60 protein-coding genes and 2 tRNA genes (2 of these 62 cut by a window edge) are annotated in these 54,139 nt (G+C 69.5%); 30 read left to right on the forward strand and 32 right to left on the reverse strand.

Annotated features, from left to right (window positions below; genetic code table 11):
- The 5 genes from MIAR_RS05770 to MIAR_RS05790 all read left to right on the forward strand — a co-directional run.
- Positions 1-1,088, forward strand: partial view of a sensor histidine kinase gene (locus MIAR_RS05770; RefSeq protein ID WP_285632675.1) — the 3' portion only. 67 nt of this gene lie to the left of the window's left edge; only the last 1,088 of its 1,155 coding nucleotides appear in the window; its start codon lies beyond the left edge, outside the window; the stop codon is at positions 1,086-1,088.
- Positions 1,085-1,732, forward strand: a complete 648-nt coding sequence (locus tag MIAR_RS05775; protein ID WP_285632677.1) for a response regulator — start codon at positions 1,085-1,087, stop codon at positions 1,730-1,732. The genes MIAR_RS05770 and MIAR_RS05775 overlap by 4 nt, the downstream gene beginning before the upstream one ends.
- Positions 1,733-1,828: 96 nt before the next feature.
- Positions 1,829-2,524, forward strand: a complete 696-nt coding sequence (locus MIAR_RS05780; protein WP_285632679.1) for an ABC transporter ATP-binding protein — start codon at positions 1,829-1,831, stop codon at positions 2,522-2,524.
- On the forward strand, positions 2,521-3,843 hold the full coding sequence (locus MIAR_RS05785) for an ABC transporter permease family protein (protein ID WP_285632682.1): 1,323 nt from the start codon (positions 2,521-2,523) through the stop codon (positions 3,841-3,843). The genes MIAR_RS05780 and MIAR_RS05785 overlap by 4 nt, the downstream gene beginning before the upstream one ends.
- Positions 3,844-3,859: 16 nt before the next feature.
- Positions 3,860-4,381, forward strand: coding sequence for a GNAT family N-acetyltransferase (locus MIAR_RS05790; RefSeq protein WP_285632683.1), 522 nt, complete (start codon positions 3,860-3,862; stop codon positions 4,379-4,381).
- On the opposite strand, the gene MIAR_RS05795 is transcribed toward MIAR_RS05790, so the two are convergent.
- Positions 4,370-5,074 carry an SDR family oxidoreductase gene (locus MIAR_RS05795; protein WP_285632685.1) on the reverse strand — a complete coding sequence of 235 codons (705 nt, stop codon included), beginning with the start codon at positions 5,072-5,074 and terminating at the stop codon, positions 4,370-4,372. The two genes, MIAR_RS05790 and MIAR_RS05795, sit on opposite strands and share 12 nt — an antisense overlap.
- An 83-nt stretch (positions 5,075-5,157) precedes the next feature.
- On the opposite strand from MIAR_RS05795, the gene MIAR_RS05800 reads away from it, so the two are divergent.
- Entirely contained in the window at positions 5,158-6,315 is a 1,158-nt protein-coding gene (locus MIAR_RS05800; protein WP_285632688.1) for a variant leucine-rich repeat-containing protein, read from the forward strand.
- Positions 6,316-6,387: 72 nt separating this feature from the next.
- On the opposite strand, the gene MIAR_RS05805 is transcribed toward MIAR_RS05800, so the two are convergent.
- Positions 6,388-7,749, reverse strand: coding sequence for an NAD(P)-binding domain-containing protein (locus MIAR_RS05805; RefSeq protein WP_285632691.1), 1,362 nt, complete (start codon positions 7,747-7,749; stop codon positions 6,388-6,390).
- A 54-nt stretch (positions 7,750-7,803) separates the two neighbouring features.
- Between MIAR_RS05805 and MIAR_RS05810 the strand changes: the two genes are divergently transcribed.
- Complete coding sequence (locus MIAR_RS05810; protein WP_285632693.1) at positions 7,804-8,145, forward strand: ArsR/SmtB family transcription factor; 342 nt, start codon at positions 7,804-7,806, stop codon at positions 8,143-8,145.
- Positions 8,145-8,684, forward strand: coding sequence for a GNAT family N-acetyltransferase (locus tag MIAR_RS05815; protein ID WP_285632696.1), 540 nt, complete (start codon positions 8,145-8,147; stop codon positions 8,682-8,684). Before MIAR_RS05810 ends, MIAR_RS05815 begins: the two co-directional genes overlap by 1 nt.
- 80 nt (positions 8,685-8,764) lie before the next feature.
- Here the strand turns inward: MIAR_RS05815 and mutM are convergent, their stop codons facing one another.
- From mutM to MIAR_RS05845, 6 genes are all read right to left on the reverse strand, one after another.
- A complete protein-coding gene (mutM, locus tag MIAR_RS05820; protein WP_285632699.1) occupies positions 8,765-9,664 on the reverse strand; it encodes a bifunctional DNA-formamidopyrimidine glycosylase/DNA-(apurinic or apyrimidinic site) lyase in 900 nt (299 codons plus the stop codon).
- A gap of 8 nt (positions 9,665-9,672) precedes the next feature.
- Positions 9,673-10,383 carry a ribonuclease III gene (gene rnc, locus MIAR_RS05825; RefSeq protein WP_285632702.1) on the reverse strand — a complete coding sequence of 237 codons (711 nt, stop codon included), beginning with the start codon at positions 10,381-10,383 and terminating at the stop codon, positions 9,673-9,675.
- A 10-nt stretch (positions 10,384-10,393) separates the two neighbouring features.
- Complete coding sequence (rpmF, locus tag MIAR_RS05830; RefSeq protein ID WP_029263535.1) at positions 10,394-10,603, reverse strand: 50S ribosomal protein L32; 210 nt, start codon at positions 10,601-10,603, stop codon at positions 10,394-10,396.
- A gap of 2 nt (positions 10,604-10,605) precedes the next feature.
- Positions 10,606-11,100 carry a YceD family protein gene (locus MIAR_RS05835; RefSeq protein ID WP_285635650.1) on the reverse strand — a complete coding sequence of 165 codons (495 nt, stop codon included), beginning with the start codon at positions 11,098-11,100 and terminating at the stop codon, positions 10,606-10,608.
- A 123-nt stretch (positions 11,101-11,223) separates the two neighbouring features.
- On the reverse strand, positions 11,224-11,721 hold the full coding sequence (gene coaD, locus MIAR_RS05840) for a pantetheine-phosphate adenylyltransferase (RefSeq protein WP_285632705.1): 498 nt from the start codon (positions 11,719-11,721) through the stop codon (positions 11,224-11,226).
- Between the two features lie 25 nt (positions 11,722-11,746).
- Complete coding sequence (locus tag MIAR_RS05845) at positions 11,747-13,918, reverse strand: ATP-dependent DNA helicase RecG (RefSeq protein ID WP_285632707.1); 2,172 nt, start codon at positions 13,916-13,918, stop codon at positions 11,747-11,749.
- Positions 13,919-13,982: 64 nt separating this feature from the next.
- On the opposite strand from MIAR_RS05845, the gene rsmD reads away from it, so the two are divergent.
- Positions 13,983-14,546: a 16S rRNA (guanine(966)-N(2))-methyltransferase RsmD gene (rsmD, locus tag MIAR_RS05850; RefSeq protein ID WP_285632710.1), complete on the forward strand. Its 564-nt coding sequence runs from the start codon at positions 13,983-13,985 to the stop codon at positions 14,544-14,546.
- Positions 14,547-14,595: 49 nt separating this feature from the next.
- Here the strand turns inward: rsmD and thiL are convergent, their stop codons facing one another.
- A complete protein-coding gene (thiL, locus tag MIAR_RS05855) occupies positions 14,596-15,606 on the reverse strand; it encodes a thiamine-phosphate kinase (RefSeq protein WP_285632713.1) in 1,011 nt (336 codons plus the stop codon).
- Between the two features lie 23 nt (positions 15,607-15,629).
- Between thiL and MIAR_RS05860 the strand changes: the two genes are divergently transcribed.
- On the forward strand, positions 15,630-16,103 hold the full coding sequence (locus MIAR_RS05860) for a DUF3515 family protein (RefSeq protein WP_285632716.1): 474 nt from the start codon (positions 15,630-15,632) through the stop codon (positions 16,101-16,103).
- A 3-nt stretch (positions 16,104-16,106) separates the two neighbouring features.
- Here the strand turns inward: MIAR_RS05860 and MIAR_RS05865 are convergent, their stop codons facing one another.
- The 7 genes from MIAR_RS05865 to MIAR_RS05895 form a co-directional block, all read right to left on the reverse strand.
- The gene (locus MIAR_RS05865; RefSeq protein ID WP_285632719.1) at positions 16,107-17,195 is read right to left on the reverse strand and encodes a D-alanine--D-alanine ligase family protein; all 1,089 of its coding nucleotides are present in this window, start codon (positions 17,193-17,195) and stop codon (positions 16,107-16,109) included.
- Complete coding sequence (locus tag MIAR_RS05870) at positions 17,095-18,237, reverse strand: NAD(P)H-dependent glycerol-3-phosphate dehydrogenase (protein WP_285632722.1); 1,143 nt, start codon at positions 18,235-18,237, stop codon at positions 17,095-17,097. Before MIAR_RS05870 ends, MIAR_RS05865 begins: the two co-directional genes overlap by 101 nt.
- Entirely contained in the window at positions 18,227-18,976 is a 750-nt protein-coding gene (locus tag MIAR_RS05875) for a lysophospholipid acyltransferase family protein (protein WP_285632725.1), read from the reverse strand. The genes MIAR_RS05870 and MIAR_RS05875 overlap by 11 nt, the downstream gene beginning before the upstream one ends.
- Before the next feature lie 4 nt (positions 18,977-18,980).
- Positions 18,981-20,345 carry a UDP-N-acetylglucosamine 1-carboxyvinyltransferase gene (gene murA / locus MIAR_RS05880; protein ID WP_285632727.1) on the reverse strand — a complete coding sequence of 455 codons (1,365 nt, stop codon included), beginning with the start codon at positions 20,343-20,345 and terminating at the stop codon, positions 18,981-18,983.
- Between the two features lie 109 nt (positions 20,346-20,454).
- Positions 20,455-21,051, reverse strand: a complete 597-nt coding sequence (gene leuD / locus MIAR_RS05885; RefSeq protein WP_285632730.1) for a 3-isopropylmalate dehydratase small subunit — start codon at positions 21,049-21,051, stop codon at positions 20,455-20,457.
- A gap of 5 nt (positions 21,052-21,056) precedes the next feature.
- Positions 21,057-22,475, reverse strand: a complete 1,419-nt coding sequence (leuC, locus tag MIAR_RS05890) for a 3-isopropylmalate dehydratase large subunit (protein WP_285632733.1) — start codon at positions 22,473-22,475, stop codon at positions 21,057-21,059.
- Positions 22,476-22,651: 176 nt separating this feature from the next.
- Positions 22,652-23,641, reverse strand: coding sequence for a TerC/Alx family metal homeostasis membrane protein (locus MIAR_RS05895; RefSeq protein ID WP_285632736.1), 990 nt, complete (start codon positions 23,639-23,641; stop codon positions 22,652-22,654).
- Positions 23,642-23,872: 231 nt separating this feature from the next.
- Here MIAR_RS05895 and MIAR_RS05900 point away from each other — a divergent pair, with 231 nt between their 5' ends.
- From MIAR_RS05900 to MIAR_RS05925, 6 genes are all read left to right on the forward strand, one after another.
- Entirely contained in the window at positions 23,873-24,430 is a 558-nt protein-coding gene (locus MIAR_RS05900; protein WP_285632740.1) for an RNA polymerase sigma factor, read from the forward strand.
- Entirely contained in the window at positions 24,427-25,536 is a 1,110-nt protein-coding gene (locus MIAR_RS05905; RefSeq protein WP_285632743.1) for a DUF4349 domain-containing protein, read from the forward strand. Before MIAR_RS05900 ends, MIAR_RS05905 begins: the two co-directional genes overlap by 4 nt.
- A gap of 59 nt (positions 25,537-25,595) precedes the next feature.
- Positions 25,596-26,132, forward strand: a complete 537-nt coding sequence (locus tag MIAR_RS05910) for an ArsR/SmtB family transcription factor (RefSeq protein WP_285632745.1) — start codon at positions 25,596-25,598, stop codon at positions 26,130-26,132.
- A 1-nt stretch (position 26,133) separates the two neighbouring features.
- The gene (locus MIAR_RS05915) at positions 26,134-27,381 is read left to right on the forward strand and encodes an MFS transporter (protein ID WP_285632746.1); all 1,248 of its coding nucleotides are present in this window, start codon (positions 26,134-26,136) and stop codon (positions 27,379-27,381) included.
- Between the two features lie 10 nt (positions 27,382-27,391).
- On the forward strand, positions 27,392-28,726 hold the full coding sequence (locus MIAR_RS05920) for an acyltransferase family protein (RefSeq protein ID WP_285632748.1): 1,335 nt from the start codon (positions 27,392-27,394) through the stop codon (positions 28,724-28,726).
- Between the two features lie 110 nt (positions 28,727-28,836).
- On the forward strand, positions 28,837-29,565 hold the full coding sequence (locus MIAR_RS05925; RefSeq protein ID WP_285632751.1) for a phosphatase PAP2 family protein: 729 nt from the start codon (positions 28,837-28,839) through the stop codon (positions 29,563-29,565).
- 56 nt (positions 29,566-29,621) lie between these two features.
- Here MIAR_RS05925 and MIAR_RS05930 read toward each other — a convergent pair.
- From MIAR_RS05930 to MIAR_RS05940, 3 genes are all read right to left on the reverse strand, one after another.
- Positions 29,622-29,694: transfer RNA gene (locus MIAR_RS05930), tRNA-Glu, on the reverse strand.
- 76 nt (positions 29,695-29,770) lie between these two features.
- Positions 29,771-30,796 carry an LLM class flavin-dependent oxidoreductase gene (locus MIAR_RS05935; RefSeq protein ID WP_285635653.1) on the reverse strand — a complete coding sequence of 342 codons (1,026 nt, stop codon included), beginning with the start codon at positions 30,794-30,796 and terminating at the stop codon, positions 29,771-29,773.
- A gap of 121 nt (positions 30,797-30,917) precedes the next feature.
- A tRNA-Glu gene (locus MIAR_RS05940) sits at positions 30,918-30,990 on the reverse strand.
- 149 nt (positions 30,991-31,139) lie between these two features.
- Between MIAR_RS05940 and MIAR_RS05945 the strand changes: the two genes are divergently transcribed.
- On the forward strand, positions 31,140-31,778 hold the full coding sequence (locus MIAR_RS05945; protein ID WP_285632753.1) for an MBL fold metallo-hydrolase: 639 nt from the start codon (positions 31,140-31,142) through the stop codon (positions 31,776-31,778).
- Between the two features lie 48 nt (positions 31,779-31,826).
- On the opposite strand, the gene pepN is transcribed toward MIAR_RS05945, so the two are convergent.
- Entirely contained in the window at positions 31,827-34,334 is a 2,508-nt protein-coding gene (gene pepN, locus MIAR_RS05950) for an aminopeptidase N (protein ID WP_285632756.1), read from the reverse strand.
- Between the two features lie 94 nt (positions 34,335-34,428).
- Between pepN and MIAR_RS05955 the strand changes: the two genes are divergently transcribed.
- Both MIAR_RS05955 and MIAR_RS05960 read left to right on the forward strand, forming a co-directional pair.
- The gene (locus MIAR_RS05955; RefSeq protein WP_285632759.1) at positions 34,429-34,956 is read left to right on the forward strand and encodes a winged helix-turn-helix domain-containing protein; all 528 of its coding nucleotides are present in this window, start codon (positions 34,429-34,431) and stop codon (positions 34,954-34,956) included.
- Positions 34,953-36,149, forward strand: coding sequence for an MFS transporter (locus MIAR_RS05960; RefSeq protein WP_285632762.1), 1,197 nt, complete (start codon positions 34,953-34,955; stop codon positions 36,147-36,149). Before MIAR_RS05955 ends, MIAR_RS05960 begins: the two co-directional genes overlap by 4 nt.
- Before the next feature lie 6 nt (positions 36,150-36,155).
- On the opposite strand, the gene MIAR_RS05965 is transcribed toward MIAR_RS05960, so the two are convergent.
- Together MIAR_RS05965 and MIAR_RS05970 are read right to left on the reverse strand one after the other, a co-directional pair.
- On the reverse strand, positions 36,156-36,443 hold the full coding sequence (locus MIAR_RS05965) for a DUF4190 domain-containing protein (protein ID WP_285632765.1): 288 nt from the start codon (positions 36,441-36,443) through the stop codon (positions 36,156-36,158).
- Between the two features lie 85 nt (positions 36,444-36,528).
- Complete coding sequence (locus MIAR_RS05970; RefSeq protein WP_285632768.1) at positions 36,529-37,719, reverse strand: trans-sulfuration enzyme family protein; 1,191 nt, start codon at positions 37,717-37,719, stop codon at positions 36,529-36,531.
- Between the two features lie 113 nt (positions 37,720-37,832).
- On the opposite strand from MIAR_RS05970, the gene MIAR_RS05975 reads away from it, so the two are divergent.
- Positions 37,833-38,327 carry an Lrp/AsnC family transcriptional regulator gene (locus MIAR_RS05975; RefSeq protein ID WP_285632771.1) on the forward strand — a complete coding sequence of 165 codons (495 nt, stop codon included), beginning with the start codon at positions 37,833-37,835 and terminating at the stop codon, positions 38,325-38,327.
- 13 nt (positions 38,328-38,340) lie between these two features.
- A complete protein-coding gene (locus MIAR_RS05980; RefSeq protein WP_285632774.1) occupies positions 38,341-39,234 on the forward strand; it encodes a hypothetical protein in 894 nt (297 codons plus the stop codon).
- Here the strand turns inward: MIAR_RS05980 and MIAR_RS05985 are convergent.
- Genes MIAR_RS05985 through msrA form a run of 3 tightly spaced genes read right to left on the reverse strand, consistent with a single transcriptional unit; the run spans position 39,204 to position 42,800 of the window.
- Entirely contained in the window at positions 39,204-39,719 is a 516-nt protein-coding gene (locus MIAR_RS05985) for a hypothetical protein (protein ID WP_285632777.1), read from the reverse strand. The two genes, MIAR_RS05980 and MIAR_RS05985, sit on opposite strands and share 31 nt — an antisense overlap.
- 9 nt (positions 39,720-39,728) lie before the next feature.
- Positions 39,729-42,209: an excinuclease ABC subunit UvrA gene (locus tag MIAR_RS05990; RefSeq protein WP_285632780.1), complete on the reverse strand. Its 2,481-nt coding sequence runs from the start codon at positions 42,207-42,209 to the stop codon at positions 39,729-39,731.
- Positions 42,210-42,242: 33 nt separating this feature from the next.
- A complete protein-coding gene (gene msrA, locus MIAR_RS05995; protein ID WP_285632783.1) occupies positions 42,243-42,800 on the reverse strand; it encodes a peptide-methionine (S)-S-oxide reductase MsrA in 558 nt (185 codons plus the stop codon).
- A gap of 132 nt (positions 42,801-42,932) precedes the next feature.
- On the opposite strand from msrA, the gene MIAR_RS06000 reads away from it, so the two are divergent.
- Entirely contained in the window at positions 42,933-43,406 is a 474-nt protein-coding gene (locus MIAR_RS06000; protein WP_285632786.1) for a carboxymuconolactone decarboxylase family protein, read from the forward strand.
- Entirely contained in the window at positions 43,403-43,765 is a 363-nt protein-coding gene (locus MIAR_RS06005; RefSeq protein WP_285632789.1) for a GNAT family N-acetyltransferase, read from the forward strand. Before MIAR_RS06000 ends, MIAR_RS06005 begins: the two co-directional genes overlap by 4 nt.
- Before the next feature lie 17 nt (positions 43,766-43,782).
- Here the strand turns inward: MIAR_RS06005 and MIAR_RS06010 are convergent, their stop codons facing one another.
- On the reverse strand, positions 43,783-44,778 hold the full coding sequence (locus MIAR_RS06010) for a pirin family protein (RefSeq protein ID WP_285632792.1): 996 nt from the start codon (positions 44,776-44,778) through the stop codon (positions 43,783-43,785).
- A 327-nt stretch (positions 44,779-45,105) separates the two neighbouring features.
- Here MIAR_RS06010 and MIAR_RS06015 point away from each other — a divergent pair, with 327 nt between their 5' ends.
- Positions 45,106-46,473, forward strand: a complete 1,368-nt coding sequence (locus MIAR_RS06015) for an amidohydrolase (protein WP_285632795.1) — start codon at positions 45,106-45,108, stop codon at positions 46,471-46,473.
- A gap of 67 nt (positions 46,474-46,540) precedes the next feature.
- Here MIAR_RS06015 and MIAR_RS06020 read toward each other — a convergent pair whose 3' ends face one another.
- A complete protein-coding gene (locus MIAR_RS06020) occupies positions 46,541-46,894 on the reverse strand; it encodes a hypothetical protein (protein ID WP_285632798.1) in 354 nt (117 codons plus the stop codon).
- Between the two features lie 180 nt (positions 46,895-47,074).
- Here MIAR_RS06020 and MIAR_RS06025 point away from each other — a divergent pair, with 180 nt between their 5' ends.
- Positions 47,075-47,458, forward strand: coding sequence for a hypothetical protein (locus tag MIAR_RS06025; protein ID WP_285632801.1), 384 nt, complete (start codon positions 47,075-47,077; stop codon positions 47,456-47,458).
- 14 nt (positions 47,459-47,472) lie between these two features.
- Here MIAR_RS06025 and MIAR_RS06030 read toward each other — a convergent pair whose 3' ends face one another.
- Entirely contained in the window at positions 47,473-48,060 is a 588-nt protein-coding gene (locus MIAR_RS06030; RefSeq protein ID WP_285632804.1) for a HutD/Ves family protein, read from the reverse strand.
- A 43-nt stretch (positions 48,061-48,103) separates the two neighbouring features.
- Here MIAR_RS06030 and MIAR_RS06035 point away from each other — a divergent pair, with 43 nt between their 5' ends.
- Positions 48,104-48,847, forward strand: a complete 744-nt coding sequence (locus MIAR_RS06035; protein WP_285632807.1) for a GH25 family lysozyme — start codon at positions 48,104-48,106, stop codon at positions 48,845-48,847.
- A gap of 22 nt (positions 48,848-48,869) precedes the next feature.
- On the opposite strand, the gene MIAR_RS06040 is transcribed toward MIAR_RS06035, so the two are convergent.
- The gene (locus MIAR_RS06040; RefSeq protein WP_285632810.1) at positions 48,870-49,280 is read right to left on the reverse strand and encodes a hypothetical protein; all 411 of its coding nucleotides are present in this window, start codon (positions 49,278-49,280) and stop codon (positions 48,870-48,872) included.
- A 74-nt stretch (positions 49,281-49,354) separates the two neighbouring features.
- Between MIAR_RS06040 and MIAR_RS06045 the strand changes: the two genes are divergently transcribed.
- The 4 genes from MIAR_RS06045 to MIAR_RS06060 all read left to right on the forward strand — a co-directional run bounded on the left by MIAR_RS06045 (position 49,355) and on the right by MIAR_RS06060 (position 51,661).
- On the forward strand, positions 49,355-49,945 hold the full coding sequence (locus MIAR_RS06045) for an LOG family protein (protein WP_285632813.1): 591 nt from the start codon (positions 49,355-49,357) through the stop codon (positions 49,943-49,945).
- A 38-nt stretch (positions 49,946-49,983) separates the two neighbouring features.
- Positions 49,984-50,466, forward strand: a complete 483-nt coding sequence (locus tag MIAR_RS06050; RefSeq protein ID WP_285632816.1) for an SRPBCC domain-containing protein — start codon at positions 49,984-49,986, stop codon at positions 50,464-50,466.
- Positions 50,463-50,777, forward strand: a complete 315-nt coding sequence (locus tag MIAR_RS06055) for an ArsR/SmtB family transcription factor (RefSeq protein ID WP_285632819.1) — start codon at positions 50,463-50,465, stop codon at positions 50,775-50,777. Before MIAR_RS06050 ends, MIAR_RS06055 begins: the two co-directional genes overlap by 4 nt.
- Before the next feature lie 89 nt (positions 50,778-50,866).
- Positions 50,867-51,661, forward strand: coding sequence for an SDR family NAD(P)-dependent oxidoreductase (locus MIAR_RS06060; protein ID WP_285632822.1), 795 nt, complete (start codon positions 50,867-50,869; stop codon positions 51,659-51,661).
- Positions 51,662-51,827: 166 nt separating this feature from the next.
- Here the strand turns inward: MIAR_RS06060 and MIAR_RS06065 are convergent, their stop codons facing one another.
- The 3 genes in view from MIAR_RS06065 to MIAR_RS06075 are tightly spaced (at most 33 nt apart) and all read right to left on the reverse strand, a layout consistent with a single transcriptional unit that may run on beyond the window.
- The gene (locus MIAR_RS06065) at positions 51,828-52,865 is read right to left on the reverse strand and encodes a diacylglycerol/lipid kinase family protein (RefSeq protein ID WP_285632825.1); all 1,038 of its coding nucleotides are present in this window, start codon (positions 52,863-52,865) and stop codon (positions 51,828-51,830) included.
- The gene (locus tag MIAR_RS06070; RefSeq protein ID WP_285632828.1) at positions 52,862-53,962 is read right to left on the reverse strand and encodes a fatty acid desaturase family protein; all 1,101 of its coding nucleotides are present in this window, start codon (positions 53,960-53,962) and stop codon (positions 52,862-52,864) included. Before MIAR_RS06070 ends, MIAR_RS06065 begins: the two co-directional genes overlap by 4 nt.
- Before the next feature lie 33 nt (positions 53,963-53,995).
- Positions 53,996-54,139 carry the end of a hypothetical protein gene (locus MIAR_RS06075; protein WP_285632831.1) on the reverse strand. The gene runs 408 nt beyond the window's last position, so only the last 144 of its 552 coding nucleotides appear in the window; its start codon lies off the right edge, out of view — the gene reads right to left on this strand; it ends in the stop codon at positions 53,996-53,998.

A 54,139-nucleotide genomic window follows, 5' to 3' on the forward strand; every position in this document is an offset into this window, starting at 1 on the left:
TCATCGCGCTCGTCTCGCTGCCGCTCCCGATCGGCATCGCGGTGACGACCTGTGCGGCGGCCGCACACGCGACCCTGCTCCTGGTGCATCGGGCACTGACCGTCACGCTGCTGCTCATCACGGCACTCATCGCCGCACAGGCCGCGCTCACGGCGTTCTTCGTCCTCCTGCCATCCTCTGCGCTGTTCCTGCTCGCCCTGCATGCGGTGGCGGCGCGCGGGAGCAGACGAGTCGCGATCGCCGTCGCCGCACTCGCGCCCGTGCTGACCACGGCGCGGTACGCCATGGACCCGACGGTGACCGGGAGCGGTTTCGGGCCGGCTCCCTGGCTGCTGGGCGTCGCCCTGCTGGCGGTGTGCGCGGTCGCCGTCCTGATGGGACTGCTGCGCCGGGCGGAGCTGCGCACCGCGGCGCTGTTCGAAGAACGGCTCGACTTCGTCAGACGCGATCAGGACAACCGCCAACGACAGGCCGCCAGCGCCGAGCGCTCCCGGATCTCGGGCGAACTGCACGACGTACTCGGACACTCCCTCACCGTCATCGTGGCGCAGGCGCGTGTCGCCCGCTTCGCCCCCGACCGCACAGCCCCGGCGCTGGAGGTGATCGAGGAGACGGCCCGCACCTCGCTCCGCGAGCTGCGTCAGACGCTGCGCACCCTGCAGGAGGGACACGCGGATGCTCCGTCTCCGGCGCCCGCGACCCCGGACGCACTCGCCGAGCGGATGCGCGGCCTGGGCCTGAGCGTGGAGCGTCGCGTCCAGGGTGTCCCTCGTCGGCTGAGCTCGGACTCGGAGCTCGCGCTCGGACGATTCCTGCAGGAGGGGCTCACGAACGCCCTCCGGCACGGCACTGGCGACGTCGACTGGATCGAGGACTGGCAAGATGATCTGGTCGTCATCCGGTTGAGCAACCCTGTGGCCGGCGGCGCGACGACGGGCGACGGGACGGGCCTTGGCCTCCCGGCGATGCGGAAGCGGATCGCCGCAGTGGGCGGTCACGTCGACGTCGCATCCGACGGTCCCTTCACCGTCGCCGCCGTACTGCCCTATGCGGAGTCCACTGCTCTGGGTGCGGAGGCGGTCCGATGATCCGCATCCTGGTCGCCGACGATCAGCCGCTGGTGCGTGCGGGCATCGTCGCGACGATCGATGCGCAGGACGACATGGAGGTCGTCGGGGAGGCCGAAGACGGCAACGGCGCGATCGACTCCGCCGGCAGGCTCGCGCCGGATGTCGTGCTGATGGACATCCGGATGCCCGGGGTCGACGGGATCGAGGCCACGCGTGCGGTGCGGGAACGCGACCCTGATCGGCGGGTCCTCATCCTCACCACGTTCGACGCCGACGATCACGTGTACGCCGCGCTCCGGGCAGGGGCGTGCGGATTCCTCGTGAAGGACGCCCCCGTGGAGGAGCTGGTCGCCGCGGTGCGCGCCGCCGCACGCGGAGACGCCGTGCTCTCGCCCGCGATCACCGCGCGCGTGGTCGAGCAACTGCTGGCCGCACCGGGTCCGGCCGCGCCGTCTCTCCCCTCGGGCGAGATCCTCACTCCACGGGAGATCGAGCTGGTGCGCCTGGTCGCAGACGGCCTCAGCAACCTGGAGATCGGCGAACGGCTGCACCTGTCCGAACCCACCATCAAGACCCACATGGGTCATGTCCTGGCCAAGCTCGAGATGCGCGATCGGCTCCAGGTGGCCGTGTGGGCGCACCGTTCCGGCATCGCCCGGTGAGGCGGACTGCGGATCATCCCGGAGGATGACCGCTCCGCGCCCGAGTCATCCTCCGGGCCGACGACGTGCGCATGCCCCGGATCGGATGCTGGAATCATGAACGATCCGGTCCTGAACGCGCACGCACTCACGAAGAACTACGGCCCCACCCGCGCCCTGGCGGGCGTCGACGCCGCCGTCCACCGCGGGGAGTCCCTCGCCATCATGGGCGCGTCGGGGTCCGGCAAGACCACGCTGCTGCACGCGCTGGCGGGCATCATCAGCCCTGACAGCGGGTCGGTCGCGTTCACGTCGGCATCCGGTGAGCGCATCGACGTCACCGGCCAGTCCGAATCGGTGCGGTCGCGGCTGCGACGGGAGCGGTTCGGGTTCGTGTTCCAGCAGGGGCTGCTGATCCCGGAGCTCACCGCCATCGAGAACGTCGCGCTCGCGCTGATGATCAACGGCACCAAGCGCCAGGACGCCATCGGCCCGGCGGCCGCCTGGCTGCAGTCGCTCGGCCTCGCCGGGATGGAGGACCGCCGCATCGGCGAGCTCTCCGGCGGACAGGCCCAGCGGGTCGCGATCGCCCGCGCTCAGGTGACCGGGGCGGAGCTGATCTTCGCCGACGAGCCGACCGGCGCTCTGGACTCGCACACCTCTGCGGAGGTGATGGACGCGCTCTTGTGGTCGACCACTGGTCAGGGGCGCACGCTCGTGGTCGTCACGCACGACCCGCAGGTGGCGGCGCGCTGCACGCGCGTGCTGCGGATGCGCGACGGCGTGATCGTGGATGCGGAGGTGCCGGCATGAACGCGTCGGTGATGCGGATGCTGCTGCGCCCCGCACCGGGGAACGCACCGACACTCGTGATCCCCGCCACGGCGTTCGCGATCGTCACGGCTCTCGTGCTGACGGTCGTGGGCGGCGCGCAGTCGTTCTGGACGTGGGACGACGACATGGCACTCATCTATCAGGTGCTCGCGGCCGTGGCCCTCGTGCTGCTCGTGGTCCCCCTGGCATCCCTGGGCGGCGCCGCCGCGCGCCTCTCGGCCCGTCGCCGCGACGAGCGACTCTCCACCCTTCGGCTGCTGGGCGTGACACCCGCAGGCGTGGGCGCGCTGACCGTCGTCGAATCGACTCTGATCGCCACCGCCGGCGTGGTGGCGGGCGTCATCGGGCATCTGCTGCTCGCGCCGCTGATCGGCCTGATCCCCTTCCGCGGCGAGCCTCTCGGACTCGGATCCGTGCTGCTCTCGCCCGCCATGATCGCCGTCGTGTGCGCCGGCGCGGTGCTGCTGGCCGCGATCAGCGCGATTCTGGGACTCCGGCGCGTGATCGTCTCACCACTGGGAGTGCGCATGCGCGCCCAGGCCACCCGGGTGCACTGGGTGCGCGGCGTCGTCGCGGTGCTCGTGGTGGCGGCCGCATTCCTCACCGCCCAGCTGGTCCCCGCCCTCACCGGCGTCGTGACGATCACCGTCGTGCTCGCCGGAATCTTCGCCGGCACGCTCGCGGTGCTCAACCTCGTGGGTCCGTGGGCGCTCGCCGTGTTCTCCCGCGGCCGACTCAAGCGGGCGCAGACCCCTGCGCGCCTGCTCGCCGCGCGCACGGTGCTCGACGATCCGAAGGCGGCGTGGCGCCAGGTCGGAGGCATCGCGATGGCGAGCTTCATGGCCGTGTTCGCCGGCACCGGCGTCTCGCTGATGAACGTCATGAGCGCGTCGGATGCCGGGGACTCGAACCTCGCCCTGGTCGTGGACATGCGCACCGGCCTCATCATCACGCTGGTGGCGTCGTTCGTGATGGTCGCGGCATCCGTCGGGGTGACTCAGGCCTCTGACGTTCTCGACCAGCGTCCGCTGCACCGCAGCCTGCACCAGCTCGGCGTCCCCGCCGAGACAGTCGACGCGGCACGGCGTCGCGCGATCATGTCGCCCCTGCTGTTCACCGCCCTGGGATCCGCATTGTGCGCCGGGATCGTCGTGTTCCCGCTGCTGGGGATCACGCTGATCGTCGCGCCCGTCTCGCTGCTGACGATCGTGGCCGTGCTCGCCGCCGGCATCCTCACCGTGTGGCTCAGCACGCTCGCCACCAGGCCGCTGCTGCGGCGCGCGTTCACGACGGCGTGAGTGGGAGGATCGAAGGATGATCCTCCGCACGCCCCGCCTCGACCTCCGTGAGATGACCGAAGAGGATCTGCCCGCGCTGCGTGCGATCCTGCAGGATCCGGTCACGATGACCGCCTACGAGGGCGCGTTCGACGAGGGTCAGGTGCAGACCTGGCTGCAGCGGACCCTGGATCGGTACCGCGACGACGGGTACGCCCTGTGGGCCGTGGTCCTGCGCGAGACCGGCGAGATGATCGGACAGTGCGGGCCCACGGTGCAGCACATCCTCGACGAGGACGTGCTCGAGGTCGGGTATCTCTTCAACCGGGCGCATTGGCACCGGGGTTACGCGACCGAGGCGGCCGCGGGCGTACGCGATCACGCCTTCGCGTCACTCGGCGCCGAGCGCGTGTACGCCCAGATCCGCGACACCAACATCGCCTCGATGAACGTCGCGATCCGGCTCGGCATGACCGTTCGCGGCCGGTTCGTGAAGAACTATCGCGACGTGGACATGCCGCACCTGGCCTTCGCGGTGGACCGTCCGTCAGCGGTCTGAACGGGGTCTCGGCGCCGGGCTGATGTCGAGGGTCCCGATCACCGCGTTGCGATCGAGGTTCACCGCGGTGAGCACGGCATCCGCCACCTGCTCCGGTCGGATCCAGGCGTCACCGTCGTACGGGAGCCCCTCCCAGGCACGGAGCTGCTCCTGCATCGGCGTGGCGACACGACCGGGATGGATGGAGGTGACGCGAACGCCGTTCTCCGCCTCCTCCTGTCGCAGCGCATCGGCGAACGCGCGCAAGGCGAACTTGCTCGCGCTGTATGCCCCGGAACCGGCGATCGAACGGTGGCCGAGCCCGGAGTTGATCAGGATCACCTGTCCCGACGCGCGCCGCAGTGCGGGGAGCAGCACGCGTGTCAGCTCCACAGGCGCGAGCACGTTGACCTCGAGGCTCTCACGCCACTGGGCGGGGTCGAGGTCCTCGGTCGAGCCCATGTGCAGCACTCCCGCGCTGTGCACGAGCACATCGAGCCGGTCGATCTCCTCTGCGATTCCGGAGATCTGCGTGCCGTCGGCGAGGTCAGCCGGATGCACCTCAGCCGAGGGCAGCGCCGCCGCGAGTTCGCCGAGCGCTCCGCGGTTGCGCCCGATGAGGTGAACATGGTGCGTCGCCGCGAGTGCGGCGGCGATCGCACGGCCGATTCCACTGGTCGCACCGGTGACGAGGGCTGTACTGGTCGTGGTCATCCACCCAGCCTGTCACAGCGCATCGCCCGGCTGCGCATGGGCCGCGCCCAAGCCGCACGGCGCCTGTGGTTAGGCTTGCGGACATGACCGGAGCCCCTGACGACCTCGATCTCCTCGCCGCCGGCGATCCCGCCAGTCCCCCTCAGAGACTCGCCGACATCGCAGCCCGCCGGTACGATCTGCACGCGGTCATCGCCGCCAATCCGAGCACCTACCCCGAACTGCGTCAGTGGATCGGACAGGTGAATCCCGGCTACGCGCAGCAGGTCACCGTTCGGTCGGCCTCCGCTGCTCCGCCCTACGCGGGCGCACCGTACGGGAATGGTTTCGCGGCACCACCGGTCGCACCGCGCCGCAAGGGGCTCGGATGGATCTTCGCCGGCTGCGGGTGCGTGACCCTCGTCGCGGGCATCGTGATCGCCGCCGTCGTGATCGGCGGGCTGGGCGCCTCCACCGCGGGCGGTGGAGGGTCGGACGGCGGCCGTCCCACCGCCTCGACGATCGAGGAGCAGCTCGCCGTCATCCGCACCGAGAGCGCGGAGTACGAGAAGCTCGCGGCCCAGCTCGACGGCAACCCCGTCGCCCCCCTGGTCACTCAGCCCACCAGGTTCCAGCGGCTCCAGGCCGATGCGGAAGCGCTCAAGGCGAGCACGGCCCTCGAGAAGGTCAGACAGGCGCAGGCGCGGACGCTCGCCGAGCGGGCGACCGAGTACCGCTCCGATCTGCAGCGGCTCATCACCGCCGCGGAGGGCCGCCGCGCGAACGCGTCCGGGACCAGCGAGGAACAGCTCGTCGACAGCGCGGGGAACGGCTTCATCGACATCCAGTGGAACGCGGACTCGGAGTGCAGCACGTCCGAGAACCCGGACAGCACGACGGCAGGATGCACGACGAGCAACCCGGAAGAGCTGATCGTGCACATCCTCCCGCCCGAGAAGAGGCTCGGCGGGGAGGAGGCCGCTCGCCTCACGACTCTGCACGAGCTGGCGCACCTGTACCAGTACACCGATGTGGAGACCACCGCCGACGGCGAAGTGGGTCCGGCGATGAAGCTCAAGAACGCCGGGCTGTTCCAGGGCAGCGGCGAGGTCATGTCGGACTGCTACGCCCTCACCTACCTCGGCCTGAACTCCCTCACCGTCGGAGACGCCACGCTCGGCTACGGCTACGTCTGCAACGACTCCGAGCGGCAGGCGATCAGGGACTGGGCGAAGGCGATCCACGCCCCCATGCCGGGCTGATCGACGAGAGCCATTCGGCGTCGCGGTCACAGCGGCGCCGATGCATCGACATCGCCGCTGAGCGCCGGTGGCCTACCGCGCGGCGGGCGCCCTGCCCAGCTGGATGAGCTGCGGTTCAGCCGCGCAGCAGGATCCCGAGCCTGGCTGCTCGCCGGGTGCATCGAACAGCCCTGAGCCGCCGCACACGCCGGTTTCAGGGAGGACCAGTTCCACGCGCTCCGCGGCCTCGCGGTCGCCGGCGATCGCTGCGACGACGCTGCGCACCTGCTCGAACCCGGTGAGGGCGAGGAACGTCGGCGCGCGGCCGTACGACTTCGCGCCGACGATGTAGAAGCCCGGCTCGGGCTGCTGGAGATCGGCCGCGCCGGTGGCGCGGACCGACCCGCAGGAGTGCACGTTCGGGTCGACCTCGGCGGCGATCTTCGCGGGCGCCTGGAGCCGGACGTCGAGATCGACACGCATCTCAGACAGGAAGGACAGGTCAGGCCGGAACCCTGTGGCGACGAAGATCCGCGCGGCGGGCTCCAGTCTGCGCCCGTCCTCCGCCACGAGCACTGCCTGCCCTCCGTCGAGGACGATCTGCTCGGTGCGGAACCCCGTCACGAGGCGGACGAGTCCCGAATCGACGGCATCCTTGGCCCGCTGCCCCAGGGCGCCGCGCTCGGGCAGCTCATCCGAACTGCCCCCGCCGAAGGTGTTCCCGACGGCGCCGCGGCGCAGCACCCAGGTGACCCGCGTCCCGGGGGCGCTCTTGGCCACCCGCGAGAGCACGCCGATGGTCGTCGCAGCCGAGTGGCCGTTGCCGACCACGACGACGTGTCGGCCCGCGAGCGCGCTCGCTTCCTCGGACGCGGGCATGCGGTGCGCGAGCAGACCGGCGTCCGCCGCCGCTCTCTCGCCGAGAGCAGGAAGTCCGTCAGCACCGGCCGGGTTGGGCATCCGCCAGGTTCCCGACGCGTCGATCACGGCGCTCGCCTCGATCCGCTCCTCGGCGCCGTCCGGCCGCTCGATGTGGACGACGAAAGGCTGATCGGCACGGCCAGCATCGACGGAGAGGTCCCGGCCCTTGCGCCCCACGCCCACCACGCGCGCACCGTACCGGACGCGATCGCCGAGGACTGCGGCGAGGGGTGCGAGGTAGTCCTCGATCCACTGGGCGCCCGTCGGATATCCCTGGACGGGGCCGGTCCATCCGGTCGGCTCCAGCAGGCGACGCGATGCGGGATCGATGAGCTCCGACCAGCGAGAGAACAGCCGCACGTGGCCCCACTCGGCGACGGCCGAGGCGGCGGCGTCGCCTGACTCCAGCACCAGCGGCGTGAGCCCGCGCTCGAGCAGGTGAGCGGCGGCCGCCAGCCCCTGGGGGCCGGCGCCGATGATGACGATGGGATTCACGGAGACCTCCACGCATTGACGTTCTTCGATGTATGACATCACGATCCTGATGCTCATATCGACAGATGTCAATACGTGAGGCAGACTGGAATCATGAATGCCCTGCCGGTGACCATCGACGCAGCATCCGCGTCGTGCTGCACGCCCGGTGAGGCGATGGACGACGACGCCGCACAGGGCCTGGCGAAGGTCTTCAAGGCACTGGGAGACCCGACCCGGGTGAAGCTGCTCTCGATGATCGCGGGAAGCAGTGCCGGGGAGTTGTGCGTATGCGACCTCACGGAACCCGTGGGCCTGTCCCAGCCGACGGTCTCCCACCACATGAAGCTCCTCGTGGAGGCGGACCTGGTCACCCGCGAGCAGCGCGGCAAGTGGGCTTACTACAGGCCCACCACCGGCACGCTCGCCGACGCCGCGAAGGCGCTCATCGGCTGATGGGGACGATCGGGATCCGGCCCATGTCGCCGTCCGACTGGCCGGACGTCGAGCAGATCTACCGCGCCGGGATCGCGACAGGGCAGGCCACATTCGAGTCGGAGCCGCCGCCGTCATGGCAGGCCTTCGCGTCGGGCAAGCTGCCGCATCTCATGCTCGTCGCCCTTGAGGACTCGATCGTCGTGGGTTGGGCGGCGGCAGGCCCCGTCTCCGTCCGCGCGGTGTACCGCGGGGTGGTCGAGCACTCGGTCTACGTCGCGCCCCGAGCCGCCGGCCGCGGCGTCGGTCGCATGCTGCTCGCAGAACTGATCCGGGCTGCCGAAAGCTCAGGCGTCTGGACCATCCAGTCGTCGGTGTTCCCCGAGAACACCGCCAGCCTCCGCCTGCACGAGCACGCCGGCTTCCGGCGCGTGGGACGGCGCGAGCGAATCGCCCTCATGTCGTACGGTCCCTTCGCGGGTCGGTGGCGCGACACGGTTCTGATCGAACGTCGGTCTGACGATCCGCCGGTCACCGCACCGGTGTCCGGCGCCCTCTGAGATGAGCCCTCACCACCGTGATGTGCACGGCGCACCACGCGGGGCCTTCACGCGCGATACTGCCGAAGGTCGGCTGAAAATCAGAAGGAGCGCCGGCGCTGACAGCGCGGGCAGAAGTGGCTCGAGCGGTTCATGAACGCCGTCCGACGGATCGGTCCGCCGCAGCGCGGGCACGCCTCTCCCTCGCGGCCATAGGCGTTCAGGGAGTGGGCGAAGTAGCCGGCCTGCCCGTTCACGTTCACGTACTGGGCGTCGAAACTGGTGCCGCCCTCGGCGAGGGCCTTCTGCAGCACCAGCCGCACTTCGGCCAGGAGCCGGCGCACGGCTTGGGATGAGAGGGCGCGGCCTTCGGTCTCGGGGTGGATCCGCGCTGCCCACAGCGACTCGTCCGCATAGATGTTCCCGATTCCGCTGACCAGCGTCTGGTCGAGCAGCGTGCGCTTGATGGCGCTGGCCTTACGGCGCACGGATGCGGTGAAGCGAGCATCGTCGAAGGCGGGATCGAGGGCGTCCCGCGCGATGTGCACGACCTGGGACGGGACGAGCGCGCGGTCCGTGCCGAAGCCACCCGCCGCATCGTCTCCTGTGGGCACGAGGCCGTCGATCGCCAGCGAGCCGAACGTCCGCTGATCGGCGAACACCACAGCCAGGCGTCCGTGCTGAGGGTGCTCGATGTGCAGACGGACACGCTCGTGACGCTCCGCCACGGCATCCGGCGCGCGGAGCAGCATCTGGCCGCTCATGCCGAGATGCGCGACCACGGCATCCGTCTCCCCCTCCAGGGGAAGCCAAAGGAACTTGCCGCGGCGCGCCGCGGCTGTCATGACACGACCCTCGAGGCGCCCGACGAAGTCGGCGGCGCCGAGCGGATGCCGGGTCAGCGCGCGTTCGTCGAGGACGTCCACCGAGGTGACGCGCGCGCCGACGACCGCCGGCGCAAGCCCGGATCGGACGACCTCGACCTCAGGAAGCTCGGGCACGGCGCGATTCAGGCGGCGCCGGACTCGGTGACGCGCAGACTCAGCTCGCGCCAGGCGGTGAGAGCTGCGGCCATCTCGGCGGTCTTCTTGCTGGTGCCCTGTCCGGTGCTGGCGAGCTCGCCGACCGTGACCGTCGCCGTGAAGACACGGTTGTGGTCGGGCCCCGAGGACTCCACGGTGTACTCCGGTGGCGTGCGCCCCAGACGCGCGGCCAGCTCCTGCAGGCTCGTCTTGGGGTCCATCGCCGCGCCGTAGCGCTCGGGGTCGGCCAGCAGCGGCTCGGTCAGTCGCAGCACGAGAGCCTCGGCGGCCTTCGCCCCGGCGGACAGATAGGTCGCACCGAAGACGGCCTCCATGGTGTCCGCGAGGATCGAATCCTTGTCGCGACCGCCGGTCTGCTCTTCGCCGCGTCCCAGCCGAAGGTGCGCGCCCAGCCCGATGGCACGGGCCACCTCGGCCAGCGCGACGGTCGAGACGACGCTGGCGCGCCGCTTGGCGAGTTCGCCCTCGTCGAGATCCGGGTGCGTTGTGAACAGCATCACCGTCACGGCGATGCCCAGCACGGAGTCCCCGAGGAACTCCAGCCGTTCGTTGTGCGGGATCCCGCCGTGCTCGTACGCGTACGAACGATGCGTCAGTGCCCGCTCAAGAAGCTCGGCGTCGATATCGACGCCGAGCTTCTCGATGAGAGCCTGTGCCCCCGCGGAATCCTCCGCCATGATCGCCTGATCAGACGTCGGCGACCTTGCGGCCCTTGTACTCGAGGAACAGCTCGGTGCCCTGCGAGTCGGTGACGACCTTCGCCTGGTGCGGGCGGCTGTAGACGACCTGACCGTTCTCGACGGTCTTCACCAGGGCGACGGGAGCCGCCTTCCACTGCGCACGACGGCTGCGGGTGTTGGAACGGGAGACCTTGCGCTTCGGGGGGTTACCGGCCATGACTAGCTCTCTTCTTTCTCGGCGCCGCGGCTCCCTGCCGGGGCGTCCTGGTCTGTGATCTGGCGGAGCGCGCTCCATCGAGGATCGATGGGAGCGGTGCTCTCTGCGTCGGTGCTCACGGTCAGCTTCTCGCCCGTGCTCGGGTCGAGACCCGGGCAATCCGGCTGACACACCGGCTGAAATGGAAGCGACAATACGACCGCATCCCTGACCAGAGTTTCAAGATCCACGTGGTCGTCTTGAACTTCGAAGTCAGTTTCTTCCTCACCAGGATACGCGAAAAGCTCCTGGAACTCGACTTCGACAGGCGCAGTGATGTCGGTGAGGCAGCGACCGCACACTCCGACGTAGTCGGAATCGGCCGTTCCGGAGACCAGAATGCCTTCGTGGACCGACTCCAGACGCACGTCGAGGTCGATGCTCTCGCCTGCTTCGACGACCACGATGCCCTCCCCCCACTTGTCGGCAAGGGTCACCGAGAAGCGGTGCTCGCGCATCTCCCCCGGCTTGCGGGTGATGTCGCGGACGGGCAGGACGAAAGGTCCGTTGACTCGGGTCTTCACCTGACGATTCTACCGGCTCGGATGCTGTGAAGGCCCGATGCGCTCGGGCCGGGCCCCTCAGATGCCCCGCGCACCCGTGTCGAGGAACGCCGCGACCGCCGGGGGCACGAACGGCGAGACGTCGCCGCCGAGCGACGCCACCTGCCGCACGAGCGAGCTGGAGACGAGGGCGTGCGCCGGGTCCGGCAGCAGGAACACCGTCTCGATGTCGGCGAGGTGCCGGTTCACGATCGCCATCGGCGACTCGTAGGCGACGTCGACCTGGGAGCGGATGCCTTTGACCAGCACTCCCGCGTCCACGTCGCGCGCGTAGTCGACTAGGAGGCCCATGCTCCACGAGCCGACGACGATGTGCCCCTCGATGCCTGCCTCGGCGATCGACTGCTCCAGCAGGCTCAGACGCTGCGCGATCGGCAGCATGGCCGCCTTGCCCGGGTTGTGCACCACGAGCACGTGCAGTTCCTCGTACAGGCGCGCCGCGCGGCGGATCACATCGAGGTGACCGAGCGTAGGCGGGTCGAAGGAACCGGGGACGACGGCGATCCGACTGTTCACGCTCTCAGCCTAGGCCCCCGGACCCTCAGTTCTTGCTGAGAGCCGCACGGTCGGCGTCGCTGACGCGTCCCGCGATCGCCACGCGCAGTCCGGGGTGCTTCACGAGCATGGGATCGTCCTTCAGGATGTCGGCGGCGATGTCGCGCGCGTGCGCGATGAGTCCGGCATCCTTCACCACTCTCAGCAGCCGCAGCGACGACTTCGCTCCGGCCTGCGCCGCGCCGAGCACGTCGCCCTCGCCGCGCAGCTCCAGGTCGACCTCGGCCAGCTCGAAGCCGTCGAGGGTCGCGGCCACCGCTTCCACCCGCTCCCGCGCGATCGAGCCGCCTTCGGCTTCGGTGACGAGCAGGCACAGCCCCGGGAACTCCCCACGGCCGACGCGACCGCGCAGCTGGTGCAGCTGGGAGACGCCGAATCGGTCGGCATCCATGATGATCATCGTCGAGGCGTTCGGCACGTCGACCCCGACCTCGATCACGGTCGTCGCGACGAGCAGGTCGATCTCCCCGCGCGCGAACGCCCGCATCGTGGCGTCCTTCTCGTCGGCGGGCATCTTGCCGTGCAGGATCGCGCGACGCACCTCGCCGAGCCGAGGATGCGTGGCCAGGAGCTGCTCGAGCTGCACGACGCCCCAGCGCGGGCCCTTGCCCTCGACGTCGGGCGGCGGCGCGTCGTCGGACTCGACTGAGTCCTCGGCGGCGTCGATCGCCGCGCAGACCGCGAACACCTGGCGGCCCTGTGCGATCTCCTCCGCCGACCGCTCCCAGACCCGCTGGAACCACTCGGGGTGCTCAGCGAGGGGTGCGACGAACGTGCTGATTCCCGCCCTGCCGGCCGGCATCGAGCGGATCACCGAGGTGTCGAGGTCGCCGAACACCGTCATCGCGACGGTGCGCGGGATCGGTGTGGCCGTCAGCACGATCGCGTGCGGGGCGGTGCCTTTGGCGCGCAGCATCTCGCGCTGCTCGACGCCGAAGCGGTGCTGCTCGTCGACGACCACGAGTGCGAGGTCGGCGAAGGTGGTCTTCTCCGAGAGCAGCGCGTGCGTGCCGATCACCAGGAGCGACTGCCCGGATGCCACTCGCAGGGCGGCCTTGCGCCGCTCGGGCGCGGACATCTGCCCGGTCAGCAGAGTGGGGATGAGCTGCGGCGCCAGATCGGGCCCGAGCATCTTGGTGATCGACCGGAGGTGCTGGGCGGCGAGCACCTCCGTCGGCGCGATCAGGGCGGCCTGTCCCCCGGATTCCGCGACCTGCAGCATCGCCCGCAGCGCCACCAGCGTCTTGCCGGAACCGACCTCGCCCTGGATCAGCCGGTTCATCGGGCGCTCGAGCAGCAGGTCGTCGGCGATCTCGGCACCGACGCGCTGCTGATCCGCCGTGAGCGTGTACGGGAGCTTCGCGTCGAACTGCTCGAGCAGACCGCCCGCATGCGCCGGGCGCGGCTGCGCGATCAGCGATCGGACGAGGTTGCGCTGCTGCAGGAGCGCCGTCTGCAGCACGAGCGCCTCGTGCATCCGCAGCGTGCGGACGGCCGGATCGACGTCGGCGCGACGGTGCGGGCGATGGATGCTCTGCAGCGCCTCCCCCGCGGTGAGAAGTCCCTCGCGACGACGCAGGTCCTCGGGAAGCGGGTCCGGCACCTCGCCGAGCTTGTCGAGGACGGCGTCGATCACCTTGGCGATCTGCCAGCTCTGCATCGCGGAGGTCGCCGGGTAGATCGGGATCGGCACGTCCTGCAGGGCATCGGCCTGACGGTACGCGGCCTCACTGTCCTCGAAGAGCTGGTAGTCGGGATGCGCGAACTGCACGGTGTCGCGGAACTGGGAGACCTTGCCGGAGAAGATGCCCCGGCGTCCCACCCGGAGCTCCTTTGCGCGCCATTCGGCCTGGCCGAGGTTCTTCGCGAAGAACGTCAGCGACATCTGCCCGACGCCGTCGCCGATGATCACCTCGAGCATCGCCCCTCGACGGTTGCGCATCTGCCGCGCCCGGGTCGAGAGCACCTCGGCGACGATCGTGACGGTCTCGCCGACGGGCAGCTCGAGGATCGGGGTGAGCTCGCCGCGGTCCGCGTAGCGACGCGGGTAGTGCCCGAGCAGCTCGCCGACGGTACCCATCCCGAAGGCGCGCTCGAGGGTCTTCGCCGTGGATGTGCCGACGGCCTCGGCCAGCGGCGTCTCGAGGGTGAAGGACATGCTCCGAGTCTAGGGAGCGCCACGGACCCCGGCCGACGCCCCTGCCGCCCGATATCGTGAACGGGTGACCAGGATCATCGCCGGCGCCGCCCGGGGCATCAGAATCGACGTGCCGGACGCCGGCACCCGGCCGACCAGCGACCGCGTGCGCGAGTCGGTGTTCGGTGCGCTGGAGGCGATGGATGCCATCGAGAGTGCGCGCGTGCTCGACCTCTACGCCGGCAGCGGCGCCCTGGGGCTGGAGTCCTGGAGCCGTGGCGCGGCATCCGTCGATCTGGTCGAGCGCTCGCGCCCGGCAGCGACGATCATCGGACGCAACACGGCAGCAGTCGCCAAGGCGGTCGGCGGGCCGAACGCTGCCAAGGTGCACCAGAGCGCGGTGCACGCATTCCTGGGGCGGGCGACGGGGACCTACGACCTCGTCTTCACGGATCCGCCCTACGACCTGGACGACTCGGCGATGACCGCGGATCTGGTCGCGCTGGCGCCGCTGCTGTCGGCGGACGCCATCGTCGTGATCGAGCGCGCGAAGCGCTCCACCGCGCCGGATCTGGATGCCGCGGGGCTCGAGCTCGTCCGCGAGAGGACGTACGGCGACACGGCGGTGTGGTGGGCACAGCCGGGCTGATCGCCCCTTCTACAGGCTCAGGGCCCCTGGGACTTCACGGTGCCGGGTGTCAGCCGACGACGCCGTCCCAGTCGCGGTAGGGGTCCCAGCCCGTGTGGGCGATGGGTGCGCCGTCCAGCAGCACGCCGTCCGCGCCCCGCGCGGTCACGCTCCCGAGCGCACGGAAGCCCTCCGGGAGCGGGACGTCTGCGGGGAAGACCGCCAGCAGACCGTGGTCCTCTCCTCCCGCCAGCGCGCGCGCCCGGTCGCCCGCGAACGCGAGCTCGTCGATCGCGGCGCCGGAGAAGTCGATCGTGACCCCGGAGGCGTCCGCCATCCGGCCGGCATCCAGCGCCAGACCGTCCGAGACGTCCATCATGGCTGTCGCACCGGCATCCGCGGCGACCACGCCCAGCCGCACCGGCGGCCGCGGTCGCAGCTGACGCTCGAGCCCCTGCCGCGCGGTGTCGTCCAGGGCATCCGCATCCACCGCGATCGGCGTCTCGCCGTCGCGGAACCGGCCGAACAGCGTCTCCAGCCCTGCGGCCGCAGCTCCCAGCTCACCCGCCAGCGCCACGATGTCACCGGGACGCGCACCGGCCCTCGTCACCGACCGGCGCCCGCCCAGATCGCCGAGCGCCGTCACAGCGATCATCAGCAGCTCCGAGACGGTGAGGTCGCCGCCGACCACGGCGCAGCCGGGCGCGAGCGCATCGCAGGCCTCGCGGAATCCGTCGGCCATGGCCGAGACGAACGAGAGCCGCGCATCGCGGGGCACCGCCAGCGCGACCAGCAGCGCCGTGGGAGTCGCACCCATCGCCGCCACATCGGCCAGGTTCACGGCCGCGGCCTTCCAGCCCAGGTCGTACCCGCTCGACCAGGCCGTGCGGAAGTCCGGGCCGTCCACCAGCGTGTCGGTGGTCGCGACGACGGACGCCGAGGGCGCCGAGATCACGGCGGCGTCGTCGCCCGGCCCGAGGATCGCGTGCGATGCGGTCGACGTGCGCGCGAGGATCGCTCGCAGCACCGTCCCCTCCGAGATGTCGCCGATGCGCGGGTCGTCGTCGGGATCGGATGCCATGCCGTCAACGGTAGCCTGGAAACATGCTTCGTCGTCTCGTCCCGGTCGCCGGAGTGCTGACCCTCCTCCTGCTCACCGCCTGCTCGAGCACGGTCGCGCTCAAGCCCGAACCCGACTCGAACAACCCCGCCTGCGCGGAGGTGACGGTGCGCCTCCCCGACGCGGTCGGCGAGCTCAGCAGGCGCTGGACGGATGCCCAGGCGACGGCCGCCTACGGCGACCCGACGGCCGTGATCGTCGCGTGCGGCGTGGACGTCCCCGGGCCGACCGCCACGCTGCAGTGCGTGACTCTGGACGGCATCGACTGGCTCGTCGACGACTCCCAGGCGCCGAAGATGCGCATGACCACCTACGGGCGGAACCCCGCCGTCCAGGTGTTCGTCGACACGAAGCTGGTGGGCGCCAACGAAGTGCTCTCCAACACCGGTCTGGTCAGCGGCATCCGCACGATCAAGGCGACCAGCCAGTGCACCGCACCGGCCGAGCTCCCGAAGTAGTCCCTACTTCCGGAGCCCTGCCTCGATCAGCTCGGTGATCAGCTCGCCGTAGGTCATGCCGGACGCCATCCAGCACTTCGGGAACATGGAGAACGGCGTGAAGCCGGGCATGGTGTTCAGCTCGTTGATCACGAGCTGCCCGTCGGGGGTCACGAAGAAGTCGACGCGGGCCAGTCCCTTGCCGTCCACCGCCTCGAACGCGCGCACCGCAGTCTCCTGAAGGCGTCCGATCAGCTCGTCGTCGACCTGCGCGGGGCAGACGATCTCCACGCCCTCGCCGCCGAGGTACTTGCCCTCGAAGTCGTAGAAGCTGCGGGAGGTCAGCACGACCTCACCGGGCAGCGATGCCCGCGCCCGCTCGCCGTCGCGTCCGGCAAGGACGCCGACCTCGATCTCGCGGCCGGTCACGCGCGTCTCGACGAGCACCTTCTCGTCCTCGTCGAACGCGATCCGGAACGCCTCGTCCAGTCCGTCGCCGCCGTCGACGCGGGAGACTCCGACGCTCGATCCGGCACTGGCTGGCTTGACGAACACGGTCTCGCCCAGCGCGTGCACACGCTCGCGGACGCTCTCCGGATCGGCATCCCACTCCGCGCTGCGCACGGTGATGCCGGGCGCCACGGCGATGCCAGCCGCCGACAGCGCGAGCTTGGTGAAGTGCTTGTCCAGGCACACCGCGGAATCGAGGATGCCGCCGCCGGCGTAGGGCACCTCCAGCACGTCGAAGAAGCCCTGGATGGCGCCGTCCTCGCCGTGCAGACCGTGCAGGAGCGGCAGCACCACGTCGATCTCACCGAGGTCGACGGTCGACCCGTCGGGGGCGACGACGCGCAGCGTGCGGTCCCCGCCCGGCTCCGGCCACCGCATCCGGGTGCCGTTGTCGACGACCTCGGGCATCTTCGCGGCGTCCAGCGCGAACTTCGCCGGGTCGTCCTGCTCCAGGACGAACGCGCCTTCGCGGGTGATCCCGACGGGGATCACCGCGTAGCGGTCACGGTCGATCGCCGCCAGCACCCCGCCCGCCGTTGCGGAACTGATCGAATGCTCGCTGGAACGCCCGCCGAAGAGCACCACCACCGTCTGCCTGTCCATAGTTGGTCCTCTCCTCCTGGGGAGTGTCGTCGTCGGTGGTCAGGTGCGGTGCGATGTCGCGCGGGTTCATCTTCCCGTCGAGCACCATCTTCACCTGCTCCACGATGGGCATGTACACGTCGGCCTCGTGCGCGAGCTGCAGGATCGGAGCGACGGACGCCAGACCCTCGGCGGTCTGGTTCATCTGCTTGATCACGTCCTGGATGCCGTATCCCTGGCCCAGCAGGCGGCCCGCGGTGTTGTTGCGGCTGAGCGGCGACTGGCAGGTGGCGATCAGGTCGCCGAGGCCTGCCAATCCCTGCAGCGTCTCGGGCTGCGCGCCGTTGGCGACCGCGAAGTCGGTCATCTCCACGAGTCCGCGCGTGATGATCGAGGCCTTGGTGTTCTCGCCGTAGCCGACGCCGTCGACGATGCCGATCGCCACGGCGATGAGGTTCTTCAGCACGCCGCCGAACTCCGTGCCGATCACGTCGGTGTTCACGAAGGAGCGGAAGTAGCGGTTCCGGGCGGTGCGGGCCACGGCATCCGCCGTCTCCTGGCTGCGCGAGGAGATCACGGCCGCCGTGGGCTGCTCGCGGGCGATCTCCAGCGCCAGGTTCGGTCCGGATGCCACGGCGATGCGCATCGGGTCGATGCCGAGCTCCTGCTCGATGACCTGACTCATCCGCAGGCCCGTGCCGCGCTCGACGCCCTTCATCAGGCTGACCACCGGGAAGTCGCCGGCGGCGAGCAGCGGGCGGAAGGCACGCAGGTTCTCGCGCAGCGTCTGGCTGGGCACCGACAGGTACACCTGCTGCACGCCGTCGAGCGCACGCTCGATGTCGGCGGTCGCGCGCATGCTGCGCGGCAGGTTGATGCCGGGCAGGTACCGGGAGTTGCGCTTCGCCTCGTCGATCTCCTGCGCGAGTTCGGGGCGACGCGCCCACATGGTCACCTGGGCGCCGCCGTCGGCGAGGATCTTGCCGAAGGTGGTGCCCCAGCTGCCCGCGCCGACGATCGCCGTGCGGGTTCCCGTGCCGGACGGCTCTCGTCTAGGAGTCAAGACGCCCCGTCTCCTTCTGTCCGTGGTCGGTGGGGTTCCAGCGCGTGGCCGGCGCCTTCTCGTCGCGGAGCTGCTCGAGCAGCGCGGTGATGGCGGCCATCAGGCGCGCGGTCGCCTCGTTCAGCACCGCGGGCTCGGATGCCCGTCCACGCAGATCGGAGAGGTCGACCGGATCGCCGATCAGCACGTTCACCGGCTTGCGCAGCGGCCAGAGGCTGAGGCCCTTCTGGTAGCGGCCCATGATCTCCTGCGTGCCCCACTGCGCCATCGGGATCAGCGGGAGATCTCCGGAGAGCGCCAGGCGCACCGCGCCGGACTTTCCGCGCATCGGCCACAGGTCGGGGTCACGGGTCAGCGTGCCCTCCGGGTAGACGATGACGCCGCGGCCGTGCTCGACCAGCTCGGCGGACTGCTTGAGGGTCTGCTTCGCCGCGGCCGCCGAGGCGCTGCGCGACACCGGGATCATGCCGGTGCGCTTGAGCAGCCAGCCGACCACCGGCACCCGGAACAGGCTCTCCTTCGCCATGAAGCGCGGCAGCCGTCCGAGACGGTACACGGACATGGCCACGATCAGCGGGTCCAGCTCCGAGTAGTGGTTGGGGGCGAGCACGAAGGCACCCTGGCGGGGCAGCTTCTCCGCCCCGGTGACGCGGATCTTCGCCAGCAGGGACATCGGCGGGATGACGAGCACCGCGAGCACCCAGAAGAGGCTCGGGCGGCTCCGCTCGGAAGCAGCCATCAGCTCACCGGACGACGTCGAAGTCGGCGCCCAGGGCCTGCAGCTTGTCGAGGAACTTCTCGTAGCCGCGGCTGAGGATGTCGACACCGGAGACGACGGACTCGCCCTCGGCGGTCAGCGCCGCGATCACGTGGCTGTACCCGCCGCGGAGGTCGGGCACCACGATGTCCGCGCCGTGCAGCGGCGTGGGACCCGTGATGACGGCGGCCTGCTCCAGCTCGCGGCGCGGCACGCGGCGCGGACCGTCCTGCAGGCCATGCGGGTGCACGACGATGTCGGCGCCCATCTTGACCAGGGCCTGCGTGAACCCGAACCGGTTCTCGTACACGGTCTCGTGCACGATCGAGCGGCCCTGCGCCTGCGTGAGCGCGACGATCAACGGCTGCTGCCAGTCGGTCATGAAGCCGGGGTGCACGTCGGTCTCGACGACGACGGGCTTGAGCGCGCCCTCGCGGCGGAAGAGGATGCCGTCCTCCTGGACGTCGAACCACCCGCCCGCCTTGCGGAACACGTTCAGGAAAGTCAGCATCTCCTGCTGGCGGGCTCCGGCGACGAAGATCTCGCCGTCGGTGGCCAGCGCGGCGCACGCCCAGGACGCGGCCTCGTTGCGGTCGAAGATCGCACGGTGGTCGTAGCCCCGCAGGGTCTCCACGCCCTCGATGAGGATGACGCGGTTCGGCTCGTAGGAGATGATCGCGCCCATCTTCTGCAGCACGGCGATCAGGTCCATGATCTCCGGCTCGATGGCCGCGTTGCGCAGCTCGGTCTGCCCCTGTGCGCGCACGGCCGTCAGCAGCACCTGCTCGGTGGCGCCGACGCTCGGGTACGGGAGGTGGATGTTCGCGCCCTTGAGCCCGCTGGGGGCCGACAGGCGGATGCCGCTGGGCTGTTTCTCGACGATCGCGCCGAACTTGCGCAGCGCGTCGAGGTGGAAGTCGATCGGGCGGTCGCCGATGCGGCATCCGCCGAGGTCGGGGATGAACGCCTGACCGAGACGGTGCAGCAGCGGGCCGCAGAACAGGATCGGGATGCGGGAGGCGCCGGCGTGCGCGTCGATCTCCTCGTAGTGGGCGGACTCGACCAGGCTCGGGTCCAGCACCAGCGAACCGGGCTCGTCGCCCTCGGTCACGCGGACGCCGTGCACCTCGAGCAGCGAGCGGACGACCGCCACGTCGCTGAGGTCGGGCACGTCGCGCAGGATGCTGGTGGTCTCTCCCAGGAGAGCGGCGACCATCGCCTTGGTGGCGAGGTTCTTCGCGCCCTTCACGTCGACACGGCCGCGCAACGGCCTGCCTCCGCGGATCGCGAGCACGGATCCGGCGGGAACCGGAGCCTCGGAAACTGCTGCATCGCGGAGCGGTGTCGTCATTCGGGCCTCTTCTTCGTCAGGACAGGCGCGGCGGTGGCCGCGAGCCTCTCATCCAATCACGGCTGGTGCCGTGGGGGCTCTTGACCCCCGGCCCACCGCGCGCCTCGTCCTATCGAACAGGGAGCGTACGTGGCCGCCACGACTCGCGGCGGGCCTCGAACTGCGCGATCTTGTCTTCGTTGCGCAGCGTGAGCCCGATGTCATCGAGCCCTTCGAGGAGCCGCCATCTAGTGTAATCGTCGATCCCGATGGCGGCCTGGAAGTCCCCGATCGTGGCGGTGCGCGCCTCGAGGTCGACCGTGATCTCGCGGCCCGGCTCCTCGTCGATCAGCGCCCAGATCCGCTCGATGTCGGCCTCGTCGACGGTCGCCGCCAGCAGGCCCTGCTTTCCGGAGTTTCCGCGGAAGATGTCGGCGAAGCGCGGGCTCAGCACGACTCGGAAGCCGTAGTCGCGCAGTGCCCAGACGGCGTGCTCGCGGCTGGAGCCGGTGCCGAAGTCGGGGCCTGCGACGAGCACCGACGCGTTCTGGAACGGTGCCTGGTTGAGCACGAACTCCGGGTCCTTGCGCCACTCGTGGAAGAGGGCGTCGTCGAAGCCGGTCTTGGTGACGCGCTTGAGGAAGACGGCCGGGATGATCTGGTCGGTGTCGACGTTGGAGCGCTTCAGGGGCGCGGCCACGCCGGTGTGGGTGGTGAACTTCTCCATGGTGCTCAGGCCTCCAGGTCGCTCGGGCTGGACAGGGTGCCGCGGATGGCGGTGGCCGCCGCGACCAGCGGCGAGACCAGGTGCGTGCGTCCGCCCTTGCCCTGCCGCCCCTCGAAGTTGCGGTTCGAGGTGGACGCGCAGCGCTCCCCCGGTGCCAGCTGGTCGGGGTTCATGCCCAGGCACATCGAGCATCCGGCGAACCGCCACTCGGCGCCGAACGCCTCGACGATCTTGTCGATGCCCTCGGCCTCGGCCTCGAGCCGCACCCGAGCGGAGCCGGGGACGACCATGACGCGCACGCCATCGGCCTTCTTCTTGCCTTCGATGACCGACGCGAAGGCGCGCAGGTCCTCGATGCGGCTGTTGGTGCACGAGCCCATGAACACCGCATCCACCTTGACGTCCTTCAGCGGCGTGCCGGGGGTCAGGTCCATGTACTGCAGCGCGCGCTCGGCAGCGGCGCGCTCGTTGGCGTCGGCGATCTCAGCGGGGTCGGGGACGGATGCCGACAGCGAGCTGCCCTGACCCGGGTTGGTGCCCCAGGTGACGAAGGGCTCGAGGGTGGAGGCGTCGATGTCCACCTCGGCGTCGAACACGGCATCCGGGTCGGAGGGGAGCGTGCGCCAGTACGCGACGGCATCCTCCCAGTCCTGCCCCTGCGGTGCGTGCGGCTTGTCCTTCACGTAGGCGAAGGTGGTCTCGTCGGGAGCGACCATGCCGGCCCGGGCGCCCGCCTCGATCGACATGTTGCAGATCGTCATGCGGCCCTCCATCGAGAGGGCCCGGATCGCGCTGCCACGGTACTCGAGCACGTAGCCCTGTCCCCCGCCGGTGCCGATCTTCGCGATCACGGCTAGGATGATGTCCTTGGCCGTGACACCCGGGCGGAGCTCGCCCTCGACGTTGATCGCCATGGTCTTGAACGGCTTCAGCGGCAGCGTCTGCGTGGCCATCACGTGCTCGACCTCGCTGGTGCCGATGCCGAAAGCCATGGCGCCGAACGCGCCGTGCGTGGAGGTGTGCGAGTCGCCGCAGACCACTGTGATGCCGGGCATGGTCAGCCCCAGCTGCGGACCGACGACGTGCACGATGCCCTGCTCGGCATCGCCGAGCGAGTGCAGGCGCACGCCGAACTCCTCGGCGTTGCGGCGCAGAGTCTCGATCTGCGTGCGGCTGGTGAGGTCGGCGATCGGCTTGTCGATGTTGAGCGTCGGCGTGTTGTGGTCCTCGGTGCCGATGGTCAGGTCGACGCGGCGGAGCGGACGGCCCTCGGTGCGCAGTCCGTCGAAGGCCTGCGGGCTCGTGACCTCGTGGATCAGGTGCAGATCGATGTAGATCAGGTCGGGCTCGCCGTTCTCGCCCTTGACGACGAGATGGTCGTCCCAGACCTTCTCTGCGAGGGTTCGGGGTGCGGTGCTTGTCATGCGGTGTGTTCCTTGTGGCTCGATGAGTCGGCCCATGATGGACTCCGCGGCGAGGAAGGCCTAGATCGAGGTCCCGCCGCGGCTGCTAAGGAGGAGAACCACACACCGCATGCGGGCCAGTCTACAACGCGGCATCGGGTGCTTCGCCCGATGCCGCGTTGTGTGACGATCCGCGCTCAGCTCGCGACCGGCGTGCGCTTCTCACGGGCGGAGGCGATCAGGCTGGCGATCGTGGCGACCGCCATCGACGCGAAGATCACACCGAGCGACACCCAGTTGTTGATGTCGGGCGCCCACTCGATCGGCTGACCGCCGTTGATGAACGACAGCTCGTTCTCGTGCATGGCGTGCAGCACGAGCTTGACGCCGATGAAGCCGAGTATGAACGCGACCCCGTAGTGCAGGTAACGCAGCCTGTCGAGCAGGTCGCCCAGCAGGAAGTACAGCTGGCGCAGGCCCATCAGGGCGAACAGGTTGGCGGTGAACACGATGAACGCGTTCGTCGTGATGCCGAAGATGGCGGGGATGGAGTCGACCGCGAACATCAGGTCGGTGACGCCCAGCGACACGAAGACGATCAGCATCGGCGTCCAGATCTTCTTGCCGTTGATGGTGGTGCGCACCTTCGGGCCGTCGTACTCGTCGCTGATCGGGATCACCCGGCGGATCTGGCGGACGATGAAGCCCTCGGTCTGCGCGTCATCCTCCTCCTTGTCTGGAAGGGCCTGGCGGATCGCCGTGTACAGCAGGAAGGCGCCGAAGATGTAGAAGATCGGGCTGAGGTGCTGGACGGCGGCGCCGACGATGATGATGAAGATCGCGCGCAGCACCAGCGCGATGATGATGCCCACCATCAGCGCCTCCTGCTGATAGCGCCGTGGCACCGAGAACTGGGTCATGATCAGGATGAACACGAACAGGTTGTCGATGGAGAGGCTGTACTCCATCGCCCATCCGGTGAGGAAGTCGAGCGATGTCTTGGCATCGCCGATGAGGAACAGCACACCGGCGAAGATCAGCGCGAGCGTCACGTAGAACACGACCCACAGGGCCGATTCCTTGGTGCTGGGGATGTGCGGGCGCTTCAGGATGAGCAGCAGATCGCCGATGAGGATGGCGGTCAGCACGACCAGCGAGGTGATCTCGAACCAGACAGGGATATCCAAGGGCGGAGGACCTTTCGGAGGGTAGGCGGAAGTCCGAAAGTCTCTCCCCGCACCGGTGGTGCGCCGCGCGACCGGAGCAGCGATGACGGTGCTCGTGATGACGATCTGCGCGATGTCGGGATACTCCCTCTCGCAGAGCCCATGCTACCGAACAATCCGGGATGTCGAGGAATCTGAGACGATGAGGCCGGACGCGACACTTCCTGATCAACAGACACGGACGGGACGGTCATGCCGACCAGCACAGAGGATCGCGAGTGGGCCGCACGGGCGGCATCCGGAGATCAGGATGCCTTCCGCGAGATCTATCGCGCCCATGTGCGGCCGGTGTACTGGATCGCGCACGGCATCCTCGGTTCGGCACCGGATGCCGAGGATGTGGCACAGGAGACCTTCGTGGTCGCCTGGCGCAAGCTGCCAGGGCTCGAGCTGGCCGGGGATTCGCTGCTGCCCTGGCTCGCGACGATCTGCCGCTTCCAGGCGGCGAACCGGCTGCGGATCCTGCGCCGGGACCGGGCCAACACCGCGGATGCCCTGGAGGAGACGATCCCCGACACGGTGAGCGTCGAGGATCAGGTGATCTCCGCTGCCCTGGCCGAGCGCATCGCCGAGGAGGTGGGACGGCTCGACGAGACCGACCGCCGCATCTTCCGGTTGTGCGCGGTGGAGGGCTACGCCTACCAGGTCGCCGCGGAGGAGCTCGGAGTGAGTCACGCCGTCATCCGCAACCGTCTGTCCCGGGTTCGCACGCGCCTGCGAGGCGCTGCTCAGGAGATGAGGGACGCATGAGCGAGAACGACGGTGTGGAGCTGCCGCCGCTGAGCGACGAGACCATCGCACGGATCGAGGAGGCGGTCTTCGACGACATCGCCGAAGATCGGCCTCTGCTGCGTCCGGCGCAGCCGGAGAGCACAGCGCGCCGCCGGCGGCGACGCTGGGCGCTCGGCCTGGGTGTGGCTGCGGCCTTCGCCGCGGGCATCCTGATCTCCCCGCCGCTGCTGTCGGCGGTCTCGCACGGGCCGACGGGCGCGAACAGCGCCGGCGGCGACAGCGCAGCCTATGACGCGGGGCCGCTTCCCGCGGTGGGGATGCCGGAGTCCGTGCAGGGCGACGGAGCGAAGAGCGCGGCCGGAGGGAGCGCGCCCGGCACGAGCACGGACGCTCCCTCCGCAGGTCGTGACATCATCACCACCGCGCGGGTCACGCTGCGCGTCGCCGACATCGCGAAGGCGGCCGATGCGCTCACCGCTCTCGCCGAGAAGCACGGTGGCTACGTGGAGTCCAGCGACATCGGCCTCGAGCCCGGAGCACGGTCCGGGACCGCTCCGGATGCTGCGCAGGGCGCACCCACCGAGCCCTCGCTGCCGAGCGGGGACGGGTGGGTCAGCATCCGGGTGCCCGCCGCCGATCTCACGGCGGTGATGGATGCCGTCGGCGAGCGGGGTCAGGTGCTCGGCTCCTCGATCTCGCGGGAGGACGTCACCGCGACCGCCGTCGATCTGCGCGCTCGCGTAGACGCTTCGAAGGCGTCGGTGCAGCGCCTCACCGAACTGATGTCGAAGTCGGGCTCGGTGGCGGACCTGATCGCCGCGGAGACCGCGCTCAGCGAACGGCAGGCGCAGCTGGAGAGCTACCAGCAGCAGCTGAAGTCGCTCGACGACCAGGTGTCGATGTCCAGCGTGCAGGTGCAGCTGACCAAGCGCGCGAAGGCGACCCAGGCAGATCCGGCCGGTTTCGGCGACGGACTGCTGGCCGGCTGGAACGGACTGATCGCGGCGCTGAACGGGGTGGTCATCGCGTTCGGGTTACTGCTCCCCTGGCTCGCCGTCGCCGGAGTGGTACTGCTGGTGGTCTGGCTCATCCGCCGCAGGATGCGCAAGACCCGAGTTCCTTGATTTTCCGCGGTATACAAGAAGTCTTGTGAGAATGCGGAAGCCCGCTTAGCGTTGCGGGCGTGGAACACATCTCCGTCATCACCGCGATCGCGCATCCGCTGCGGCGTCGCATGATCGATCATCTGCAACTGCACGGCGAGACCCAGGTCGGTACGTTCGCCCGGGTCCTCGACGCGCAGGTGGGCAGCATCAGCCACCATCTGCGGATGCTGGAGAAGGCCGGCGTCGTCGAGCGCGTGGACGCACCGGACGGCGACGGACGGGCGAGCTGGTGGCGGCTCGCCAGGAGGTCGTTCACCTGGTCGTCGAACGACTACGAGTCCCCGGCGGACGCGCTTCTGGCCCGTGAGGCGCAGCGCGCGAACGTGCGCCATCAGCTCGATCTGCTGCAGCGCTGGTACCGGGTGTCTCCGCAGAGCGAGGCGACCGGCTTCAGCACGGACTCGCTGGCCTGGGCGACGCAGGAGGAGCTCAGCGACCTGCAGTCGCGGTTGAACGCGATGGTCGACGAGTGGCGCCGCGGGATCGACCGCGAGGACGGTCAGGAGCGGATGCCGGTGTTCTTCTTCGCCCACGGCTTTCCGACGGAGGTGTGAGATGACTGCCACCGAACCCACCCTGCTGCGCACTCCGCCCGCGTTCCGTCGAGATCGTCTGGTGCAGGCGTGGCTGGTGATCAAGGCGCTGTCGGATGCCGGGGACGCGATCTTCACGATCGCCTTCGCATGGACCGCGGTGCAGATCGCCTCACCGGCGGTCGCGGGCCTCGTGGTGGCGGCAGGCACGGTGCCGCGGGCGATCGTGCTGCTGGTGGGCGGGGCGTACGCCGACCGCAAGGACGCCCGGCGGCTGATGGTGCTTTTCAACGCGCTGCGCGTGGTCGTGCTCGTCGGTGTCGCCGTCTGGTGCCTGGCCGCGCAGCCCACCGTCGCGGTGCTGCTGATCGCGAGCGTCGCGTTCGGCCTGTGCGACGCGTTCTTCGAGCCGGCCGCGGGGACCATGCCGCGACAGCTCGTCTCGACCGCTGATCTTCCCGCTTACTCGGCGCTCAGCCAGACGCTGTCCCGGCTCGGGACGATGGCCGGCTCGGCGATGGGCGGCTTTCTGGTCGCCGCGTTCGGCCTGTCGGGCAGCGCCGGCCTGAACACGCTGACCTACGTGGTGGTGATCGTGTTCATCGTGCTCTGGTTGCGCCCGCGCTTCGCGCTCCCCCGCGCATCGGCGGAGCAGAGCGTGCTGCGCGGTGTGGCCGACGGTTTCCGTTACCTCGGTCGGGAACGCGCCACCCGCACGCTCGTCATCGCGCTGTCGGGCCTCAACCTGGCCGTGGGGCCGGCGATCTCCATCGGCCTGCCGCTGCAGGCGACTGCCCACGGGTGGGGCGCGGGAGCGGTGGGCGTGTTCGAGGCCCTGGTCGGCGGCGGCGCGATGGCCGGTGCGCTGGTGGTCGTGCGACGACGCCCTCGCCGCGAGGCCATCGGAGGATTCGCCGCGCTGATGGTGCAGGGCGCGGGGATCGTCGCCCTCGGCGTCGGGTCGCCGATCGTCGTCGGCGCGGGGAGCCTGGCGATCGGATTCACCGCCGGCTTCGCCTCAGCCCTGCTGGGGTCGACGTTCGCCGCGACTGCGGCCCCCGACTACCTGGGCCGACTCGGGTCGATCCTGCGGCTGGGCGACGACTGCCTGATGCCGGTCGCCATGGCGCTGTTCGGCCTGATCGCGGGCATCCTGCCGCTCTGGGTGCCCTTCGCGCTGTACGGGGGCGCGATGGCGCTGCTGATGATCATGCCGCTGCGCAACCCCGGCATCCGGGCGATCTCCTTGCGGGACGCGGCCACCTCCTAGACTCATCGGCATGAGCAGCGCCGCACCGACGCCGACCCGTGTCGTTCCGCAGGGCCGGGATCTCACGCTCGACCTGGTGCGCGTGGGCTGCGTACTGCTGGTCGTGTTCGCGCACATCCTGTACAGCGGCGTCGGCCGGGGTTCTGACGGCCGGATCCTCATCGAGAAGACCGTCGAACAGCAGCCGTGGTTCGATGTCGCGAGCTGGATCGTCGACATCATGCCGCTGTTCTTCGTGATCGGCGGCTTCGCAGCCCGCGCCGGATGGCGCTCGGCGCAGCGGCGCGGGGGCAGCGAGGATCAGTTCGTGCGCGTGCGGCTGGCGCGCCTCGCACGGCCGGCGCTCCCTCTGTTCGCGTTCTTCTCCGTGGTGCTGGGCGCGGCGCGGATGCTGGGCCTCGACCCCGCTCTCGTCGATGCCGTCGCGGTCGGGGTGGGATCGCCGCTGTGGTTCCTCGCGGCGTACGCGATCACGCAGGCCTGTGCGCCGCGGATGATGCGCCTCCATGAGCGCTGGGGAATGCGGGTCCTCGCCGTGCTCTTCCTGTGCGTCGTCGCGGTCGATGCCGTCCGTTTCCTCCTGATGCGCGAAACGTTCGGCATCCCCTCGGTGCCCGCCGACGGCTACGGATTCGGCGAGCAGTTCTTCGGCATCCCCAACGTGCTGTTCGTCTGGCTGTTCTGCCAGCAGGTCGGATTCCTGATGTACGACGGCTGGTTCCGGGCACGCACCGCCTGGCAGCTGATCGCGCTCATCGTCGGTGGGTACGGGCTCGCCGCGGCATCCGTCCCGCTGATGGGCTCGTGGTGGAACATGCTCTCGAACCAGTGGCCCCCGACGATCCCGCTCGCTGTGCTGGCCGTCGTGCAGGCGGCCGCCCTCACGCTGCTGCATCGCCCGCTCACAGCGCTCACGCGCACCAAGGCGGTGCAGGGCGTGATGCTTCTGATCAGCTCACGGCTGATGACCGTGTATCTGTGGCATCTCCCGATGGTGATGGTGCTGATCGGCGTCGAGCTGCTGCTTCCGATTCCGATGCCGCACCCGGGCGGGGCCGTGTGGTGGTGGACGCGTCCGCTGTTCTTCGTGCTGGTGCTCGCCGCGGTGCTGGCTCTCTCGCTGCCCCTGATGCGGTTCGAGAAGACGCCGCCACTCCAGGAGGCGCGGTTCACCGGCGCCACGCCTCTGGCGATCCTGCTGTTCGTCCTGCCGGTGCTCGGCATCACGACATACGGACTGGACCTGCCGCTCGCCCTCGCCGCGCTGGTCGGCACCGTCGCCGCTCTGTGGCTGACCGGCGCATTCGCCGCACCCCGCGACCAGGGCGCTATGGAGCGCGCCTGACCGCCCCGGCTGACCCATAACCGGCTCTCAGCGTCGTCTCACAATCCCGCGGTGCCCCGTTTCTAACGTGGGATGCAGCGGGGTTCGTTCTGAGCGCCGGAGAGGATCCCATGGTGACTTCCACAGCGCATCCGCCGTCCGGAGCGGCGCACACGAGCGCGCGACTGCTGCCCGCCTGGCCGGGTTCCCCGTACTCGATGCGGATCGCCGCGTCCAGCGCGGTGGTCGGCCTCGTCGCGATGCTGGTCCTCGGTCTGGCGATACGCGGATCGCGTGCCGAGATCGGCGCGGATCTATGGCTGAACAACGTGCACTCCCCGGTGCTCGATGCGATCTCTCAGGCGGTCTCCGTCGGCTTCCAGCCGGCATCCGCTGTGGTGATCGGGTGCCTGCTGGCCGCTGCCGTCGCGCTGAAGTCAGGCCGGCTCCTGACGGGTCTGGCTGCGGGCGCGGCCGTCGCCTGCGGTTGGCTGGTGACCGGCGTCCTGAAGGTGATCGTCGCTCGGCCCCGTCCGGAGTGGACGGATGCCGTGCATCGCGTCGTCGCGCCGGAGACCGATGCCTCCTACCCGAGCGGACATGTCGCCTTCGTCACGGCGCTGGCGACCGTTCTGGTCCTGCTGACGTGGCGCACCGCCGCGCGCGGCTGGGTGCTCGCCGGCGGAGTCGTGCTGGTGGCGGTCACCGCGCTCGCCCGCGTGTACGCGGTGGTGCACTATCCCTCGGACGTCGTCGCGGGCGCGGTGTGCGCGGTCTGCGGCGTCATCCTGGCCTTCGCTGCGATGGAGATGTTCGAGAGAAGAAGATTGCGGAACGGTGGCACTGCGACGGCGATCTGAGCCGAGCGCACTGAAAGGAAGAAGGCCCTCCGGATTCCGGAGGGCCTTCTGGTGAGTGACCCCAGCGGGATTCGAACCCGCGTTACCGCCGTGAGAGGGCGGCGTACTAGGCCGCTATACGATGGGGCCGTCACTGCAACCGTTCAAGTATGCCATGACCGCGGAGGCCCCGCCAAATCGAGGCGGGACCTCCGCAGAGCGCCCGTCAGCCGAGCATGTCCTTGACCATCGGGACGACCTTCTCGCCGTACAGGCCGATCGAATCCAGCATGGTCTGGTGCGTGATCATGCTCTGGTCGTACTTGAAGTCGAAGCGGTTCACGCGGAGCGTGTTCAGCGTCGCGACGATCTTGCGGGCGACGGTCTCGGGCGACCCGATGTACAGCGCACCGCTCTCGATCTCGCGCTCGAAGTCGCCGACCGCCGGCGGCGCCCATCCGCGCTCCTTCCCCATACGCGTGCGCATGGCGAGCCATCCGTCGTAGGTCAGCGCGCGTGCCTTCTCGTCGGTCTCGGCGACGAGGCCCGGCGAGTGCACGGCGACCGGCTTGTGCTCGACGCCGAACTGATCCTGCGCACGCTCGAACAGGTCGATGTACGGCGCGAAGCGCGCGGCGGGCCCTCCGATGATCGCGAGGAACAGGCCGAAGTTGTAGCGCGCGGTGCGCACGACGGAGTCGGGGCTGCCACCGACGCCCACCCAGGTGCGCAGCCCGTTCGCGGTGGTCGGGAAGACGCGCTGGTTCTCGAGGGCCGCGCGGGTGTTCCCCTGCCAGGTGACGGGCTCCTCTTTCAGCAGCTGCGAGAGCAGGTCGAGGCGCTCCTCGAACAGTTCCTCGTACTGTCGCAGGTCGAACCCGAACAGCGGGAAGGACTCGATGAACGAGCCGCGTCCTGCGACGATCTCCGCTCGGCCGTTCGAGACCGCGTCGAGAGTCGAGAAGCGCTCGAACACGCGCACCGGGTCATCGGAGCTCAGCACCGTGACAGCGGAGCCGAGTCGGATGCGCTCCGTGCGTGCAGCGATCGCCGCCAGCACCACCTCGGGGCTGGACACGGCGAAGTCCGGCCGGTGGTGCTCCCCCAGCCCGAAGAAGTCCAGGCCCAGTCCGTCGGCGAGCACGGCTTCCTCGATGAGATCGCGCACCACCTGCGGATGCGGAACAGGGTTGCCCTCTGCGTCATGGGTCACGCCGCCGAAGGTGTCGAGCCCGAATTCGATGTCCGTCATGCTCACGACAACCCCCTCCTCGGGAATTTCATTCCAGTGCATGGATTCTGCCGGAGGACCTCGACAGCCGCTCGGAAATGCCGAAGGCCCTCCGATCGCTCGGAGGGCCTTCGTGTCGCTGTGACCCCAGCGGGATTCGAACCCGCGTTACCGCCGTGAGAGGGCGGCGTACTAGGCCGCTATACGATGGGGCCGTTCTGGCCCTTGCGGGCCGTTTTGGCAACCGTGCAAGTCTGCCACGGCGCATCCTGCGAATCCAAATCAGGGCGCCTCTTCTCGGTCCGGCGGGCGTGTCGCGGCATTCGGCTTGCTCTCGCACCGGCGACGGAGTTGACTCGGCGACATGCGCGTCACCAAGTTCGAACATGCTGCCCTCCGCCTCGACCAGCTCGGCCAGACGCTCGTGATCGACCCCGGCTCGTTCACCGCGCCTCTCGACGACCTGCACGATCTCGTGGCGATCGTGCTCACCCACGAGCACGCCGACCACTGGACACCCGGTCACCTTGACCGGCTGCTGCGCGATGCCCCCGGCACGCCGATCTACGCGCCCGCGGGCGTCGCCGCGGCGGCCGGCGACTATGACATCAACGTCGTCCGGCCCGGTGACACGGTGACCGTCGGCGAGTTCTCGCTGCGCTTCTTCGGCGGCGATCACGCCGTGATCCACTCCTCCCTGCCGCACGTCGACAACGTGGGTGTGCTCGTCAACGAGCAGCTGTACTACCCCGGCGACTCCTACGCGGTGCCCGAGGGCGTCGCCGTGGACACGCTCGCGGCCCCGCTCGGCGCGCCGTGGCTGAAGATCGGCGAGGCCATCGACTTCGTGCTCGCGGTCGCTCCGAAGCGGGCGTTCGGCACCCACGACATGACCCTGTCCACGATCGGGCGCACCATGCATCAGCAGCGGCTGCAGTGGGCGACCGAGCAGGGTGGAGGCGAGTTCGTCGATCTCCAGCCGGGGGATGCACTCGACCTCTGACAGCGACGCTTCGACAACCTCCGCGCCCAGGGACGGTGCGGCCGCGGGTCAGCCCTGCGCCGCCCGCACCCTCAGATCGCGTGCGAGGTCGTCGCGCGACTCGATCACCAGACGCCGCAGCGCACCGGGTGCATCGGTGTTCGCCTCCAGCCACGCGTCCACGAGGGTCGTGTCGGGCGTCGCCGGGAAGAGCCCCACGACAAGGCGCTGCGCGAGCTCGATCGAGCGGGTGCCCCAGACCTCGCGGATCCGGTCGAAGTACTCGCCGTCGAAGGAGGCGATCAGGTCCCGGCGCCCGCCGGCCCGGAAGCCGCCGATGGTCGCGTCCAGGTGATCGTTGCTGAGGGTGAGGTCGTTCCACGCGGAGTCCCACGCCGCCGCCCGCGTCGCCGCATCCGGGCGGGACGCCAGCGCGCGGATCTCCGCTGTGCGGCCGGTGGCGGTGTCGTCGGCGGCGCGCTCGGCGATGATCTCCTCGACGGTCGCGTCGCCGGTGGTGGCGAGGGCCGTCAGCATCAGCCATCGCAGGTCCGCGTCCACCGGAAGCCCACGCGGCGCTCCGCCGTTCAGGATGCCGCGCACGGCATCCGCGTGGTGTGCATCGAAGCCGGATGCCGCGGCGAACGCGCGCGCCCATGCGAGCTGCGCGTCGCTGCCGGCATCCGCCGACTGCAGCGCGGACCACGCTGCATCCACCCAGGCGCGGCCCTGCTCGTCGCGCGCATCGTCGGCGACGTAGTGGCGCACCGCGAACGCGGCGTTCAAAAGCACGGTGGTCAGCAGAGCAACGTTGGACTCGGCGGGCGCGTGGCGGCGGACGATCTCGAGGTAGCGGACCGCCGCGAGCTCGCCGTCGCGGGTGGCGTTCCACAGCGACGACCAGACGAGGCCGCGCACGAGATCGTCCTCGAGCGTCGACAGCGACTCCTCCACGGCCGTCAGCGACCGCTCATCCAGGCGCGCCTTCGCGTACGTCAGGTCGTCGTCGTTGAGCAGGGTCAGGTCGGCATCCGGGATCTCCACCTCGGTGCGCTCCTGGTCGATGCCGAGCTCGATCCGCTCGCGAAGCGCGAGGCGGCCGTCGTCCAGGTCGTACAGGCCGATGCGCAGACGGTGCGGGCGCGGCCCGGCGGCGCCGCCGTCCTGCACGAGGAGACGCCGGCCGTCGGCATCCGTCTCCAGCCGGAGAGCCGAGACGCCGCTGGTCTCGAGCCAGGCGCGCGACCAGGCGCGCAGGTCCTGCCCGGAGACCTCGCCGAGCTTGTCGAGCAGGTCGTCGAGCGTGGTGTTGCCGAACGCGTGCGCGGCGAAGTAGCGGCGGGCGCCCTCGAAGAAGGCATCCTCACCCACGAACGCGACCAGCTGCTTGAGCACCGCCGCGCCCTTCGCGTACGTGATCCCGTCGAAGTTCAGCTTGGCCGCCTCCAGATCGGGGATGTCGGCGACGATCGGATGCGTGGTGGGAAGCTGGTCCTGCCGGTACGCCCATGCCTTGCGGCTGTTCGCGAAGCGCGCCCACGCGTCCGTGAAGCGCGTCGCCGCAGCGGACGCGTGGGATCCCATGTAGTCCGCGAACGACTCCTTGAGCCACAGGTCGTCCCACCAGCGCATGGTGACCAGGTCACCGAACCACATGTGCGCCATCTCGTGCAGGATCGTGTTGGCGCGGCCGCCGCGCTGCGCGTCGGTCGCCGCCCCGCGGTTGATGTACGCCTCGGTGAAGGTGACCAGGCCCGGGTTCTCCATCGCGCCGAGGTTGTACTCCGGCACGAAGATCTGGTCGTACTTGCCCCAGGGGTACGGGTAGGCGAAGGCGTCGCTGAAGAAGTCCAAGCCCTGTCGCGTGACCTCGAGGATCTCGTCGGCCTCGAGGTGCTCGGCCAGTGACGCGCGGCACAGCACGCCCAGGTCGATGTGCTGGCCGTCGCGCGACCACTCACCGTCGATGCGCGCGTAGGGACCGGCGGCGACGGCGGTGATGTAGCTGGAGATCGGCAGCGTCGGTGCAAACTCGATGCGCTGCACTCCGATGCCCTCGTGCACGCGCTCGGGCGACTGGTTCGAGAGCACGTGCCAGCCGGCGGGCGCCGACACGTCGAACGTGTAGGCCGCCTTCATGTCGGGCTGCTCGAAGCACGCCATCACCCGGCGCGAGTCGGCCGGCTCGTACTGGGTGTACAGATAGGTCTCGCCGTCGACCGGATCGTGGAACCGGTGCATCCCCTCGCCGGAGCGGCTGTACTCGGCCACCGCCTCGACGCGGACCTCGTTCTGCGCCTTCAGGCCCTCGATCGAGATGCGGGCGCCGTCCCAGCGCACGTCCTGCTCCTCGCCGTTCACGGCCACGCGGGAGACGCTCTCGCCGATGAAGTCGATCCACGTCTCCGTCGCGGTGGCGTCGAAGTTCAGCGTGGTGACGGTCGGGAACCCGGTGCGGGCCCGCTCGGGTGCGCCGCTCAGGTCCAGTTCGACGCGGATGCTGTGGACGGTGATGTGCGCCGCCCGCTCCGCGGTCTCGTCACGGCTGAGGTTGGCGGTCACGTTGGCAGAACTCATTGCTCCATCGTGTCACGTCAGCCCGGTCTCGCCTCCCCCGGCCCTACCTCGAATCGGGTTGCGAAGAGTTCTTCGCAACATTAGCCTGGCCGACATGGAACGCGACGAGCTCAGCACCGCGCAACTGCGCGTGCTCTCCCACCCCATGCGCCTGGCCTTCCTGCGTCGGCTGCGCGAGCAGGGACCGGCGACGTCCCGCATCCTCGGCCGGGAGTTCGAGCTCGACTCCGGCGCCGCGAGCTACCACCTGCGCCGCCTCGAAGCCGGCGGTCTCATCGCCGAGGAAACCGGCATGGGCACGCTGCGGGAGCGCTGGTGGCGTGCCACCGCGGATGCCCTGCAGTTCGATGCCGCCGAGCACGACGACGATGCGGTGACCAGGCAGTACGTGCAGTCGACCGTACTCATGAACGCCGAGGAGCTGTACCGCGTCGCAGCCGACGTGCCGGGGGCCGACCCCGCCTGGCTCGCCGAGTCGGCCTTCATCGACCTTCGGCTCCCCCTCGACGGACCGGGTCGCCGCGCGCTTCGCGCCGAGATCATGGAGGTGATCGACCGCCATCGCGCCGCAGAGGAAGGCACGATCACCCAGATCCGCCTGCAGATCTACGACCGGCCATGATCATGGGCATCCGCGGCGACGCGGCGCGATGGGTGGTCGCGTACACGCTGGCGATCCTCGGCGACGTCGCGTACTACCTGGTGCTCACCTGGGCTGCTGCCGAAGTCGGTGGGGCAGGCTGGTCCGGCCTGATCCTGGCGGCCGGTTCGATTCCGCGCCTGCTGCTCCTGCTGGTCGGAGGCCTGCTCGCCGACCGCATCGATCCACGCCGCATCGCGATCTGGACGGACACTGCGCGCGCGTTGACCCTCATCGCCGCGAGCGCCCTCACCGCGCTGCTCGGCGTGCTCCCCTGGTGGCTGCTCGCCGTCGCCGTGGTCTTCGGAATCGTGGATGCCTGCTTCATCCCCGCGGTCGGCGCGATGCCCGCCCGGCTCGTGGCGACCGACGATCTCACCCGTCTCCAGGCGTGGCGGCTCAGCGGCCTGCGCATCGGCAACGCCGTGGGTCCGCTGCTCGGGGCTGTGCTGCTGCCTGCGGGCGGAACCGCCGCGTTCGCGGTGCTCGCCGTGCTCTTCCTCGCCTCCGTCCTGCTGCTGCGCGGCATCCGGCCGCGTACCGCCACTGCGGCGGGCGACGCACCAGACCCGCTGGTCACCGGATCGGGCTGGCGGACGGTCCGGCGGCTGAGGATCGCGCCCCTGGTGATCGGAACGGCGCTGTCCGAGCTGCCGTTTTCCGGGCCCATGGGCGTGGCGATGGTGCTGCTCGCGCAGGAGCGCGGCTGGCATCCCGGCATGGCGGGTGCCATGCTCACCGCCTTCAGCCTGGGCGGGCTCGCGATCAGCCTGCTGATGTCGGCCCTGCCCCGTTCCGGCGGCCGTCTGACGGTGCTCGGCTCGGCGGCGGCGACCGCGGTGCTCCTGCTCCTGTTCGGGATTTCGGCGGACACGGTGCCGGCCGTGCTGTGCAGTGCCGGGCTGGGCGTCGCGAGCGGCGTGACGCAGGTGATCTGCCAGGGGCAGGTGCAGCGGTCCACCCCGGTGACAATGCTGGGCCGGGTCACCGCGGTGCTCACTCTGCTCACCCTCGGGCTCAGCCCGCTCGCCTACGCCGGGGTCGGCCTCGTGGCCGACTTGGCAGGGCTGCCCGCCTTCTTCGCGGCGGCCGCGGGAGTGATCGTCCTGTCGGGGCTCCTGCTGGCGACCGCGAGGTTCGGACCTCCGCGCGCGATCACGCCCATCGCGGCCTGACGCCGATCAGCCGAACGAGCCCGTGCTGAGGAACACCGCGCCGCCCAGGAGGAAGATCGCGAGCAGCAGGTAGCCGGCGCAGCCGATGTATCCGAGGATCAGGCCGACGATCGCGAACGCGGAACCGCCCTCTCCGCGACTCCTGATCTGCGACAGGGCGACATGGCCCATCACCACGGGGATCAGCGCGAAACCGCACAGCCCCAGGATGAACGATGCGATCGCCAGACCGTTCGTCCTCGGCTGAGCCGCGACGTGGACGGGGGCGTACTGGGGTGCGGGGCTGTGGCTCATGCTTCGAAGATAGAGGCCGCGCCGGTGCTTGTGGTCGCGGCCTCGTCGCGATCCTGTCGCAGTCCTGCGACAGGATCGCCGGCCGTCAGACCCTGGCGACGGCCTGCGCCTTCACGAGCGCCTGCTCGAGGTCGGCAGCGAGGTCCTCGATGTTCTCGAGGCCGATCGACAGCCGCACGATGTCGGCTCCCGGACGGGCCTCGGGCGCGACGGGGCGATGGGTCAGGGCGGCCGGATGCTGCAGCAGGGAGTCCACTCCCCCGAGCGAGACCGCGTGGGTGAACAGGCGGACGGCGCCGGTGAGCGCCTCGGCTGCCGCGTAGCCGCCGGCCAGCCGGATGGCGATCATGGCTCCGCCGCCGCTCATCTGGCGTCCGACGATGCCACGCTCGTCCCCGAGCCCCGGGTAGAAGACCTCGGCCACCGCCGGGTTGCCCTGAAGCCGCTCGGCCAGCGCCTGCGCGCTCGCCTGCTGCGCCTGCATCCGCACCGGCAGGGTCGCGAGGCCTCTGTGCAGCAGGTACGCGCCGAGCGGGTGCAGGAGCGCACCCGTGATCGCGCGCACGCGGCGCAGCGCCTGCGCGGTCTCCTCCGAGCAGGCGATCACGCCGGCGATCACGTCGCCGTGACCGCCGATGTACTTCGTCGCGCTGTGCAGGGACATGGCCGCGCCGAGGTCGAGCGGGTTCTGCAGCAGCGGCGTGGCGAAGGTGTTGTCGACCATCACCGGCACGCCCTGCGCCTGCGCGACGACGGCCGCGATGTCGACGAGGTCGAGAGTCGGGTTGGCCGGCGTCTCCAGCACGATGAGCCCGGTGTCGGGCCGGATGCTGGCGGCGACCTCGGCCTCATGGCAGAACGTGACCTCGGCGCCGAGGAGGCCCGAATCCAGCAGGTGATCGGTACCGCCGTAGAGCGGACGGACCGCAACGACATGGTGCCTGCCTGCTGCCGTCGTGTGCGACAGGATCGCGGCGGTCGTGGCCGCCATACCCGAGCTGAACGCCACCGCGGCCTCGGCGTGCTCGAGCTCCGCGAGCGCCTCCTCGAAGCGCGCCACGGTCGGGTTCCAGAGCCGTGCGTACACGTTGCCGCCATCCGGCAGCGGGTGCCCGCCGTTCGCCATCGACTCGTAGGAGTCGCCACCATGCAGGATGTCGGGCAGCGGGTTGGTCGACGACAGGTCGATGGGTGCGGCGTGCACCCCCAGCGCGGCGAAATCAGAGCGCCCGGCGTGGACGGCGACGGTCTCGGGATGCAGCGGCAGATCGGACATGCCACCAGGATGCGTCGCAGAGCGACGCGAATCCAGCATCCTTGTCGCATCGACGCTCTAACGACGATAATCTTGCTCGCAGAGCAACCAGGATCGCCCCGCAGGAGGACGCGTTGGCCAACACGCATGGATCGACGGCCGCCGTCGACGCACTCGATCTCCGCATCCTGTCGGCTCTGTCCGCTCAGCCGGATGCCCCGGTGAAGCAGCTCGCCGCGATGCTCGGCATCCCGGCATCCACCTGCGCCTTCCGCGTGCGCTCGCTTCGCGCTCGCGGCGTGATCGCCGGGCTGGATCTGGTGATCGACCCCGCGGCGCTGGGGGCGACGGTTCAGGCGATGATCCGCGTGCGGCTGGCCAACCACAGCAAGAGCGGCGTGGACGCCCTGTTCGACGCGCTGGTGTCCACTCCGGGCGTGCTGCAGGTGTTCCACATCGCGGGCGCGGACGATTTTCTGGTGCACGTCGCGGTGACGGATGCCACGGCGCTGCGCGACATCGTGCTGGAGCACATCACCGTTCACGACGTCGTGCGCGCCACCGAGACGCAGCTCGTGTTCGAGCGCCGTCAGGGCGCGGGCGTGCTGACCAGGCGTGCCCCGTCATGACATCATCACCTTCATGACTCTGTCCATCGACCAGTTCCGCGCCGCTCTGCTCGACTCCCACCAGCGCGCCGGACTCGGGATAGCCCTCACCGACGCGGACGCGCAGCTGGTCGTCGCCGATCCGGCGTCCTCACAGACCTGGTACGGGTACTGGATCTCGATCGGCGCACCGCACGAGACACCGGCGGCCGCCCAGCAGCCGCACCTCGATGCCGAGCCGTTCCTGCCGTTCGCCCCTCCGGGGCAGAGCTTCGCCGCGCCGACAGCGATGTACGGCGTCGACTCGCACTCCGGCACTCTGCCGTTTCCCGCCGCCCACCCGACTGGGTCGGCCACACCCGCGGCGGCCGGCATGACCGCGGTGATCGAGCCGGGGCCGTCCGGGGTGTTCGATGCCGCGCCTCCGCGGCGCCGGAAGAACGTCGGCCTCTGGGTCACCCTGGCAATCGTCGGCGTGCTGATCCTGGCTGTCGCGGGCACCACGGTCTACGCGTTCGTCACCGCTCGCCACTGGGACAAGGTGGATGTGCCCGCGCAGGCGGCGACGACGCATTCCGAGCAGTACGAGACCGGGCGGTACGACGTCACCATGGACACCGTCAACCCCTGTGCGGTCGGGCAGGACTGGACCGAATGCACGGATACCATGGCGCGGCAGTACGAACTCGCCTGCGCAGGAGTGGAGCTCACCGAGTCCGCGGTGCCGACATGTGAGCAGTACAGCTCCGCGATCGCCGAGATGAAGCGCCAGGACGGCGACGGCTACTACGTCGAGTCTCTCGGGGACTACGGGCACCTGTCGCGGACGCCCGAGATCGGTACCCGGGAGGTGTCGAACAACGATGCTCGTCCGGCGATCACGCACCGCGCCGTCTGCTACCTCGGTTTCATCGGGGAGTGCCGCTGAGGCCGCTCCGGACGCCGGAACGCGGTGCGCATGTGGTCGCCGGTCAGGATGTCGGCGACGCCGATCATGATCAGGCTGAACACGATCTGCTCGGTCACCATCCAGGCCGGGTAGAGATTCGGGATCGCCGCCATCACGAGCGTGATGACCGGGAAGATCTGCGCGAAGAGCCGCAGACGCTGATACGCCCAGTACCAGCCGAGCGATGCCCGCCAGGAGAAGTAGAACAGCGTCACGGTCATGCCGAGCACGATCACGCTGCGCATCCACACGGCGAACGGCACCGGCCCGCCGTTCGCGACGATGACGACCGCGACGACCACCGCAGTGATGCCGAGGAGAACCTCCACGGCCAGCAGCCAGGTGATCCAGGTGAACGCGCGACGCGTCTTCGGGTGCTCGCGCATCTCTGCGGGCACCTCGAGATCGGCGTGGCGTCCGCCGGCGATCCGGTCCAGCCGGCGGAGAGGAGCTTCGAAGCGCACCGGACGATGCTACTGCCGCAGGTGATGAGCCAGATGCACGCCGGTGAGCGAGGCAGGATCCGCCGCGATGCGGTCCGGCGCTCCGACGGCGACGATCCGCCCGCCTTCGGTGCCGCCACCCGGCCCCATGTCGATGATGTGATCGGCATTCGCGATCACGTCCAGATCGTGCTCGATCACGATCACGGTCGCGCCGCGCGAGACAAGTCGGTCGAACACGGACAGCAGCGTGCGCACGTCCAGAGGATGCAGTCCGACGCTGGGCTCGTCGAGTACGAACACGGCGTCCGACTGGTCGCGGTGCATCTGATTCACGAGCTTGAGGCGCTGCGCCTCGCCACCGGAGAGCGCGGGCGTCGCCTCACCGAGCGTGAGGTACCCGAGGCCGAGCTCGGAGAACGCCCGTAGCCGTCTGTGCACGCGCGGCAGGTCTGCGGTGCGTGCGAGGGCCTCGGCGATCGTGCAGCGCAGCAGAGCGGGCAGCGTGATCCCGTCGCGGACATAGTCCGAGGCAGCCGGCGCGAACCGGCTGCCCTCGCACTCCGGGCAGACGATGTCGACGTCGGGCAGGAACTGCACATCGAGAGAGATCTCACCGGTTCCCTCGCACCGTGGACACGAGAGCGAACCCGTGTTGTAGGAGAAGTCGGATGCCGTGAGCCCCGCCTGCCTCGCGGCATCCGTCGCCGCGTAGGCCTTGCGCAGCTCATCCATCACACCGGAGTACGTCGCCACGGTCGAGCGCACGTTCAGCCCGATCGGCGTCGCATCCACGACGTGCACCCGCAGGGCCGACGGCACATCGAGCGAGCGAATGTGCGCGGGCGTCCGACCGTCCGCGGATGCGCTGAGCGCCGGCACCAGCGACTCCAGCACAAGCGTCGTCTTCCCGGAGCCCGAGACGCCGGTGACGGCCGTGAGCCGACCGACCGGCAGGACGACCTCGAGCGGATGCACGGTGTGCACGGCATCCGTCGACATCCTGATCGCCCCGTGCTCGAACACGGCACCCGGCGCGCTCCGCTCGCGCACGACCACCGGCTCGTCCCCCGTGAGGAAACCGCGCAGGCGGGACGCCTCGCCCAGTGCGCGCGGAGCGCCCTGCGCGATCACGCGACCGCCCTCGGTACCGGCGCCCGGTCCGATCTCGACCAGCCAGTCGGCCTCGGCGAGGATCTGCACGTCGTGGTCCACGAAGACGACCGAGTTGCCGTCCGCCAGCAGGTCGCGCATGACACCGAGCAGACCCTCGACATTGGCGGGATGCAGACCGATCGACGGCTCATCCAGCACGTAGAGCACGCCGGTGGTGCGGTTGCGCACCGCGCGTGCCAGCTGGGAGCGCTGCCTCTCCCCCGTCGACAGGGTCGCGCCGGCACGGTCAAGGGACAGGTAGCCGAGCCCGAGCTCGACCAGCCGCCGCGCCATGGCGAGCAGGGTGGCGATCAGATCGGATGCCAGTGACTGCATCTCGCGCGGCAGGGTCGCCGTCACTCCCGGAGCCCAGGCGATCACGTCATCCAGGGTCATCGCGGTGACATCGACCAGCCCCAGCGCGCCGATCCGCGGCGCTCGCGCCTGCGGGCTCAGTCTCGTCCCGCCGCAGTCCGGGCACACTCCCTCGGTGAGGAACCGGCTCACCCTGGCCAGACGCTTCTCGTCCGCCGCACGGGCGAGCTCCTCCGTCACGGTGAGCCGGGCGTTGCGGAACGTGAAGTCCAGCTCGTGCACGCCCTTGCGGCTGGTCACCGTGATGTGCTTCTTCTCCTCCGGACCGTTCAGCACGATCTCGCGCTCGGCATCCGTGAGTGCGCTCCACGGCACATCGGTTCGCACGCCGAACTCGCGGGCGATGTCGGGCTGCACGTTGAAGCCGAACATCTGCCAGGGCGCCACCGCGCCGCCGTCGAGCGTCTTCGACGGATCGGGCACCAGCGTCGCGTCGTCGACCGTGCGCACCACCCCCGTGCCCTGGCACGTCGGGCAGGCTCCCTCCGAGTTGAACGCCAGCGCCTCGGCGCCCGGGGCGTGCACGCTCTCACCGCAGACCGGGCAGGCGAACGGCGTCTCGGCCGCGACGTCGATCGTCGGCGGCACGTGATGCCCGTTCGGGCAGACATGAGATGCCAGGCGCGAGAACATCAGCCGCAGCACGTTCAGCAGCTCCGTGGAGGTGCCGAAGGTGGAGCGCACGCCGGGCACGCCGGGACGCTGCCTCAGGGCGAGCGCGGCCGGGACGTGCTCGACGGAGTCGACGGCGGCGTGCGGCGCCTGCGACATCCGCCGCCGCGTGTAGGTCGACAGCGCCTCGAGATAGCGTCGCGAGCCCTCGGCGTACAGCACGCCGAGGGCGAGCGACGACTTACCCGAGCCGGAGACGCCGGCGATGCCCACCAGCGATCGCAAGGGGATCTCGACGTCCACGCCCCGCAGGTTGTGCACACGCGCTCCGCGCACCGCGATGCGATCGGGCTGGACGCTGCCTGCCATCCCCTCAGACCCCGTCACCAGGTCCGACGCGGATCAGGCGCTGGCCTCGGCGTCACGACGCGGCAGGACCCAGCCGGCGCGCGGGAAGTGGCAGGTGTAGCCGTCGGGGTAGCGGATCAGGTAGTCCTGGTGCTCGGGCTCGGCCTCCCAGAACGGGCCGGGCTGCTCGATGGTCGTGACCGCCGCACCCGGCCAGAGTCCCGAGGCGTCCACGTCGGCGATCGTGTCCCTCGCAACGCGCTCCTGCTCCGCATCCAGCGGGAAGATCGCGGAGCGGTAGCTGGTGCCGATGTCGTTGCCCTGCCGGTTCAGCGTGGACGGGTCGTGGATCTGGAAGAAGAACGCGAGGATGTCGCGATAGGTCGTCTGAGCCGGGTCGAAGACGATCTCGACGGCCTCGGCGTGACCAGGGTGGTTCCGGTACGTGGCGTGGTCGTTCTCGCCACCGGTGTAGCCGACCCGCGTGCCGAGCACGCCGGGCTGCCGGCGGATCAGATCCTCCATGCCCCAGAAACAGCCTCCTGCGAGGACGGCGGTCTCGGCTCCCGCCTGGCGGGTGATCGTTCCGGTGTCGCTGCTGCCGCTGGTCATCACGGTGCTCCTCTGGTGTTCGTACGGGTGTGCCCGTCCCATTCTCCCCCCTGGCTGGGGAATGAGGGCCGGGCCGTCTAGGTTGGTGCTGAGAGCGGGCCCGGCCCGCATCCCGAGCATCCGAGGAGAGCCATGCGTCCGTATCTGGACAAGTCCGCACCCGACGTCTGGAAGGCGGTCAGCGCCTTCTCCGCGACGGTCAAGCAGCATGCGGCGGCCGCCGGCCTGTCGGTGCAGGAGTCCGAGTACATCAAGCTGCGCGCGTCGCAACTGAACGCCTGCGCCTACTGCCTCGATGTGCACTCCCGCGAGTCCCGGGAGGCCGGCATCGTGCAGCAGAAGATCGACCTGCTGCCGGCCTGGCGCGAGAGCGCCCTCTACACCGAGCGCGAGAAGGCGGTGCTGGCCGTGGCGGAGGCGGCGACGCGGATGCCGCTGAGCGAGGAGTCCAAGGCCGATCTGGCCGGCGCCGCCGCGGTGCTGGGCGAGCAGGCATTCGCCGCCGCCCAGTGGGTCGCGATCACGATCAACGCGTTCAACCGCGTCTCCATCCTCAGTGAGCACCCGGTGCGTCCGCGCGGGGTCGACGGAAAGGTGCTGTCATGACGGACGAGCGCTTCACCGTGCAGGATCTCCCCGCCGAATCGCGCTACGTGCTGATCGACCGCGGCGAGGACGGCACGGATTCCAAGGAGATCGGCGAGGAGTCGTACGTGGATGTCGGGGACGAGCGCGTGCTCTTCCACACCGGCGTATCCGAGGACTACGCAGGTCAGGGCCTGGCATCGAAGCTCGTGCGCGCGGTCGTCGACGACGTGGTGGCGGCAGGTAAGTCGATCGTGCCCGTGTGCCCGTACGTCGCGGCGTGGATGCCGAAGCATCCGGAGTACGACGAGCACGTCGTGGCGCGCCGGGCGGACCACATCGCGGCGATCAGGGCGCAGGAGGAGGGCCGCGAGGCCTGACCCCTGCGGCGGTGCGCCTACTCCCGTGCGCGCAGCCGGATGGTGGGCATCGGCGGTGCGGGGAGCGGGGCGAGCTGCCCCTCGGCGTACGGGCCGAACAGCTCCGGCTTTCCGGCGTCCCTGGGGTCCGCCGGCTCGAATCCCAGCTCGGCCTGATAGCGACGGCGGAACTCGACGATCTCGTCGTGGCTGCGGCCGATGAAGTTCCACCACATCACGATCTGCTCCCCCAGCGGCACGCCGCCGAGCAGGATCACCCTGGCACCCTCGGGCCCTGCCGCGATCCGCATGGTGTCGGCGCCGGTGGGCGTGTAGCCGAGCTCGCGGTGCCGTACCGGCGTGTCGTTGACCATGATCGACCCGCTCTCGGCGAGGGCGGCGTGCTCGAAGTCACGACGCACGTCGAGCACGACCTGCGCGCCCGGCTCCAGCACCAGCTCGGCTCCCAGCAGATCAGGGGTGCGGGTGTCGACTGGGGAGGTCGACCCCGCCAGTGAGCCGATGAACACGCGGATGCTCACGCCCTGCAGTTCCACTGGTTCCGGCGCATAGTGCGCGAACGCGTGCTCGGAGAACCTCGTGGACTCGGGCAGGGCGTACCAGAGCTGCACGCCGTGCAGCACGGTCGTGTCGGGGGTGCTGATCTCCTGGTGGGTGATGCCCTGCCCGGCGATCATCAGGTTGAGCTCGCCGGGGAGCACGGGAGCAGCGACCCCGTTGGAGTCGAGGTGGTCGATGCGGCCGGTGAAAAGCCACGAGACGGTCGCGAGTCCGGTGTGCGGATGCCGCGGGACCTCCATGCCGCCGGTGTCGGCCACGTCATCCGGCCCGTAGTGGTCCAGGAAGCACCACGCCCCGACCAGCGAGCGCTGCTTCTGCGGCAGGGTGCGGTAGACGGTCATCGCGCGGATGCCGCCGAGTGGCACCTCACGAGGGGTGAGCACCTCGACGTCGGTGCACAGCGCACCCGGTTCCAGCACGCTCTCCGTCGGGTTCGACTCCTGGTTGCTCATCCGGGTTCTCCTCGGCATCCGTGACGCGACTCCTGCCAGCGTAGCCAGTCCCGCGGGCGGTCGGGTCGCGGGGCCTCAGTCGCTGCTGATCGCGGGAGAGCAGCACGCCGACCAGGACGCCGATGGCCGGCATCACGTCCCCGTCGAACGTCGGAAGAAGGAGGAAAATTGGCATACCAAACGTCGAAGTCCCATTGCCCGAACCTCCGCCATCTGCGCGCCGAGCTTTCCGACAGCAGTAATCCCCGCTATCGCTGCCCCGACAGTCTGGTATACCAAATGGGTAGCCGACATTCCGGACCTGCAACGACGCACGAGGAGAACACAATGGAAGACACCGACCCCAAGCCCGAACTGAAGGCGTCCCGCAGACAGCTGCTCCGCGGCGGAGCCGCCCTCGCCGTCGCGACGGCAGGCTCCGGGCTCCTGAGCGCCGCAGCCGCGGCACCCGCAGCCGCTGCGAACGGCACGGGCCCGGACACCCGCGGCCCCGGCGACGCAGAGGTCGTGGTGCTGCGCAACGTGCGCCCGTTCGGCGAGAGCGCGCGCGATCTGATCTGTCACGGCGGCGTCCTCGTCGACAGGATCCCGCAGGGCAAGCGCGTGTTCGAGATCAACGGCCGCGGCCGGCTCGCCCTCCCGACGCTCGTGGACGCCCACATCCACCCGGACAAGACCGGCTGGGGCGAGAAGTGGCAGAGCCGCCAGCCCGCCGCGGACCGCATGGTGAAGGCGGCGCAGGACGTCGAGTTCGCCAAGGCCCTGTCACGACCCACGGCCGAGCGCGCACTGGGGCTGCTGCAGCACGCGGTGGCGATGGGCACGCGCGGCGTGCGCGCGCACGCCGACGTCGCCCCGGCCTACGGCCTGAGCGGCCTGGAAGGCCTTCGCGCCGCACAGCAGAAGCTGAAGCTGAAGGGGATCCTCGACATGCAGGTCGTCGGTTTCCCGCAGCACGGCGTGCTGCGCGCCCCCGGAACCGCAGAGCTGCTCGAGCGCGCGGCCGCCGAGGGACTGCTCGACTACGTCGGCGGCATCGATCCGACGGCGTTCGAGGGCGCCGACCGCGCATCCGAGCAGCTGGATGTGCTGTTCCGCATCGCGACCTCACACGGTGTCGGCCTCGACATGCACATCCACGAGTCGGGCGAGCTCGGTATCGCGACCATCCGCGACATCCTCGCGCGCGCACGCGCCGCAGGCCTCACCGGCGGCGAGGTGACCATCAGCCACGCCTACGCGATCGCATCGCTGCCGGTCTCCGAGCAGGAGCGGATCGCCGACGAGATCGCTGCGGTCGGGGTCAAGCTCACCACGGTCTCCCCCAGCCCCAGCAGCGTGCTCCCGCATCGCCGGCTCCGCGAGCACGGCGTGCACGTCGGGCTCGGGTCCGACGGAGTCCGCGACAACTGGAGCCCGTTCGGCAACGCCGACATGCTGCACCGGACGTGGATCCTCGGCTGGTCGACCGGCGCTCGCCTGGACGACGAGCTGGAGAGCGGCTTCGACCTGGCCAGCGCCGGAGGCGCAGAGGTGATGGAGCTCCCGGAGTCCACGCTGAAGGTGGGTGCCCCGGCGGACCTGATGGTCATCGACGGCGAGAACATACCGCAGGTCGTGATCGATCAGCCTCGGCGCGACTACGTCCTGCGCAGCGGCGTGGTCGTCGCCCGGGACGGCGAGATGGTGGTCTGAGCGAAGCGCGACCGGACTCGGGGCGTCGGATGCCGGGCATCCGGCGCCCCCGGCGCCTGCGCGGCGCCTACTCGGACTTCTCGTCGATCTTCTCGAGCAGGTCCTTGAAGGCCTTCTCGATCGATGCGTGGTCGTACTGCCCGGCGCGGCTCTCCGCCGAGATCACGGCGCAGCGATGCAGCTTCCGGAAGTCGCCGAACGGGAAGCTGTAGCGCCCCTTCGTCCCCTTGGTGGCATCGGTGTCCTCACCGAGGTGCCATCGCGCGAACTCCCTCATGCCGTGCTTGTCGATGAAGTCGTTCTCGTCGTCCGTGCTCGGCGCGTGCTCGCTCCAGTCATCGCGCTCGTCGTGGACGACATCTCCCGAGCGCAGCAGACCGCGGGCGTGCGAGAGCGCGTCCTCATTCAATCGGACGGTCATGTTTCCACTCCTCTCCGCGCGCGTCCCCGTCGGGACGCCGCCGCCTCCGACGATGCCTCGGGCTGCGGTCGCCTCGAAGGGGGTGGCACGCGTCGCTCGGGAGTGCTAGCGGCATAGCGCGAATCCAGCCCCGCGTCCAGCCCGTCGACGGCATCCGTCCGGTGGCGGATGCTGAGGCGCATGACCCAGCAGAGCTCCGGACGGCGCAGACGGCGAACGCGTGTGCCCGGTTCGCCGTCCGATCCGACCTCGGTGACCGACCAGCCGGCGCTGCGGAGTTCGTCGGGAGCGGTGTGGCTGATCTCCTCCGGCGTGTTCGTGGCGGTCTGCCTGGTGCCGCTGATCGGCATCGTCGCCGTGCGCAGCGCGGCGGCTCCCGTCGCGATCGTCGCGATCGTGCTGCTCGTGGGGCTTCTCGCCGCGGAGTTCGTCATGCGCGTGCTGATCTCCGCGCCGCTTCAGCGGCTGCGCTGGCTCGCCGCCTGCATGCTGTCCATGGCCGTCGTGGCGCTGATCGCGATGATGGTCTGCGTCTCGATCGTCTGGTCTTCGGCGCTGCACTGACCGCGTCGGCGGGGTCAGCCGAGCGGATGCCGTCGGGCCGCGATCCGGGCGACGGCGAACCTGCCACGCACGTCGGCGGATGCGGATGCGGATGCGGATGCGGATGCGGATGCGGATGCCCCGAGCATCACGGAGTCGAGTCGAGCCAGCGACCTTCCGTCGACCAGCGCGGTGTCGCCGAGAGCCACGAGGATGACGATTCCATCGCCCGCTTCTGTGACGCCCGGATCGTCGACGCACCGCACGTCGCTCTCCCAGGTGTCACGACGGGCCATCACGTTGAGGTCGAGGAAACCCGCCTCGCGCGGGCTGGCGGTCACCTCGGCCTCGCCGTCGAAGACGACGATCCCCTCAGGGGCGAGGACCAGGTCGCGCCCGTCGATGCGCAGCTCCACCGCGCCGGGGCCGAGTGCGACCTGACCTCGACGCACGCCGGGGTACGGGCTGTACGGCTGCGTGCCCGTGATCTCCGCGATGCTGACGCGCCAGGTCCACACACCGGCATCCGTCGCGTCATCGAACAGGTTCCGCGTGACGCCGCGCCCGTTCTTCCACGGCGTCGGCGGGATGGCGGAGTACTCGACGATGAGGGGCGCGTTCATGATGCGTCCAGTCTCGCGCAACCGCGGGTGCCAGACTGTGCGCATGTCCCCGAGCCGCCGAGTGGGAAAGCGCCTGATCGTGATCGCCGCGAGCATCGTCGCGGCGCTCGGCATCCTCGCTGTCCTGGTCTTCAACGGAGTGCTCTGGCCGGCTCGCCTGTTCGCCGCGTCGTATCCCGTGCGCGGGGTCGACATCTCGAGCTATCAGGGCGACGTCGACTGGGACGAACTCGCGTCGCAGGACATCGACTTCGCGTACATCAAGGCGACGGAGGGCTCGAAGTCGACCGACTCGCGTTTCTCCGCGAACTGGGCGGGCGCCTCTCGCACCGACCTGCTGATCGGCGCGTACCACTTCGTGAGTTTCGAGAGCACCGGCGAAGCGCAGGCCGCGCACATCATCGAGACGGTCCCGAAGGGAGCCACCCTCCCGATCGCGCTGGATCTCGAGTACTACGGAGACTTCTTCGCCCACCCGCCGACGCGCACGCAGGTCGAAGCGATCCTGGAGCCGCTGCTGCGGCTGCTCGAAGAGCACTACGGTTCGCCGCCCGTCATCTACGCCACGTCCTCGGCCTACGACCGCTATCTGTCCGGCGGCTACGCGGACACTCCGATCTGGATCCGATCGATCGTCCTGCCTCCGACGCTCGACGACGGACGCGACTGGACGATCTGGCAGTACTCCGATCACGACCGCCTCCGGGGCTACGCCGGCGTCGAGCAGTACATCGACATGAACGTCTTCCACGGCACCCGCGAGGAGCTGGCGGCGCTCGCGAAGTGAGAGGGCGCCGCTCCCGCACTTGTCAGCGAGTGATCACGCGCGGCGCCTCGTCCTCGAATCCGCTGCGGATCGCCACTCTCGTCCAGGGGACGGGCGCATCCTCGAACACGGGCTCCAGAACCCGCCACATCGCTTCGCCGTCGCCTCCCACGAAGTAGAGCTCGTAACTGTGGTCTCCGATCTCGTTGCCGTCGATCATCCCCAAGCCGGCCTCAGTGAGTGCCTCGTCCGCGGCGAGCTCGGTCTCCAGCAGCGCATCCATGATCCCCAGGTCGAACTCGAGGTCGGTGTCGTCGAAGACCACCACGACCCAGTCGTCTCCCGGCGGCGCCACCTGCGCTTCGGAGGACGCGGGTTCCGATGACGAGCACGCCGCGAGGGACGCGGTCGACAGCAGAATCACCACGGGCAGTACCCAACGTCGAAGGCGCATGCACAGAGACTATGGGAGAACGGCGTGTCCGCCGGTGAGCGTGGCCCGCCGTTCCCGCTTCCTAAGCTGGGAGGGTGAACATCTGCGTCTTCCTCTCCGCATCCGATCTCGACGAGCGCTATACCCGTGCCGCTCAGCAGCTCGGACGGCTGATCGGCGAGCAGGGTCACACGCTGGTCTGGGGCGCGAGCGATGTGGGTCTGATGAAGGTCCTCGCCGATGCGGTCGACTCCGCGGGTGGCCGGCTCGTGGGCATCTCGGTCGGGTTCCTCGCGGCGAAGGCACGGCAGCTGCAGTCACCGAACGAGCTGATCGTCGGCGCCGACCTCGCCGAACGCAAGGCGACGCTGCTGACGCGCAGCGATGCCGTGGTGATCATGGTCGGCGGCAGCGGCACGCTCGACGAGGCGACCGATGTGCTCGAGCTGCGCAAGCACGGCATCTACGACGGCCCGGTCGTCGTGCTGAACACGGACGGCTTCTACGACGGCCTGCAGCAGCAATTCGCCCGCATGGACGCGGAAGGCTTCCTCCCCGTCCCGCTCGCTCAGCTGTGCACCTTCGTGGATCAGCCGGAGGAGGCTCTCGCGGTCATCGAGCAGCACGCCCCCGACAAGGCGGTAGGCGCCTCTCTTCGCACCGCTGCAGCCCGGAAGTTGCACTAGAGTCGGGGCGAGCGCTTGTGCGCAGAAGGAGAGATGGCATGGAGAGCGTGACCGGCAACGAGGCGTCCACCATCGACGAGCAGACCTTCACCGTCACCCGGAGCATCTCCATAGCCGCACCGATCGAGAAGGTCTGGCGCGCGATCACCGAGCCCGAGCACATCTCCCGCTGGTTCGGGCAGACCCTCTTCGACGGCGCCGGGCGCGGTGCACAGGGCACGATGACGTTCGAAGGCCACGACGCCGTGCCGATCCGCATAGAGCAGATCGACGCACCGCGCGCCGTGACCTACCGCTGGTGCAACGACAACGCCCTCGACTCGCCTCCGAGCACTCTCGATGAGGCGCATTCGACGGTGTTCACCTTCACCCTCGAGGTGGAAGGGGCGGGAACGCGGTTGACGGTCGTCGAAGCGGGCTTCGAGAGCACCTCCGCCCCGCTGCTGAACCTCCAGAGGCATCGCGTCGGCTGGGACGAGGAACTCGACAAGCTCATCGCTCTGTTCGAGGTCCAGGCATGACTCGCACGCTGGTTCCCGTGCTCGCCGCTCTGGGCGATGACACCCGGTGGAGCATCCTCGCCGCGCTCGGCGAAGGCAACGCCTCTGCGTCGGCACTCGCGCAGCGACTCCCGGTGACCCGACAGGCCATCGCAAAGCACCTGGCCGTCCTCAGCGACGTCGGCGTCGTCGAACCCGTGCGCGTCGGCCGCGAAGTCCGGTACCGCGTCGTCGGCGCGACGCTCAGTGCCACGGCGAACCGACTTGACGCGATCGGACGCGAGTGGGAGCAGCGCCTGGCCGCCATCAAGGAGATCGCCGAAGACCACTAGGCCGTGGCCGATTGATCTGCAACCCTGCTATTGCAGAAGTTCCTCCATAGTGCAATCCTTTAGTTGCACAATATGGAGAGGAGCGGCACATGCTGCTTGAGGACAAGGTGGCCGTGATCCACGGTGGGGGCGGTTCGATCGGAGCTGCGACGGCGCGCGCCTTCGCACGCGAGGGCGCGCGGCTGTTTCTTGCGGGCAGATCGCTGCCACGCCTGGAGGCGGCGGCCGAAGAAGCCAGAGCCGCGGGCGCAGAGGTCGAGGTCGCCGTCGTCGACGCGTCTGATCAGGCGGCGGTCGACCACCACGCGGACGAGGTGGCGGAGAAGGCAGGACGCATCGACATCGCGCTGAACGCGGTCGGCTTCGACCATGCACAAGGGCTGGCGATCGCCGAGACCTCGCTGGAGGACTACCTGTATCCGATCATGGGGTACCTGCAGACGAACTTCGTGACAGCCAAGGCCGCGGCGCGGCACATGGTCGCCCAGCGCAGCGGAGTGCTCCTGACCGTCTCCACGCCCGGCGCCCGCCTGTCGGGCCGGGGGCTCATCGGCAACGCCGCCCAGTCGGCGGGACTCGAGGGCTTCTCCCGCGCTCTCGCCGGCGAACTCGGCCCCGACGGCGTGCGCGTGGTCTGCGTGCGCCCGCACGCCATCTCCGACGCGCTCACGACGTCGTACACCCATGAGATGTTCGGACGCATCGCGTCCGCCTCGGGCCTTCCGATGGACGACTGGCTCGATGGCCTCGCCGGCACGACGGCGCTCGGCCGCCTGCCCGTGCTCGACGAGGTGGCCGAGTACCTCGCATTCGCCGCCTCCGATCGCGCAGCCTCGATGACAGGCGTGATCGCGAACCTCTCGGCAGGAGCACTGGTCGACTGAATGACGTCGTCCGGAAGTCTCCGAGTCCGCGAAAAATGTGCCATGCACGGGAGCCCCTGGCCAGAAGGCGAGCCGCTGCCGGCAACTGGCCGAACACCCGAGGATGTAGCCAGATCGATCCGGGACATGTCGATCGCATGTGCATTCGCATGACGACCCTGGGCCCCTATTCAGCTGACGACGGCCGCGGTGTTGCCGGGTTCTCCTGTGTCGCCCTCGGCGGGGTGGGAATCCTCACCTGAAGTGCCCCCGGGCGGACGCGGACGCGAACTCGAGTGATGCTGCCGAAGCTGTCGCCGTCGAGTTCCATGAGATGCGGCGCGTCGAAACGGGCCTCGAACCGGCGCCCTTGGACGTAGGCGAGCGAATGGAGATCCGGCCTCTGTTGAAGAAGCCTACGGCTGACCCAGGAACGACGAGCGATGCCCTGCAGCGTGAGACGGGTTCCGATCCGCGCCCACGTGAACCGCCCTGTTGGGCGCATCATCACGACATCCAGCAGCCCATCGTCGATGAGCGCAGCCGGGATCAGGAGCATATTCCCCGTCAACGTCCCGCAGTTGCCCACGATGACCGTGTGCGCCCGCGTCGACCTCATTCGACCGCCGTCGATCCGATAGTCGAGGTGAAAGAGCTTGTTCGCGATGACCGAGCGGGCGATCGGCGTGACGTAGGCGAACCATCCCAGATGCCGCTTCGCCGTCGCGCTCGTGCTCTTAGCCATCTCCGCATCCAGTCCGATGCCGGCCATGACTGCGAACGCGTGTGCCCTCCGGGCCCCGCTCTCGTCCTCGAAGTCAACCGCACCGATGTCAATGGCTCGATCGTCACCTGAGAACGCGGCCGAGACGCCTGCTGCGATGTCGTTGAGCGGAACGCCGAGCTCTCGGGCAAGGAGATTGCCGGTACCCGCTGGCACCAACGCGATGGGAACGTCCTTCCCTTGCATCACCTCCACGACAACTCGGACCGTCCCATCGCCGCCCGCGATCATCACGACAGCAGGCAGGGATGCGAGGGCGTCTTCTGCGGCCGCCCGGCCCGAGTCGTCGCTGCTGGTCTCGTACCAGCGCGTCTGCGCCCACCCCTGCCGGGCCTCTTCCTCGGCGACCAGATGGCGAAGTCTCTCGATCGGCGCCTTCACAGGGTGGTAGACGACGGCCGCATGCGGCCGCACGACTGCCGAGAGACCGAGTGCGCTCACCGCGGGTCTGTGCCGACGTAGCGTCGCTGCTCAACCAGAGGGCAGGTGAACACATCGCGCTCCCCGAGCCCGACTCGGTTGATGTACCGCACAACGATCGCATAGGAGGCCAGCAGCCCGGTCTGCGTATAGGGAACGTCGTGACTCCGGCAGTACGCGGCGACGATAGGCGCCGCTTCACGTAGATGAGGGCGCGGCATGGAGGGGAACAGATGGTGTTCGATCTGATAGTTCAGCCCACCCATGACCGTGTCAAGCAGACGTCCACCGCGGATGTTCCGACTCATCATCACTTGACGGCGCAGAAAGTCGAAGTTCGCATCCTGTGGCACGATCGGCATCCCCTTGTGGTTCGGGGCGAACGAGACCCCCATGTAGAAACCGAAGATTCCGAGTTGAACCGCAAGGAACACGAACGCGATTCCCGGCGACAGTACGAGGAAGACCAGTAGCGGAAACCCCACGAGGCACACCAGGAGGAAGCCGATCTCGAACCATCGCCGATCCAACCGTTCCCGCGTCACCGCCCGGCGAACGCCCGACGCATGCAGTGAAACGCCCTCCAGAAGCAGGAGCGGGAAGAAGAAAATACCCTGGTGGGACCGGACCCACGACAGCACCCGTCCCCTCGGCACCGCATGAGCCGGCACGACGACGATCACCGGGAGTTCGATGTCCGGATCGGCGCCCAGCTTGTTCGGATTCGCATGATGACGTGTGTGCTTGTGCTGCCACCACCCGTAGCTCATACCCACCAGAAGGTCGCCGAGAACGAGGCTCACCCAGTCGTTCCACTTGCCCGAAACGAAGATCTGTCGATGCGCACAGTCGTGCCCGAGAAAGGCAATCTGCGTGAACAAGACCGCCAGGAACGCAGCAGTGAACAGCTGCCACCACGTGTCACCGATCACGACGAACACCGCCAGGGAGCCCAGGAGCATCAGAGGCAGCCCGATCAGCTTCGACCAGTAGTGCCCATACCGGCGTCGCAACAGCCCCTTCTCCCGGATGATCTTCGCCAAGGCGGTGAAATCACTCCCGCTACGACCACCAGCGCGGTCGAGCGGACGCGGTGTTGTCTTGCGGAACTCGTCCATGGGGTTCTCCCCCTCCCGTGACCGCGGACCTGATCAGCGGCCGTGACCACCCTCAGCAGTCCAGTCGTCGATCCGTGCGCGGTCATCGGTCGTCGAAGAGTCGTGATCCGACGAGTCCCCCGGCTCCGGACGCCGATCGACAGAGGTAGCGAAGATCACGGACCGCGCGAGCAGCGC

The organism is Microbacterium arabinogalactanolyticum (assembly GCF_030268005.1).
Taxonomy (GTDB): domain Bacteria; phylum Actinomycetota; class Actinomycetes; order Actinomycetales; family Microbacteriaceae; genus Microbacterium; species Microbacterium arabinogalactanolyticum.

Bases quoted from the DNA above. Each gene is read 5' to 3' on its own strand.
- MIAR_RS05785 (WP_285632682.1), top strand. From the start codon at position 2,521: ATGAACGCGTCGGTGATGCGGATGCTGCTGCGCCCCGCACCGGGGAAC.
- MIAR_RS05955 (WP_285632759.1), top strand. From the start codon at position 34,429: ATGGAACGCGACGAGCTCAGCACCGCGCAACTGCGCGTGCTCTCCCAC.
- rnc (WP_285632702.1), bottom strand. From the start codon at position 10,383: ATGGCGGAGGATTCCGCGGGGGCACAGGCTCTCATCGAGAAGCTCGGC.
- MIAR_RS06070 (WP_285632828.1), bottom strand. From the start codon at position 53,962: ATGGACGAGTTCCGCAAGACAACACCGCGTCCGCTCGACCGCGCTGGT.
- MIAR_RS05795 (WP_285632685.1), bottom strand. From the start codon at position 5,074: ATGACCACGACCAGTACAGCCCTCGTCACCGGTGCGACCAGTGGAATC.
- MIAR_RS05775 (WP_285632677.1), top strand. From the start codon at position 1,085: ATGATCCGCATCCTGGTCGCCGACGATCAGCCGCTGGTGCGTGCGGGC.
- MIAR_RS05800 (WP_285632688.1), top strand. From the start codon at position 5,158: ATGACCGGAGCCCCTGACGACCTCGATCTCCTCGCCGCCGGCGATCCC.
- MIAR_RS05925 (WP_285632751.1), top strand. From the start codon at position 28,837: ATGGTGACTTCCACAGCGCATCCGCCGTCCGGAGCGGCGCACACGAGC.
- MIAR_RS05980 (WP_285632774.1), top strand. From the start codon at position 38,341: ATGACTCTGTCCATCGACCAGTTCCGCGCCGCTCTGCTCGACTCCCAC.
- MIAR_RS06020 (WP_285632798.1), bottom strand. From the start codon at position 46,894: ATGACCGTCCGATTGAATGAGGACGCGCTCTCGCACGCCCGCGGTCTG.
- MIAR_RS05945 (WP_285632753.1), top strand. From the start codon at position 31,140: ATGCGCGTCACCAAGTTCGAACATGCTGCCCTCCGCCTCGACCAGCTC.
- MIAR_RS05970 (WP_285632768.1), bottom strand. From the start codon at position 37,719: ATGTCCGATCTGCCGCTGCATCCCGAGACCGTCGCCGTCCACGCCGGG.
- MIAR_RS06015 (WP_285632795.1), top strand. From the start codon at position 45,106: ATGGAAGACACCGACCCCAAGCCCGAACTGAAGGCGTCCCGCAGACAG.
- MIAR_RS05865 (WP_285632719.1), bottom strand. From the start codon at position 17,195: ATGGACAGGCAGACGGTGGTGGTGCTCTTCGGCGGGCGTTCCAGCGAG.
- MIAR_RS06030 (WP_285632804.1), bottom strand. From the start codon at position 48,060: ATGAACGCGCCCCTCATCGTCGAGTACTCCGCCATCCCGCCGACGCCG.
- pepN (WP_285632756.1), bottom strand. From the start codon at position 34,334: ATGAGTTCTGCCAACGTGACCGCCAACCTCAGCCGTGACGAGACCGCG.
- thiL (WP_285632713.1), bottom strand. From the start codon at position 15,606: ATGGCATCCGATCCCGACGACGACCCGCGCATCGGCGACATCTCGGAG.
- MIAR_RS06060 (WP_285632822.1), top strand. From the start codon at position 50,867: ATGCTGCTTGAGGACAAGGTGGCCGTGATCCACGGTGGGGGCGGTTCG.
- MIAR_RS05835 (WP_285635650.1), bottom strand. From the start codon at position 11,100: ATGCGCGAGCACCGCTTCTCGGTGACCCTTGCCGACAAGTGGGGGGAG.
- MIAR_RS05960 (WP_285632762.1), top strand. From the start codon at position 34,953: ATGATCATGGGCATCCGCGGCGACGCGGCGCGATGGGTGGTCGCGTAC.
- MIAR_RS05915 (WP_285632746.1), top strand. From the start codon at position 26,134: ATGACTGCCACCGAACCCACCCTGCTGCGCACTCCGCCCGCGTTCCGT.
- MIAR_RS05920 (WP_285632748.1), top strand. From the start codon at position 27,392: ATGAGCAGCGCCGCACCGACGCCGACCCGTGTCGTTCCGCAGGGCCGG.
- MIAR_RS05845 (WP_285632707.1), bottom strand. From the start codon at position 13,918: ATGTCCTTCACCCTCGAGACGCCGCTGGCCGAGGCCGTCGGCACATCC.
- MIAR_RS05790 (WP_285632683.1), top strand. From the start codon at position 3,860: ATGATCCTCCGCACGCCCCGCCTCGACCTCCGTGAGATGACCGAAGAG.
- MIAR_RS06010 (WP_285632792.1), bottom strand. From the start codon at position 44,778: ATGAGCAACCAGGAGTCGAACCCGACGGAGAGCGTGCTGGAACCGGGT.
- MIAR_RS06000 (WP_285632786.1), top strand. From the start codon at position 42,933: ATGCGTCCGTATCTGGACAAGTCCGCACCCGACGTCTGGAAGGCGGTC.
- MIAR_RS06040 (WP_285632810.1), bottom strand. From the start codon at position 49,280: ATGCGCCTTCGACGTTGGGTACTGCCCGTGGTGATTCTGCTGTCGACC.
- rpmF (WP_029263535.1), bottom strand. From the start codon at position 10,603: ATGGCCGGTAACCCCCCGAAGCGCAAGGTCTCCCGTTCCAACACCCGC.
- MIAR_RS05905 (WP_285632743.1), top strand. From the start codon at position 24,427: ATGAGCGAGAACGACGGTGTGGAGCTGCCGCCGCTGAGCGACGAGACC.
- MIAR_RS05875 (WP_285632725.1), bottom strand. From the start codon at position 18,976: ATGGCTGCTTCCGAGCGGAGCCGCCCGAGCCTCTTCTGGGTGCTCGCG.
- leuD (WP_285632730.1), bottom strand. From the start codon at position 21,051: ATGGAGAAGTTCACCACCCACACCGGCGTGGCCGCGCCCCTGAAGCGC.
- MIAR_RS05935 (WP_285635653.1), bottom strand. From the start codon at position 30,796: ATGACGGACATCGAATTCGGGCTCGACACCTTCGGCGGCGTGACCCAT.
- MIAR_RS06035 (WP_285632807.1), top strand. From the start codon at position 48,104: ATGTCCCCGAGCCGCCGAGTGGGAAAGCGCCTGATCGTGATCGCCGCG.
- MIAR_RS05815 (WP_285632696.1), top strand. From the start codon at position 8,145: ATGGGGACGATCGGGATCCGGCCCATGTCGCCGTCCGACTGGCCGGAC.
- MIAR_RS05900 (WP_285632740.1), top strand. From the start codon at position 23,873: ATGCCGACCAGCACAGAGGATCGCGAGTGGGCCGCACGGGCGGCATCC.
- msrA (WP_285632783.1), bottom strand. From the start codon at position 42,800: ATGACCAGCGGCAGCAGCGACACCGGAACGATCACCCGCCAGGCGGGA.
- murA (WP_285632727.1), bottom strand. From the start codon at position 20,345: ATGACGACACCGCTCCGCGATGCAGCAGTTTCCGAGGCTCCGGTTCCC.
- MIAR_RS05990 (WP_285632780.1), bottom strand. From the start codon at position 42,209: ATGGCAGGCAGCGTCCAGCCCGATCGCATCGCGGTGCGCGGAGCGCGT.
- MIAR_RS05805 (WP_285632691.1), bottom strand. From the start codon at position 7,749: ATGTCATACATCGAAGAACGTCAATGCGTGGAGGTCTCCGTGAATCCC.
- MIAR_RS06005 (WP_285632789.1), top strand. From the start codon at position 43,403: ATGACGGACGAGCGCTTCACCGTGCAGGATCTCCCCGCCGAATCGCGC.
- MIAR_RS06025 (WP_285632801.1), top strand. From the start codon at position 47,075: ATGACCCAGCAGAGCTCCGGACGGCGCAGACGGCGAACGCGTGTGCCC.
- leuC (WP_285632733.1), bottom strand. From the start codon at position 22,475: ATGACAAGCACCGCACCCCGAACCCTCGCAGAGAAGGTCTGGGACGAC.
- MIAR_RS06050 (WP_285632816.1), top strand. From the start codon at position 49,984: ATGGAGAGCGTGACCGGCAACGAGGCGTCCACCATCGACGAGCAGACC.
- MIAR_RS05810 (WP_285632693.1), top strand. From the start codon at position 7,804: ATGAATGCCCTGCCGGTGACCATCGACGCAGCATCCGCGTCGTGCTGC.
- MIAR_RS05965 (WP_285632765.1), bottom strand. From the start codon at position 36,443: ATGAGCCACAGCCCCGCACCCCAGTACGCCCCCGTCCACGTCGCGGCT.
- MIAR_RS05860 (WP_285632716.1), top strand. From the start codon at position 15,630: ATGCTTCGTCGTCTCGTCCCGGTCGCCGGAGTGCTGACCCTCCTCCTG.
- MIAR_RS06055 (WP_285632819.1), top strand. From the start codon at position 50,463: ATGACTCGCACGCTGGTTCCCGTGCTCGCCGCTCTGGGCGATGACACC.
- MIAR_RS05780 (WP_285632679.1), top strand. From the start codon at position 1,829: ATGAACGATCCGGTCCTGAACGCGCACGCACTCACGAAGAACTACGGC.